Annotated in this window: 55 protein-coding genes and 1 tRNA gene (1 of these 56 only partly in view); 37 read left to right on the top strand and 19 right to left on the bottom strand. The window is 61.0% G+C overall.

The annotated features are described in order from the left end of the window. Positions 1-318 precede the first annotated feature (318 nt). Positions 319-873 (bottom strand): flavodoxin family protein, encoded by a 555-nt coding sequence (locus tag BLS51_RS05815; RefSeq protein WP_090176783.1) that lies wholly within the window; start codon positions 871-873, stop codon positions 319-321. 300 nt (positions 874-1173) lie between these two features. Between BLS51_RS05815 and BLS51_RS05810 the strand changes: the two genes are divergently transcribed. The 3 genes from BLS51_RS05810 (at position 1174) to BLS51_RS05800 (ending at position 4575) form a co-directional block, all read left to right on the top strand. After that, a complete protein-coding gene (locus tag BLS51_RS05810) occupies positions 1174-1866 on the top strand; it encodes a DUF3334 family protein (protein WP_090176789.1) in 693 nt (230 codons plus the stop codon). Positions 1867-2255: 389 nt separating this feature from the next. Next, complete coding sequence (locus BLS51_RS05805) at positions 2256-4442, top strand: TonB-dependent receptor (RefSeq protein WP_090176792.1); 2187 nt, start codon at positions 2256-2258, stop codon at positions 4440-4442. 57 nt (positions 4443-4499) lie between these two features. Continuing rightward, positions 4500-4575 (top strand) — tRNA-Asn (locus BLS51_RS05800). Positions 4576-4640: 65 nt separating this feature from the next. On the opposite strand, the gene BLS51_RS05795 is transcribed toward BLS51_RS05800, so the two are convergent. Then, positions 4641-5417 (bottom strand): hypothetical protein, encoded by a 777-nt coding sequence (locus tag BLS51_RS05795; RefSeq protein WP_090176798.1) that lies wholly within the window; start codon positions 5415-5417, stop codon positions 4641-4643. Between the two features lie 119 nt (positions 5418-5536). Further along, on the bottom strand, positions 5537-5866 hold the full coding sequence (locus BLS51_RS05790; RefSeq protein WP_090176801.1) for a DUF2322 family protein: 330 nt from the start codon (positions 5864-5866) through the stop codon (positions 5537-5539). 144 nt (positions 5867-6010) lie between these two features. Between BLS51_RS05790 and BLS51_RS05785 the strand changes: the two genes are divergently transcribed. Beyond that, the gene (locus BLS51_RS05785) at positions 6011-6352 is read left to right on the top strand and encodes a YciI family protein (protein ID WP_090176805.1); all 342 of its coding nucleotides are present in this window, start codon (positions 6011-6013) and stop codon (positions 6350-6352) included. A gap of 83 nt (positions 6353-6435) precedes the next feature. After that, on the top strand, positions 6436-7314 hold the full coding sequence (locus tag BLS51_RS05780; RefSeq protein WP_090176808.1) for a class I SAM-dependent methyltransferase: 879 nt from the start codon (positions 6436-6438) through the stop codon (positions 7312-7314). 6 nt (positions 7315-7320) lie between these two features. Here the strand turns inward: BLS51_RS05780 and BLS51_RS05775 are convergent, their stop codons facing one another. After that, positions 7321-8334 carry a glycoside hydrolase family 43 protein gene (locus tag BLS51_RS05775; RefSeq protein WP_090176811.1) on the bottom strand — a complete coding sequence of 338 codons (1014 nt, stop codon included), beginning with the start codon at positions 8332-8334 and terminating at the stop codon, positions 7321-7323. Between the two features lie 11 nt (positions 8335-8345). After that, entirely contained in the window at positions 8346-9833 is a 1488-nt protein-coding gene (locus BLS51_RS05770) for an MFS transporter (protein ID WP_090180545.1), read from the bottom strand. A 204-nt stretch (positions 9834-10037) separates the two neighbouring features. On the opposite strand from BLS51_RS05770, the gene BLS51_RS05765 reads away from it, so the two are divergent. Then, positions 10038-10742 carry a glutathione S-transferase N-terminal domain-containing protein gene (locus BLS51_RS05765; protein WP_090176816.1) on the top strand — a complete coding sequence of 235 codons (705 nt, stop codon included), beginning with the start codon at positions 10038-10040 and terminating at the stop codon, positions 10740-10742. Positions 10743-10746: 4 nt separating this feature from the next. On the opposite strand, the gene BLS51_RS29215 is transcribed toward BLS51_RS05765, so the two are convergent. Continuing rightward, positions 10747-11634, bottom strand: coding sequence for a hypothetical protein (locus BLS51_RS29215; RefSeq protein WP_139168653.1), 888 nt, complete (start codon positions 11632-11634; stop codon positions 10747-10749). Between the two features lie 102 nt (positions 11635-11736). Between BLS51_RS29215 and BLS51_RS05755 the strand changes: the two genes are divergently transcribed. The 4 genes from BLS51_RS05755 to BLS51_RS05740 all read left to right on the top strand — a co-directional run bounded on the left by BLS51_RS05755 (position 11737) and on the right by BLS51_RS05740 (position 18005). Next, complete coding sequence (locus BLS51_RS05755) at positions 11737-12564, top strand: M15 family metallopeptidase (RefSeq protein WP_090180548.1); 828 nt, start codon at positions 11737-11739, stop codon at positions 12562-12564. Positions 12565-12662: 98 nt separating this feature from the next. After that, positions 12663-16271, top strand: coding sequence for a type VI secretion system membrane subunit TssM (gene tssM, locus BLS51_RS05750; RefSeq protein ID WP_090180553.1), 3609 nt, complete (start codon positions 12663-12665; stop codon positions 16269-16271). Beyond that, a complete protein-coding gene (gene tagF / locus BLS51_RS05745) occupies positions 16268-17236 on the top strand; it encodes a type VI secretion system-associated protein TagF (protein ID WP_090176828.1) in 969 nt (322 codons plus the stop codon). The genes tssM and tagF overlap by 4 nt, the downstream gene beginning before the upstream one ends. A gap of 13 nt (positions 17237-17249) precedes the next feature. Further along, entirely contained in the window at positions 17250-18005 is a 756-nt protein-coding gene (locus BLS51_RS05740; RefSeq protein WP_090176832.1) for an OmpA family protein, read from the top strand. Here BLS51_RS05740 and icmH read toward each other — a convergent pair whose 3' ends face one another. After that, positions 18006-18788 (bottom strand): type IVB secretion system protein IcmH/DotU, encoded by a 783-nt coding sequence (icmH, locus tag BLS51_RS05735; protein ID WP_090176835.1) that lies wholly within the window; start codon positions 18786-18788, stop codon positions 18006-18008. After that, entirely contained in the window at positions 18785-20131 is a 1347-nt protein-coding gene (tssK, locus tag BLS51_RS05730; RefSeq protein WP_090176838.1) for a type VI secretion system baseplate subunit TssK, read from the bottom strand. The genes icmH and tssK overlap by 4 nt, the downstream gene beginning before the upstream one ends. A gap of 169 nt (positions 20132-20300) precedes the next feature. On the opposite strand from tssK, the gene BLS51_RS05725 reads away from it, so the two are divergent. The 10 genes from BLS51_RS05725 (at position 20301) to BLS51_RS05680 (ending at position 30591) form a co-directional block, all read left to right on the top strand. Beyond that, entirely contained in the window at positions 20301-20882 is a 582-nt protein-coding gene (locus BLS51_RS05725) for a tetratricopeptide repeat protein (protein ID WP_090176841.1), read from the top strand. A 10-nt stretch (positions 20883-20892) separates the two neighbouring features. Continuing rightward, entirely contained in the window at positions 20893-21393 is a 501-nt protein-coding gene (gene tssB, locus BLS51_RS05720; RefSeq protein ID WP_090176845.1) for a type VI secretion system contractile sheath small subunit, read from the top strand. 1 nt (position 21394) lies between these two features. Further along, positions 21395-22882 (top strand): type VI secretion system contractile sheath large subunit, encoded by a 1488-nt coding sequence (tssC, locus tag BLS51_RS05715; RefSeq protein ID WP_090176848.1) that lies wholly within the window; start codon positions 21395-21397, stop codon positions 22880-22882. A gap of 27 nt (positions 22883-22909) precedes the next feature. Continuing rightward, on the top strand, positions 22910-23401 hold the full coding sequence (locus BLS51_RS05710) for an Hcp family type VI secretion system effector (protein WP_090176851.1): 492 nt from the start codon (positions 22910-22912) through the stop codon (positions 23399-23401). 73 nt (positions 23402-23474) lie between these two features. Further along, positions 23475-23936 (top strand): type VI secretion system baseplate subunit TssE, encoded by a 462-nt coding sequence (gene tssE, locus BLS51_RS05705; RefSeq protein WP_090176854.1) that lies wholly within the window; start codon positions 23475-23477, stop codon positions 23934-23936. Continuing rightward, positions 23933-26494: a type VI secretion system ATPase TssH gene (gene tssH / locus BLS51_RS05700; protein WP_090176857.1), complete on the top strand. Its 2562-nt coding sequence runs from the start codon at positions 23933-23935 to the stop codon at positions 26492-26494. Before tssE ends, tssH begins: the two co-directional genes overlap by 4 nt. A gap of 8 nt (positions 26495-26502) precedes the next feature. Then, a complete protein-coding gene (gene tssA / locus BLS51_RS05695; protein ID WP_090176860.1) occupies positions 26503-27363 on the top strand; it encodes a type VI secretion system protein TssA in 861 nt (286 codons plus the stop codon). A gap of 101 nt (positions 27364-27464) precedes the next feature. After that, positions 27465-29168: a methyl-accepting chemotaxis protein gene (locus tag BLS51_RS05690; RefSeq protein WP_090176863.1), complete on the top strand. Its 1704-nt coding sequence runs from the start codon at positions 27465-27467 to the stop codon at positions 29166-29168. Positions 29169-29189: 21 nt separating this feature from the next. Beyond that, positions 29190-29822: a tRNA-uridine aminocarboxypropyltransferase gene (locus BLS51_RS05685; protein ID WP_090176866.1), complete on the top strand. Its 633-nt coding sequence runs from the start codon at positions 29190-29192 to the stop codon at positions 29820-29822. A gap of 52 nt (positions 29823-29874) precedes the next feature. After that, a complete protein-coding gene (locus tag BLS51_RS05680; RefSeq protein WP_090176869.1) occupies positions 29875-30591 on the top strand; it encodes a hypothetical protein in 717 nt (238 codons plus the stop codon). On the opposite strand, the gene BLS51_RS05675 is transcribed toward BLS51_RS05680, so the two are convergent. From BLS51_RS05675 to BLS51_RS05665, 3 genes are read right to left on the bottom strand one after another with little or no spacing between them, the layout of a single operon-like run. Next, entirely contained in the window at positions 30580-33492 is a 2913-nt protein-coding gene (locus BLS51_RS05675) for an Hsp70 family protein (RefSeq protein ID WP_090176874.1), read from the bottom strand. The two genes, BLS51_RS05680 and BLS51_RS05675, sit on opposite strands and share 12 nt — an antisense overlap. Continuing rightward, on the bottom strand, positions 33489-35333 hold the full coding sequence (locus BLS51_RS05670; RefSeq protein WP_090176877.1) for an Hsp70 family protein: 1845 nt from the start codon (positions 35331-35333) through the stop codon (positions 33489-33491). The genes BLS51_RS05675 and BLS51_RS05670 overlap by 4 nt, the downstream gene beginning before the upstream one ends. Continuing rightward, complete coding sequence (locus BLS51_RS05665) at positions 35330-35935, bottom strand: DUF2760 domain-containing protein (RefSeq protein ID WP_090176880.1); 606 nt, start codon at positions 35933-35935, stop codon at positions 35330-35332. The genes BLS51_RS05670 and BLS51_RS05665 overlap by 4 nt, the downstream gene beginning before the upstream one ends. A 173-nt stretch (positions 35936-36108) precedes the next feature. Between BLS51_RS05665 and BLS51_RS05660 the strand changes: the two genes are divergently transcribed. Further along, positions 36109-37266, top strand: a complete 1158-nt coding sequence (locus tag BLS51_RS05660) for a PA0069 family radical SAM protein (protein ID WP_090176884.1) — start codon at positions 36109-36111, stop codon at positions 37264-37266. Here BLS51_RS05660 and BLS51_RS05655 read toward each other — a convergent pair. The 3 genes from BLS51_RS05655 to BLS51_RS05645 all read right to left on the bottom strand — a co-directional run bounded on the left by BLS51_RS05655 (position 37258) and on the right by BLS51_RS05645 (position 39412). Then, positions 37258-37827, bottom strand: a complete 570-nt coding sequence (locus tag BLS51_RS05655) for a gamma-glutamylcyclotransferase (RefSeq protein ID WP_090180556.1) — start codon at positions 37825-37827, stop codon at positions 37258-37260. The two genes, BLS51_RS05660 and BLS51_RS05655, sit on opposite strands and share 9 nt — an antisense overlap. 45 nt (positions 37828-37872) lie before the next feature. Then, positions 37873-38409: an NAD(P)H-dependent oxidoreductase gene (locus BLS51_RS05650; protein ID WP_090176887.1), complete on the bottom strand. Its 537-nt coding sequence runs from the start codon at positions 38407-38409 to the stop codon at positions 37873-37875. Positions 38410-38497: 88 nt separating this feature from the next. Then, entirely contained in the window at positions 38498-39412 is a 915-nt protein-coding gene (locus BLS51_RS05645) for a LysR family transcriptional regulator (RefSeq protein ID WP_090176890.1), read from the bottom strand. An 87-nt stretch (positions 39413-39499) separates the two neighbouring features. On the opposite strand from BLS51_RS05645, the gene BLS51_RS05640 reads away from it, so the two are divergent. The 3 genes from BLS51_RS05640 to maiA are packed head-to-tail and all read left to right on the top strand — an operon-like array spanning position 39500 to position 41693. After that, positions 39500-40030: a VOC family protein gene (locus BLS51_RS05640; RefSeq protein WP_090176893.1), complete on the top strand. Its 531-nt coding sequence runs from the start codon at positions 39500-39502 to the stop codon at positions 40028-40030. Beyond that, the gene (locus tag BLS51_RS05635; RefSeq protein WP_090176896.1) at positions 40027-41049 is read left to right on the top strand and encodes a fumarylacetoacetate hydrolase family protein; all 1023 of its coding nucleotides are present in this window, start codon (positions 40027-40029) and stop codon (positions 41047-41049) included. The genes BLS51_RS05640 and BLS51_RS05635 overlap by 4 nt, the downstream gene beginning before the upstream one ends. After that, complete coding sequence (gene maiA / locus BLS51_RS05630) at positions 41049-41693, top strand: maleylacetoacetate isomerase (RefSeq protein WP_090176899.1); 645 nt, start codon at positions 41049-41051, stop codon at positions 41691-41693. The genes BLS51_RS05635 and maiA overlap by 1 nt, the downstream gene beginning before the upstream one ends. Here maiA and BLS51_RS05625 read toward each other — a convergent pair whose 3' ends face one another. Beyond that, positions 41694-42764: a S41 family peptidase gene (locus BLS51_RS05625; RefSeq protein WP_090176903.1), complete on the bottom strand. Its 1071-nt coding sequence runs from the start codon at positions 42762-42764 to the stop codon at positions 41694-41696. A gap of 117 nt (positions 42765-42881) precedes the next feature. Between BLS51_RS05625 and BLS51_RS05620 the strand changes: the two genes are divergently transcribed. The 12 genes from BLS51_RS05620 to BLS51_RS05565 all read left to right on the top strand — a co-directional run bounded on the left by BLS51_RS05620 (position 42882) and on the right by BLS51_RS05565 (position 51907). After that, positions 42882-43658: a uracil-DNA glycosylase family protein gene (locus BLS51_RS05620; protein WP_090176906.1), complete on the top strand. Its 777-nt coding sequence runs from the start codon at positions 42882-42884 to the stop codon at positions 43656-43658. A gap of 115 nt (positions 43659-43773) precedes the next feature. Continuing rightward, positions 43774-44253 carry a Fe-S cluster assembly transcriptional regulator IscR gene (gene iscR / locus BLS51_RS05615; protein WP_090176909.1) on the top strand — a complete coding sequence of 160 codons (480 nt, stop codon included), beginning with the start codon at positions 43774-43776 and terminating at the stop codon, positions 44251-44253. Between the two features lie 19 nt (positions 44254-44272). After that, positions 44273-45529: an IscS subfamily cysteine desulfurase gene (locus BLS51_RS05610; RefSeq protein WP_090176911.1), complete on the top strand. Its 1257-nt coding sequence runs from the start codon at positions 44273-44275 to the stop codon at positions 45527-45529. A 24-nt stretch (positions 45530-45553) separates the two neighbouring features. Next, the gene (gene iscU / locus BLS51_RS05605; protein ID WP_072780731.1) at positions 45554-45946 is read left to right on the top strand and encodes a Fe-S cluster assembly scaffold IscU; all 393 of its coding nucleotides are present in this window, start codon (positions 45554-45556) and stop codon (positions 45944-45946) included. A 44-nt stretch (positions 45947-45990) separates the two neighbouring features. Then, positions 45991-46314 carry an iron-sulfur cluster assembly protein IscA gene (gene iscA / locus BLS51_RS05600; protein WP_090176915.1) on the top strand — a complete coding sequence of 108 codons (324 nt, stop codon included), beginning with the start codon at positions 45991-45993 and terminating at the stop codon, positions 46312-46314. A 6-nt stretch (positions 46315-46320) separates the two neighbouring features. Further along, a complete protein-coding gene (hscB, locus tag BLS51_RS05595) occupies positions 46321-46836 on the top strand; it encodes a Fe-S protein assembly co-chaperone HscB (protein ID WP_090176919.1) in 516 nt (171 codons plus the stop codon). 86 nt (positions 46837-46922) lie between these two features. Beyond that, positions 46923-48803 carry a Fe-S protein assembly chaperone HscA gene (gene hscA / locus BLS51_RS05590; RefSeq protein WP_090176923.1) on the top strand — a complete coding sequence of 627 codons (1881 nt, stop codon included), beginning with the start codon at positions 46923-46925 and terminating at the stop codon, positions 48801-48803. Positions 48804-48821: 18 nt separating this feature from the next. Then, on the top strand, positions 48822-49163 hold the full coding sequence (gene fdx, locus BLS51_RS05585) for an ISC system 2Fe-2S type ferredoxin (protein ID WP_090176926.1): 342 nt from the start codon (positions 48822-48824) through the stop codon (positions 49161-49163). 1 nt (position 49164) lies between these two features. Continuing rightward, positions 49165-49359, top strand: coding sequence for a Fe-S cluster assembly protein IscX (iscX, locus tag BLS51_RS05580; RefSeq protein ID WP_090176929.1), 195 nt, complete (start codon positions 49165-49167; stop codon positions 49357-49359). Beyond that, complete coding sequence (locus tag BLS51_RS05575) at positions 49346-50236, top strand: class I SAM-dependent methyltransferase (protein ID WP_090176933.1); 891 nt, start codon at positions 49346-49348, stop codon at positions 50234-50236. Before iscX ends, BLS51_RS05575 begins: the two co-directional genes overlap by 14 nt. Then, positions 50236-51246, top strand: a complete 1011-nt coding sequence (gene ltaE / locus BLS51_RS05570; protein ID WP_090176936.1) for a low-specificity L-threonine aldolase — start codon at positions 50236-50238, stop codon at positions 51244-51246. The genes BLS51_RS05575 and ltaE overlap by 1 nt, the downstream gene beginning before the upstream one ends. Further along, positions 51239-51907 carry an RNA pseudouridine synthase gene (locus tag BLS51_RS05565; protein ID WP_229207374.1) on the top strand — a complete coding sequence of 223 codons (669 nt, stop codon included), beginning with the start codon at positions 51239-51241 and terminating at the stop codon, positions 51905-51907. Before ltaE ends, BLS51_RS05565 begins: the two co-directional genes overlap by 8 nt. Here the strand turns inward: BLS51_RS05565 and BLS51_RS05560 are convergent. Genes BLS51_RS05560 through BLS51_RS05545 form a run of 4 tightly spaced genes read right to left on the bottom strand, consistent with a single transcriptional unit; the run spans position 51904 to position 54075 of the window. After that, the gene (locus BLS51_RS05560; RefSeq protein ID WP_090176942.1) at positions 51904-52416 is read right to left on the bottom strand and encodes an RDD family protein; all 513 of its coding nucleotides are present in this window, start codon (positions 52414-52416) and stop codon (positions 51904-51906) included. The two genes, BLS51_RS05565 and BLS51_RS05560, sit on opposite strands and share 4 nt — an antisense overlap. After that, positions 52406-53101, bottom strand: coding sequence for a DUF3106 domain-containing protein (locus BLS51_RS05555; protein ID WP_090176946.1), 696 nt, complete (start codon positions 53099-53101; stop codon positions 52406-52408). The genes BLS51_RS05560 and BLS51_RS05555 overlap by 11 nt, the downstream gene beginning before the upstream one ends. A 3-nt stretch (positions 53102-53104) precedes the next feature. Next, positions 53105-53509, bottom strand: a complete 405-nt coding sequence (locus BLS51_RS05550; protein ID WP_090176948.1) for a DUF3619 family protein — start codon at positions 53507-53509, stop codon at positions 53105-53107. Beyond that, positions 53506-54075 carry an RNA polymerase sigma factor gene (locus tag BLS51_RS05545; RefSeq protein ID WP_090176951.1) on the bottom strand — a complete coding sequence of 190 codons (570 nt, stop codon included), beginning with the start codon at positions 54073-54075 and terminating at the stop codon, positions 53506-53508. Before BLS51_RS05545 ends, BLS51_RS05550 begins: the two co-directional genes overlap by 4 nt. Before the next feature lie 446 nt (positions 54076-54521). On the opposite strand from BLS51_RS05545, the gene BLS51_RS05540 reads away from it, so the two are divergent. Continuing rightward, positions 54522-55911: the 5' portion of an acetolactate synthase 3 catalytic subunit gene (locus BLS51_RS05540; RefSeq protein ID WP_090176954.1), read on the top strand. The gene runs 344 nt beyond the window's last position; only the first 1390 of its 1734 coding nucleotides appear in the window; its start codon is at positions 54522-54524; the stop codon falls past the right edge of the window.

Genomic DNA, 55911 nt, shown 5'->3' with positions numbered 1-55911 from the left:
GCTAAGCCCTTGACCCACATCAACTTTTCGCCAACGATGCCACGGCAGCAACCATACGGTCTCGGTATTAGGTCAGTTTTTGAGGGCTACGGCGGCAGCGGCTGGCAAACCGTTGCGTTTCTTCGACTTGGTGGCCATCAGCTTGCCGGAGCCCCGTTCTGTTAATCCGCAGGCCCCTGGTTCGAGTCCAGGTCGGGGAGCCAGAATTTAAAAAAAGGCCTACTCGTTCACTCACGTAGGCCTTTTTTGTGCCTTGAATTCAGGTGGAAGATGCGGCGGACGCACATAAATTGAAGATGCGCCCGTGTTCGGGGAGGGTTACTTGGCCAAACGCGCAGCCACTTCAGCGATGCGCTTGCCGTAGGCTTTGGCGGTGTCCAGGTCGCCTTGTGGGATTTCGTCGACGCTGGCGTCCGATGGCGATTGCACCAGCAGGCCTACCGAGCCGCCGAGGTTGTTCAGGTCGGTGCGCTTGGCGGCCTTGGTGTTGGCCGGTGGCAGGCCCAGGCTGACCCAGATGCCGCCATGCTGCGACGCCAGCGTCTGCAGAGCGATCAGCGATACCTGTTTGTCGCCGCTGAAGCTGGCGCTGTTGGAGAAGCCACCAAACACTTTGTCCTGCCAGCCGCGCGTGAACCAGACCTTGGAGGTTGCGTCGGCGAATTTCTTGAACTGCCAGCTCGGGCTGCCCATGTAAGTCGGCGCGCCAAACACGATAGCGTCCGCCGCCGCCAGCTTTTCCCAGCCGCCTTCCGGCAGATTGCCTTCCGCGTCGATGGCCAGCAGTTCGCCGCCGGCGCCTTCGCCCACATACTCGGCCACGCGCTTGGTGTGGCCGTAGCCGGAATGGTAGACAACAATAATCTTGCTCATAAAATCTCCTGGTGGATGGCGAATTGGAAGTGTATCGGACCGATACCGGACTGATAAGTACGCACCCCAAGGTTAGTATTCCGCGCTTCTCTACCGCAATCTGCCTAAAGACCGGGTCTTGCCCTTCCACAGCCGATGTCACGGCATTCATGGATTTTGCATTTTTGCACGAAAAATTCACAGAACTATAGATTCCGGTGGACGGGAATCTTGCACATGGGTATTCTGAATCCTGCTTCCCGACGGTCTGTCAGACGGGGAATGAAGCTTTCATCTTTAAATAAGTAAGGTAGAAGAATTATGAGCGGCGAAAACGACGCGATTGTCTACGGCACGGAAGACCTGTTGGTCAGCCTGTGCAACTCGGTCACCCGGGTGTTGAACGTGGCAACGCAAAGCAAGGTGAATTACTCCGGCATGGTGCAGCGCATTACCAAAGTCGGCCTGAAGCCCGACATCGGCTGCTTCGTGCTGTTTGACGGCGGCTTTACCGGCCTGGTAGTGCTGAACTTCGCCGCCGACACGGCGATGGAAATCTACGAACGCTACATGCTGCACATGGGCATGCCGAAGTCGGAACTGGCCGGCTCGCACACTTCCGATGAAGTGTCCAACATCCTGGGCGAGCTGATGAACCAGATCGTCGGCGATTTCACCGGCAAGATCCGCCGCGAGCTGCAAACCAATATCACGCAGAATCAGCCGAAGATGCTGGTGCTGAACAAGCAGATCGTGCTCAGCGTCGATACGCCGCTGGACCGCCCGGAAATGCGCCGCGTCAGCTTCTACACCGAGAAGAGCAATATCTTCTACCTGGAACTGGCGATCGATCGTACCGAATTCATCCGCGTCAGCGACTTCGATTCCAGCGAAATCATCGACGCCGATGCGCTGCTGGAGCAGGAACGCGGTACGCATAAGGCGGCCAGCGCGCCGGCCGCCTCGTTGGTCGACGCCGACGCCGACGAGCTGCTCAAGTCACTCGGCATGTAACACCCTCCCACCCGGCCAGCTTCACGCTGGCCGTGCTGTTTTTGCGCCACACTTCTCCCCTCCGTGCCGTCCTGGCAAGCTTATCGAACTCACCATATTGTCGGATTGTTGACACAGCTAAGCCACTGAATATTCAGTTATTGTATATGCTTAACCGAATTTCTAACACTTAAATCCGTTTCAGATATATTCAGCTTGCAATACCCGCTATCAATAAATCAAAATATCGCCTTTCAAAAAAGTCAGTGCACTATTGATAGTTGCCGCGACGGCGTAGAGCCTTTGCGCTACCACGATCACGATAGATGACCGGGTAGTGACCTACAAAAAGAGAAAGCAGGAGACAACTGTTTCTAACTCTTTGCACTACATTTAAATCGGGAAATTTGATGATCAAACTGTCTAAGATGCACAAACGCGTACTGGCACTGGGCGCCATTCTGCCTATCGGTACTGCGCTGGCGCAAACTGAAGCCGTCGCCACCCAGCCACAGCTGGAAACCGTTACCGTGACCGCCCAGCGCCGCACGGAAAACATCAAGGATGTGCCGGTCTCCGTGACCCTGTTGAGCAATGAAAAACTGGACGTGCTGCTGTCGGGCGGCCAGGACATCCGTTTCCTGGCAGGCAAAGTGCCTTCGCTGAACGTGGAGTCGTCGAACGGCCGTACCTTCCCGCGCTTCTACATCCGCGGCTACGGCAACACCGACTTCTCGACCTTCGCATCGCAGCCGGTTTCGCTGATCTATGACGACGTAGTGCAAGAGAACGGCATCCTGAAAGGCTTCCCGGTATTCGACGTGGCTGGCGTGGAAGTGCTGCGCGGCCCGCAGGGCACGCTGTTCGGCCGTAACACCCCGGCTGGTGTGGTCAAGTTCGAATCGGCCAAGCCTAACCTGGACAAGATCGAAGGCTACTACAGCGCTTCGCTGGCCACCCACATGACCTCCAGCGTGGAAGCTGCTGCCAACATTCCGCTGTCGAGCGAATGGGCGATGCGCGTCTCGACGCTGCGCCAGCACCGCGACGACTTCGTCGACAACACCTATACCAAGCAGAACGATACACTGGAAGGCTACAACGAACACGCCGAGCGCGTGCAGTTCCTGTACAAGCCAAGCACCACCTTCAACGCGCTGTTCAATGTGCACGCGCGTTCGACCACCGGTAGCGCGCGCCTGTTCCGCGCCAACCTGATCAAGAAGGGCACCAACGATTTCGCTGACGGCTACGACTTCACCAAGATCTCCACCGACGGCCTGAACTTCCAGAACCTGACCACCAACGGCGCCAACGCCCGTCTGACCTGGGACCTGGGTTCGGTCAAGCTGTTCTCGATCACCGGCTACGAAGGCATCGACAACTACTACACCCGTGGCGACATCGACGGCGGCTCGCCAGCCAACCCGCCACGCTTCCCGGTGCAGACCGCCGGCGGCATCAAGCAGCTGTCGCAGTACAGTCAGGAATTCCGTGTTGAATCGAAGAATGCAGGCCCGCTGAACTGGCAGACTGGCGTGTACTACTTCAAGGAAAGCGGCACCGGCTTCAGCGACAACTTCGACAGCACCACCCAGCTGCAGACCTCGGACCTGACCAGCCACCAGAACAACACCGCCTACGCGGCGTTCGGTTCGGTGACCTACGATGTGTCGAGCGACTTCACGCTGCGTGGCGGCCTGCGTTACACCCACGACGAAAAAGACTTCCGCACCGTGAACGCCTGGAACGTCGACCAGATCGGCCCTAAGTCGGTGGACGTCAGCAAGAACAAGGCTAACTGGGATCTGAGCGGCACCTACAAGATCAACAAGGACGTCAGCGCCTACGGCCGCGTGGCGACCGGCTTCCGCGCACCGTCGATCGCTGCTGCTTCGGCATCGGTGCCGATCACAGTGGCGGATGCGGAAACCATCACCTCGATCGAAGCCGGCATCAAGGCCGACCTGTTCAACCGCCGCGCCCGCGCGTCGCTGAGCGTGTACAACTACGAGGTCAAGAACCAGCAGCTGACCGTGGTCGGTGGCACCTCCAACGTCACCAAGCTGATCAATGCTGCCAAGACCGCCGGCCGTGGCGTCGAAGCCGAGATCGAAGGCTTTGTGACCCCGGACTTCAAGGTCAGCCTGAGCGGTTCGTACAACCATACCGAGATCAAGGACCCAAGCCTGTACGCAGCGCCATGCGGTACTTGCACGGTGACCGACCCGATCGTCAACGGTCTGGCGTCGATCAACGGCAACCCGCTGCCGCAAGCTGCCAAGTACATCGTCAACGCTTCGGCGCGTTACAACTGGCCGCTGGCGAATGGCAACCTGTTCGTGCTGACCGACTGGTCGTATCGTAGCAAAGTCAACTTCTTCCTGTATGAATCGAAGGAGTTCACCGGCAAGGAAATGCTGGAAGGCGGCCTGCGCGTGGGTTACAACTGGGCTGACGGCAAGTACGAGCTGGCTGGCTTCGCGCGCAACATCACCAACACGCAGCGCATCATCGGCGGTATTGACTTCAACAACCTGACCGGCTTCGTCAACGAGCCACGTCAGTTTGGCGTGCAGTTCCGCGGCGGTTTCTAATAAATCGCCATTCAGCCTAGACAGCTGAAAAAGGGCCGTATATAATGCGGCCTCTTTTCCCTGATAGCTCAGTCGGTAGAGCGACGGACTGTTAATCCGCAGGTCCCTGGTTCGAGTCCAGGTCGGGGAGCCAGAATATAAAAAAGCCCAATCCTTACAGGTTGGGCTTTTTGCGTTTAGGAGATGTGTTTGATCAAATTAATGTTCGGGCAGATCGAATGGCTCGACCTTTGAATCATAGACCGGGGAGAACTGCGCTTCCGGCCCATCCAGCTTACCATTTGCCCAGTGGATTTCTTTATAGAGAAAAGGCGAACCGTCCGGTGACACCAGCAGTGTAATGATGGAATGATTCAAGTTTGGAGCGGTTGTCACCAACTCGCGGTCCAACATAACAATCGCGTCTGCTTGATCGATGACATAAGACCGACAAATATTTTCCCCGCATGGTGCCGACGATTCCTCAATGGATAAAATCGCTCCAGGGGCGAGCTCGCGCAGTCCCATATCGAGATCGACCTCCATGTCTGCCACGCCTTGTTCGCACCTGAATATATCGTTCCTGGTCTTTGTACAGCTGACCTTCCCGACAAGAATGGTTTCGTAGGCGTCCCTTACTTCACGATATTTTCTGGGTGTCGACGAAAAATATTCGTTAAATCCCGACGATGACTTTCCATTTTTCTCCAACAGCCGAACTTTGGTACGCAATCCGTCCTGCGCCTTCTCAAAAAGAACGACGTTTGCACGCTGATACGCCTCCAGTGTCGACGCGAGATTTTCTGGCGCCGGGAAAAATCGTCGGAAAAGTTTTGATTCGAGATGTGTCGGTTTTTCGCGGCTACCTAGCGCAGCATCGCAATCCGCCGAGCAAGGTACATCAGAAAAGCTTTGCACAGAAATTGTCTGAGCGAGGACCGGCAACGAGGTCATCAAAAAGAAAAAAGGGGCAAGCATCGCGGCGCAAGGGCGCATGATATTTCCTCGTTGTCAGATTACTGATAACGGCAGGATGGCATGTTGCGCTACGGGAATATGCTCAAATTGTCACCATGCTGGCAGGCGGAGGCTGGCCCCGACTGCCTTCGCCAAGCTTACAAGCCCTTCACTTGCAGGGTTTGATCTGGCGTTTTGATGTTGAACAGGCGATCGATGTTGGGATGTTTGCCTGGATTGGCGCGGGCGTCTTGCGTGTGTTCGGCATAAATCGTCAGACCGATTGCCGCTGCTTCGGGAGTAACCGCGCCCAGCGTTTCGGCCAGCCAGCAATACACGCGGAGCGATCCCGCCTGGCCTGGTTTGTTTTCGATCTTTGCCACCGAAGCGCCTGAATGGTCCACCAGTTCGATTGCTGCAACCGTATCCAGTACGGGAAGCAGAGCGAGGTTGTCGGAAAATTTATCGCTGAAGTTTGGTCGTTGCATAGGTACGCTTGCAAATGGTGATGTGGTTAAAAACGGTATTTTGTCACATCGGCGGCTGTTTGATTGGTCATGCACGGCCAGGCGAAGTATTCTTATTGTAATTGTCAGGGAGCGATTGGCGCTCTCGCTAGAGATATTCTCATCATGGCTAAATATCTGATTTCGTTTCCGAGTGCTGCGATGGTCGTGCCTGATGGCGAGTGGGATGAGGTGGTGCGCACCTCGCACGCTGTGATCGAGGAGGCCAAGGCGGCTGGCGTGTATGTCTTTGGTGGCGGCATCAATGAGGGTGTGGCGCCCGTTCTGGTATCGGCGGATGGCTTGGTGGAAGAGGGCGGCTATCCCTGGGCGCCATCGCTCGATGGCGGCTTCACCGTGCTTGAATTGCCGACGCGCGAAGATGCCGTCGAGTGGGCGGCACGAATTGCCAAGGCCTGCCGCTGCGCGCAGGAATTGCGCGTTTTCCAGTTTGATCCGGCGTCTTGATCGCCTGAGCTTGGGCTTTTTGCTTTTCAGCTCGGGCACCTGTACAGTATGATTTTTGCTACCTATCTAACAAGGGATTGCGCATGAGTCAGAAGAACATTGAAGTCACCATCCTGGAATCCCTGAACCATCTTCTGTCCAACCATCCCAGCCTGCTGCCTGCCGTGTACGACATCGTGCACACGCAACTGGGCCTGCCGAAGGACCGGCTGCCCTGGCTGACGGGACAGAACCGCATCCCGCTGGTCGATATCAATCAGTTCGGCTATGACCAGCAACTGGGCGTCGAGCACGACATCCGCAGCAAGTACAACTTTGAAGGCGACCTGGCGCGCATCTACGCCGAGAACAAGGGCTATCTGGTGCACAAGTGGCACCACTACATTCCGCTGTACGAGCGCTATTTCGGCGCCTATCGCGGCAAGCCGCTGCGCTTCCTGGAAATCGGCGTCAGCAAGGGCGGCAGCCTGCAGATGTGGCGCCAGTATTTTGGCGAGCAGGCGATCATTTACGGTATCGACATCAATCCGGAATGCGCGCAGCTGAACGGCATCGCCGGCCAGGTGCGCATCGGCTCGCAGGCGGATGCGGATTTCCTGGCTTCGGTGGTGGAGGAGATGGGCGGCGTCGATATCGTGCTGGACGATGGTAGCCACCAGATGGAGCATATTCCCGCCACGCTGAAGGCGCTGTTCCCGAAAGTCAGCGAAGGTGGCCTGTACATGATTGAAGACCTGCATACGGCCTACTGGGAGACGTTCGGCGGCGGTTATCGTTCACCACAGAACTTCTTCAGCACCATCGTGCAGGACCTGATGGATGACCTGCATCACTGGTATCACATCGACGGGCAGAAGGTGCCTGAAGTGAGCAACTTCTGCCCCGGCATCCACATCCATGATTCGGTGGTGGTGCTGGAGAAGCAGCGCGTACAGAAACCTTCGCGCTCGCTGATCGTCTGACCGAAACTACTTGCCACCGTACGGCGAGATGGTCTTGATGTTGCCTTGCTCGTCGTAGAACAACTCGGTCACCTTGACCGAACGCAGGTGGGTGATGCCTTTTGACAGGCTGCTGTCGTGGTAGTACAGGAACCAGCGGCCTTCAAATTCGACGATCGAGTGGTGCGTGGTCCAGCCAATCACCGGCGTCAGGATCTTGCCCTGGTAGGTGAACGGGCCGTATGGATTGTCGCTGGTGGCGTAGCACAGGAAGTGGGTGTCGCCGGTCGAGTACGAGAAGTAGTACTTGCCGTTGTACTTGTGCATCCACGGGCCTTCGAAATAGCGGCGGTCATGGTCGCCGGCCAGCAGCGGCTTGCCTTGCTCGTCCAGGATCTCCACCGCGCGCGGCGCTTCGGCCAGCGATTTCATGTCAGCCGACAGGCGCGCCACGCGGGCGGTCAGCGCCGGCTGTTCGTCGCTTGGCTCCTCGTTGCCTTCGGCATAGACGTTGTCGCGGTACTTCTGCAACTGGCCGCCCCAGATGCCGCCGAAGTAGATGTAGAACTCGCCCTGGTCTTCAAACACCGCCGGGTCGATCGAGTAACTGCCGTCGATCGGCGTGGCTTCCGGCGTGAACGGGCCGGCCGGATGGTCGCCCACCGCCACGCCGATCTGGAAGATGCCGTCCGCTTTTTTGGCCGGGAAGTACAGATAGTATTTGCCATCCTTGCGGGCCGCGTCCGGCGCCCACATCTGGCGCTCGGCCCACGGCACGTCTTTCACATGCAGGGCGACGCCGTGGTCGGTGACCGGGCCGTCCGGCGTGTCTTGCGACAGCACGTGGTAATCCTCCATGCCGAAGTGGTCGCCGTTGTCGTTGAACGGAATGCCGGCTTCGATGTCGTGCGATGGGTAGATGTACAGCTTGCCATCGAAAACGTGGGCCGACGGATCGGCGGTGTAGATGTGCGTGACCAGCGGCTGCGAGATGGCGTGCTGCAGGGCCTGTTCTTCGGCTGGCGTCAGTTGTTCGGACATGATGTACCTTATCAGTTGGTGGCGGCGGCGCGGCGGGCGAACAGGTCTTGTTCGATGGTGCGCTCGGTGGCCTTGTTAATTTTGTAGAAGTAGAGGATGGCCACGCCCAGCAGGAACGGGATCGAGGCGTAGATGCTGATCGATACGCGAATGCCTTCGGCCACCGTCTGCGATTGCTGCGCCAGCGTGCCATCGTAGCCGTAGCTGGACAGCAGTCCGGCGACCAGCGCGCCGCCGATGCTCAGGCCTGCCTTCAGGCCGAAGATCATCGCCGAGAACAGCAGGGCGGTGGCGCGGCGGTTGTTTTTCCATTCCGAGTAGTCGGCCACGTCGGCGATCATCGCCCACAGCAGCGGGATGGTGATGCCGTAGAAGAAGCCGTGCAGGATCTGCGCGCCGAAGATCAGGCTGATCGAGGTCGGCGAGAAACCGTAGAACACCAGCATGAAGAGGGTGGAGGCGAACAAGGTCAGCGCATACACGTCGCGCTTGCCGAAGCGGTCGGCCAGCGATTTGGAGAAGCCGATGCCGATAATCATGCACAGGATGCCGGCGCCGTTGAACAGGCTGAAGGCGGAGGTCGCCGGATCTTCCGGCCACTGGAACTTGGTCAGGCCAATGCCGTTCAACGCCGCGTTCAGGTGGACGATGAAGCCGTTGAAGCCGATATCGTTGAGGAACTGCGCCAGCGCCGCCTGTTGCAGGTAGTCCTTGAAGTAGTAGATGTACAGGCCGCCCTTGAGCGCCAGCGTCACGAATACCAGAATGGTCAGCAGCAGCATCACCACCCACGGCTTGTTGCTGAACAGGTCGACGATGTCCTGGCGCACGCTGGAGCGCTGCGCTGCGGTCGGCACGATACGCTCGCGCGTGGTGAAGAAGGTAATCAGGAAGCAGATGGTGCCGGCCACCGCGAAAATAATCATGGTGTTCTGGAAGCCAAGCACCTTGTCACCGCCGCCGAGGATCAGCACCAGCGGCAGCAGCAGCACCTGGATAATTAGCTGGGCGATCATCACCGCGACGAAGCGGTAGGCCGACAGGCTGTTACGCTCCTGCATGCTGCCGGTCAGCACGCCGCTCAGCGCGGAGTAGGGCAGGTTGTTGGCCGAGTAGACCAGCATCAGCATCAAATAGGTTAGCGTGGCGTAAATGATCTTGCCGCGCTCGCCCAGGTCCGGCGTGCTGAAGGCGAGGATGGCGATCAGGCCGAACGGCACGGCGGTCCACAGCAGCCATGGACGGAACTTGCCCCAGCGGGTGTTGGTGCGGTCGGCCAGCAGGCCCATCAGTGGATTGAAGCAGGCGCCCGCCAGGCCGCCGATGAAGATGATGGAGGCGGCGGCGTTGGCCGGAATCTTGTAGACGTCCGTGTAGAAAAACGCGATGAAGGTGAGCAGGGTCTGGAAGATCAGGTTGGCGGCCAGGTCACCCAGGCTGTAGCCGATCTTTTCCGTGACCGAGAGTTTGCCCGCTGGGCGAGAGGTGGCGTTGGTCATGATGTCCAATATTGTTGTGTCTGGCCGGGTCTCCACGGCGTTTACATGGTATTACCATGCTGCGTTGCGTCAAATGAATAGCGCAACCATTTCATTGTCACTTTTCTGCCAATTCACGTCAAGCGGATTAATTTCCTGCCGCCAGCAGGTTTTGCGCGCTTGGTGGATAATCGGCAGATCGTTCATTCTGAAAGTATCAGCATCATGGCAGACCTGACCGCATTTCCTATTACCGGCAAATGGCCGGCACAGCATCCTGAGCGCATCCAGCTGTACTCGCTGCCGACGCCGAACGGCGTGAAGGTGTCGATTGCTCTGGAGGAAACTGGCCTGGCGTATGAGCCGCACCTGGTCAGCTTTGAAACCAATGACCAGATGTCGCCGGAATTCCTGTCGCTGAACCCGAATAACAAGATTCCAGCCATCCTTGACCCGAATGGTCCGGATGGCAAGCCGTTGCAGCTGTTCGAGTCGGGCGCGATTCTGCTGTATATCGCCGACAAGACCGGCCAGCTGATTCCGAAGGAAGCCGCCGGCCGCTACGAAACCATCCAGTGGCTGATGTTCCAGATGGGCGGTGTTGGTCCTATGTTTGGCCAGTTGGGCTTCTTCCACAAGTTTGCCGGCAAGGAGTACGAGGACAAGCGCCCGCGCGACCGTTATGTGAATGAGTCGAAGCGTCTGCTGGGCGTGCTGGAGCAGCGCCTGGAGGGCCGTCAATGGATCATGGGTGATACTTATACGATCGCCGATATCGCCATCTGGCCGTGGGTGCGCAACCTGGTCGGCTTCTATGGGGCTGGCGATCTGGTGGAGTTCAGCAAGTTCACCAATGTGCAGCGCGTGCTGGAGGCGTTTGTTGCGCGTCCGGCCGTGGCCAGGGGCCTGGACATTCCAAAGCGCGGTTGATGTTCTAATAGGCCGGCGCGCGGCAGGCTGCGTCTGCCTCCCATCTGCCTGAGCAGATGCGCGAGCGGCATAGCATGCCCTCGATCAGCCCGAGCTGCTTGCAGCGGGCCAGCAGTTGCGCGGTGGTGTCGCCATTGTGGCGCTCGACGATGTCACGGCTACGTTCCGGCGCCACAATGGCCGGCTGGCCGGCGTGGGCGACCATGGCGGCGAGCAGGGTGACATCGGTGTCGTTGCCTGGCTGAGCCTGCGGCGCGCTGGCGGCCGCGCGTGCTGGCTTGTATGGCGCCGCACGCGCTGGCGACTGCGGCTGCTTCGCGGCGGCGTTGGCGATTGCAGCGGTGACGGCGGTTGGCGTTGGCACCGATGCCGATGCCGGTGCCGATGCCATCCCCGCCGCCACCGACGCCGATGTCCCCGCCGCCATCGACGCCGACGTCATCCCGGTCGCCACCGACGTCGTTTGTGCCGCCACTTCCGTTGTCGCTATTTTGCCCGCCGACGCGGCTGGCCAAGCGCCACCATCTGGCATGGCGCGTCCATGCATCGCTGTTCTGGCATCCGCAGCTTCATTGACGATGGTGGCCGCTTGATCGGCTGAAGTCTCGCTGCGGGCATGACGGGCTGCTTTTGCCGGTGCTGCTGTGCTGCGCATCGTCTCCCTGTACCGGAAGCTCTCCGGTGTAATGCGCTGATCGTGCATCAGCCACGCCACGCTGCACATCAACAATAGCAGCAAGCATAAACCTATCGTCCAACCATCGACGGACCAGGCAGCGGCGCGCACGGTGACAGCGGGCGTTCGAGGGCCATGCTCCAGCTGTGCCAGTATGCGCTTGTCCTGCGCCGCGCGCGGCTTGCCGCCCATCAGATCCGGTTTCGACGTCTCCACAATATCTCCCTCGCATTTGATCTGGCCGGCATCGCTGTGCTGCGAACGGCCTACGATGAAGTGTCCTGTGTGTGGCGTCGGCCCGTTTTGATGGAGCGCACCATGTTTCTCTTTTCTATGCTGCTGTTCTTTGCGCTGACATGTTTCTGCGCCTGGCTGTTGTTGTTTCCGGCCGGCCGTGAAGTAGTAATGCAATCACTCGGCGCGGCCGGGCGATGCATGGGCAGGCATCTGCGTGGCGGCGCGCGGCAAGGAATGCAGCAGGCCGGCGCCTTGGGACGCCATGCAGGGAGCACGCTGCAATCGCTCAAGCATCGCTGGCCGCTGTTGCTGGCTGCCTCGGTGCTGCTCAGCGTGCCGCCGTTGCTGGCCTGGGTCCTGAGCGGCCGCAGCATGCTGTCCGGCTATGACAGCGACACACACGCCATCAACAGCCAGATTGCGGGCCTGCTGCAAGGCGAGCAGCTGACTGCCCCCGCGCCACCGCCACCGGTGGCATTCACCACCGCCGAAGTCACGCTGGTGCGCCCGATGCTGGACAGCGCCAACCGCAACTGGCAACTGCTCGACCCGGCCTTCGCGCAGCGCCTGATGCTGGTGTTCAGAATCATGAAGGAGCGCCACGGTTACGACATGGCGCTACTGGAGGGCTATCGCAGTCCTGAACGTCAGAATGTGCTGGCCGCAGCCGGCTCCAGCGTCAGCAACGCCAAAGCCTTCCAGAGTTATCACCAATTCGGTCTGGCGGCCGACTGCGCCTTTCTGCGCGACGGCAAGCTGGTGATTTCCGAAAGAGATCCATGGGCCATGCGGGGCTACCAGTTCTACGGCGCGGCCGCCGAAGCGGCTGGCCTCACCTGGGGCGGCCGCTGGAACATGATGGACTTCGGCCACGCCGAACTGCGCTTGCCAGGAACAGTAAAGAAGTAAGCGCCATTGTTCTTCCGCAAGAAATGCCTGCCTTGTTGGTGGCAACATTGATCGGTCCGCCCGTTGCCTGGGCGCCGCCGTCTTCGCCGGACATCACCATGCGCAGAATCTGGAGCTTCCTGACCGATAGCCGCAACCTGACCATCATCGGCCTGGTTGCAATGGCCGCCTTGTTCTACCTTGGCGCGCAGGCATTGGAGCTGGCCTTGCTATGGGCGCTGATCGCCAGCGCTGCCATGCTGGCGCTGATCGCCAGCGCTGCCATGCTGGCGCTGGTGGGCGTGGTGTGGTGCGGGCGCCGCTGGCATGCGCGGCGCGCATCGGAAAAACTGGGCCAGGCCATCGGCCAATCCGCCGATTCGTCGGTTGCCGAAGTCAAGGCCATCCGCAGCAGCCTATTGAAAGCGATAGAAACTATCAAGGGATCGAAGCTGGGCATGGTCTCCGGAAAACGGGCGCTGTACGAGTTGCCTTGGCTTGTCGTGATCGGCAATCCAGCCGCCGGGAAAAGCACAGCGATTAGTAACTCTGGCTTGCAGTTTCCCTTCGCCGACGGCAAGGTGCTGCAAGGCGTGGGCGGCACGCGCAACTGCGACTGGTTTTTCACCACAGAGGGCATCCTGCTCGACACCGCCGGCCGTTATTCGGTACAGGATGAGCACCGCGTCGAGTGGCACGGCTTTCTCGATTTGCTGAAGAAGCACCGCCGTCGTGCGCCGGTCAACGGCATTATTGTCGCCGTTAGCATTGCGGAACTGCGTGGTGACGATCCGGAGGCGGGCATCAAGCTGGCGCGCAGCCTGCGCAAGCGCGTGCAGGATCTGATCGAACGGCTCGAAGTGTTTGCGCCGGTGTACGTGGTGTTCACCAAGGCTGACCTGATCGCAGGTTTTGGCGAATTCTTCGCCCAGGCTGAACGCATGGAGCGCGAACGTGTGTGGGGCGCGACCATGCCATATCAGCGCAAGTCCAGCAGCCAGCAGGTACTCGCCTTTTTCGATCACGCTTTCGAAGAACTGTGCGATGGCTTGAAAGCCATGAGCATCGCCAACATGGGGCAGCAGCGACGCCAGCGCATGGAACCCGGCGTATTCACGTTTCCGCTGGAGTTTTCGACGATACGTGCACCAATCAGGTCCTTCCTTCTCACGCTATTCGAGGAAAATCCATTCCAGTTCAAACCTCTGTTCCGTGGCTTCTACTTTACCAGCGCTTTGCAGGACGGGATGCCGCAGAGCGAGCAATCGCAGCGCGTGGCCAAGCGCTTCGCGTTGACCGCGCCGGATGCGGCGGTCAGCGAGGCGGGGCATTCCGGATTCTTTCTGCTGCATTTATTCCGCAAAGTGATCTTCGCCGACAAGGATCTGGTGTCGCAGTACGCCAGCAAGAACAAGGTGAGGATGAAGTATGCAGCTTTCCTCGCTGCGTTACTGCTGCTGGGCGCATCGCTGGGCGGCTGGAGTTGGTCGTACATGGGCAACCGCCAACTGGTCGCCAATGTGCAGGCGGATCTCGATAAAGTCATCAAGCTGCAATCCAGGCGCCTGGATCTGCAATCGCGGCTGGAGGCGCTGGAGATTATCCAGGACCGCGTAACGCAACTGGAAAAGTACCGCGACGCACGTCCATGGTCGCTGCGCATGGGGCTTTACCAGGGCGAGACGCTGGAGCGCAAGCTGCGCGACGAATACTTTGCCGGCGTCAGGAGCGTGATGCTGACGCCGGTGGTGGAAAAACTGGAAGCTGTGCTGTCAGAGACGAATGCACCAGCCAACGTTGATGATGCTTACAACGCGCTGAAGAGTTATCTGATGCTGGCTGATAAATCCCACGCCGAAGCAAGCCATCTGAACGATCAGCTGCCGCGTCACTGGCGCGCGTGGCTGGAGCAGCATCGGGGCACGATGCCGCGCGAACAAATGATACAGAGCGCTGAGCGGTTGATGACCTTCTATCTGTCGCAGATACCCGATCCGGCCTGGCCACGCATCGAACTGCGGCTGGCGCTGGTGGACCAGGCGCGCGAAAACCTGCGCCGGGTAGTGCGCGGCATGCCGGCGCGTGATCGCGTGTATGCCGACATCCGCGCCCGTGCCAATACACGTTTCGCCGCGATGACGGTGGCGCGCATGGTTGGTGAGCAGGATCGGGGGCTGGTCACCGGCAGCCACGCGGTGCCAGGCGCCTTCACCCGTGAGGCCTGGGAGAGCTTTGTACAGGATGCCTTCCGCAACGCGGCCAACCGTGAACTGCAAAGCACGGACTGGGTGCTGAAGACCGCCGCCCGCGACGACCTGACGCTGGAGGGGAGCCCGGAACAGATCCAGAAAGGACTGGCTGAGCTCTACAGGGCAGAGTATGCACGCGAATGGCAAAAGCTGGTGCAAGGCGTGAGCATCGCCAATATGAATGGCTTTGATGCCGCCGTAACAGCGATGAACCGGCTGGGCGATCCCCAGTCTTCACCTTTATCCAGGCTGCTGACGATGGTGCATCAGCAAACTTCATGGGACAACCCGAACGGGATGAACGAACAAGTGAAGGAGGCGCAGACAGGCTTCATCAACTGGATAAAATACAGTTTGCTGCGCCGTGCGCCGGCGCAGGTCAGCATCAATCTGCCGGACAGGCCGATGGGCGCAGTAGGGCGAGAGTTTGCCGGCATCGAAAAACTGGTGGCGGCCAGGGACAAGGATGCTACGCTGATGCGCGCTTACATGGACGTCCTGTCCAAGCTGCGCGGCCGGCTGAACCAGGTAAAGAACCAGGGCGACCCCGGACCGGGCGCGCGCCAGTTGATGTTACAGACGCTTGAAGGCAGCGGTTCAGAACTGGCGGACGCGCTGCGTTATGTCGATGAGCAGATGCTGGTCGGGATGAGCGACGCACAGAAGCAGACCATCCGTCCACTGCTTGTGCGGCCACTGATGCAGACTTTTTCGGTGCTGGTCGGGCCGGCGGAAGCGGAGATCAACAAGACCTGGCTGGCGCAGGTCTACGAGCCATTCCAGCAGACGCTGGTCAACAAGTACCCGTTCTCACCAACCGCACGCATCGAAGCAAGCAGCGAGGAGATCGCACAGTTCTTTGGTCCGGATGGACTGGTGGCGAAGTTTGCCAACGCCACGCTAGGACAACTGGTGCTGCGTCGCGGCGATGTGCTGGCGCCGCGTACCTGGGCCGACATGGGTATCACGCTGCCGCCACAAATCATCCAGCGTTTTCCAGGCTGGATTGCACCGATAGGAGCGGGCGGCGTGGCGTCCGCCGCGCAGACCGTGTTCCAGATTCAGCCGATGCCTGCGCCCGGAACCCTGGAGTACACGGTGGAGATAGATGGCCAGCAGCTGCGTTACCGGAATACTGCGGCACAGTGGGCGCATATGGTGCACCCAAGTCCGCAAGGCGTGGCCGGAGCGCGTATCACTGCGGTGGCGCTGGATGGGCGCAGCGTCGATGTGCTCAACGAGCCGGGAGAGCTGGGGCTGAAACGCATGATCGATGCGGCGGCCAAGCAGAAACGCGACGGTGGCGTGTTTGAACTGCGCTGGACCGGTGGCGGCGTTACGGTGGCGATGGGGTTGAAGATTATCAGCAGCCCGGACGCCACGGCAAGCCAGCCGCCGGACCAGGGCTTTCGCGGCATGCGGCTGCCAGACACGGTCGTCGGCACACCGCCACCAGCATTGGCAGGGGCCGTGCAATGAGTCGCGGACCTCAGGCGGCACGCATCGGCTATTTCGGCAAACTGCCATCCCGCGCCGATTTCATCAAGGCTGCGCATAATGTGGCCCTGGCTAGCCTGCTGGACGACTGGCTGGCCGACGTGATGAACCTGCTGAGTACCGATCCGCGCTGGAAGCTCAACTACGACGCCATGCAACCGCTGAATTTCGCTTTCATCGGCACGCGCAGCCGGCGCGCCATCGCTGGCTATCTGGCAGCCAGTAGCGACAGTTCGCAGCGCCGTTACCCGTTTCTGGCCATGAGTAGCATTGAAGTCGATGTGCCCAGTGGCTTTATCGCCAGCAGCCCGCTGGTGTTCGCACCGTTGTGGGATGAGCTCAAGCAGCTGGGTGCTGACGTGCTGTCCGTCGCCGATCCTGAGGCCGCACTACAAACCTTGTCCGCCACCCATATCCACATCGATCCCGCCGATGCGCAGCATGGGAAAATCTTCCTCGACTTCCTTGAGCGGCACAACATCGGCGCACTGGAAGCCATGCTGTCCAGCGCCTCCGTACGCCAGACCATCCTGGCGATAGGCTTGCTGTTGCAGCCAGTGCGCCGCAGCGGCGCGGGACGGCTGGACAAAAGCCTGGTGCTACCGTTGCCGCAGCCGGGGCGGCAACGCTACCTGGTCGCTGCCTTCTGGCTGGACCTGATCGCGCCTTTCCTGCTGCATGCGGACTTTGAACTAAGCCTGTTTCTTGCCGACCTGGCTGGCCAGCCATCGCTGGTTATCGGCTTTGGCGGCGCTGCACCGGAAACGCTGGCCGCCATCATTGATCCGCACAGCGCCGCCGAGCATCAGATCCGCTTTGACTATGCCGGCTGGGTTGACGAATTGATCGCCGGCGACCCGGTCGTGCAAAAATTCTCAGCTTACCTTGAGCAGGGACGGCTTTCGCTGCGCTCCGCTCAGGCGCTGTTCCATGAAACCTTTGGGTGAAAGGAGATCCGCCATGCACTTGAAGATCACAACCATCGTGCTGTTGTTGATGTGCGGGGGCAGCGCAGCGCAGACGCCGGGCCAGATCGTGGTAGCCGGCGCGGTGCCTGACGAAGCCAGCAAGGCCGCCTTGCTGGCCAATGTGCGTGCGCTGTACGGCGCGGAACGCGTCGTCGACCAGATGACAATCGCCCAGGTGTCACTGCCGCCCAACTGGAACAGCTACGTGCAAAAGCTGGTAGCACCCAATCTCAAGTTAATCAGCAAGGGCGAACTGAAAATCGACGGTACCACCGTCACCGTGCGCGGCGAGGTGGCGAACGAAGCGCAGCGGCAGCAGATTGCCAGCGACATCGCCACCAGCCTGAATCCCACCTACACAGTCAACAACGGCTTGCGGGTCAGTGCTGCGGAACAGAACCTGCTGGACGATACGCTGGCTAAGCGCATCATCGAATTCGATAGCGGCAAGGCGACGTTGACGCAAGCCGGCCAAGCCATCCTCGACGAGATGGAAGTTGCGCTGCACAAGGTCAGGGACAAGAAGGTTGAAGTGATCGGGCACACCGATAATGTCGGACCTCGCGACGGCAACCTGGCACTCAGCCAGGCACGTGCTGAAGCGGTGCGCGGTTATTTGTCAGGAAAAGGAATCAGCCAGCAAATGGTGCTGGTGTCTGGCCAGGGACCAGATCGCCCCGTGGCAGATAATGGCACGGCAGAAGGCAGGGCGCGGAACCGGCGTATTGAATTCCGCGTGGCGCAGTAATCAAGGCAGGGTAATCGTGACATAGGCCGGGCGTGGCGCCAGCTTCACCAGGCCGGAGTACGCCGCCAGCGTATCTTCCGTGGTGTGCGATAACGATGCGTCCAGCCCAATATAGGTGACCAGACCGGTCACGCCAAACATTGCCGATACCGCCCACAGCGAAGCATTGGAGCGTAGCTTGTGCACGATCTGGTCCGGCCGCTCGGCTTGTGGCGCGAAGCCTTTGCTCTTGCCTTGCATGTGCGCGATCTCGTCGCCCAGGCGCGCGGTCAGGTACGCCAGCTTGTCGCTGGCATCCACTGCGTATTTGCCGCGAAAGCCGATCAGCAGGCACATATGGAAAACCTGTAATGCCGGCAGCCGCGAGCCGCCGCTGCTGCGTAGCGCCTCCAGCTGGTCGAAAAAGTGCTCACCCGCTAGCTGATCGCCAAAGATCACCAGTTGTAGCGGGCGGCGTTCCCATGCCGGCCGCATCGGAAATTGCGACGACAGGATGATTTCATCCAGCGCGGCACAGAATGCATATTTGGCCGCATCGATGTCGTCACCCTGCGCGCGCAGCTTGCGTGCTTCGCGGTCAAACTCCGCCAGGTAGGCTGTAATGGTGTCGAGGAAGGGCGCTTCGGCCGGCGGCATGCTGCCGTTTTTCAGCATGAATAGCAGGTAGAAGCCTTCCTGCAGCAGATCGAGCAGGGTGTGCACGTGACCGTAGCCGGCCTGGATCTGCTTGCGCTGTCCGCCCATCAACGTGGGAACGGCGCGGCGTTCAACCTGGGAGCTCATGCTGCCACCGCGATCAGGTTGAGGCGCAGGTCGCGTATGCCTGCTGGTACGTAGATGGAGATTGACTGCGCTTTCAGCATCTGTTCATACAACATGCCTTTGCCCTCCAGAGCGAAGTAATAGGTGTCTGGTTGAATCGGAATCGCTGCGGGGACCTGCGGCGCGTGCGTCAGCTTCACGCCGGGCATCGCCGACAATACGCATTTTTCCACATCGTCCGGCGCGCCGACCTTGACACGCAGAGGCACTATGTCGACCAGTTCCAGCGCCGGCAGCGCGGCGCTGACAGCAAGGTACAGCGTGGTGCGCTGATCGATCTTGCCGGAGTCGAGCTTGCCCAGATGGTAGCTTGGCTTTTCCTCGGTGAGTGCGATGGCGAAGTATCTGGTCGAGATGACGGTATCCAGCAGGTCGCGGATGATATCGTCCAGCGCGCAAAAGCAGAGTGCCAGATCTTCGTGCTGGTAGCTGGGCAGGTCGATCAGTGCATAACGCTTGGAGTAGGTCATCAGCGAGCCGGCCAGCGCAAGCAAAGCCTCAAACAGCCGCTCGGGATGCAATTGGGGATGGCGTGCATAGTGGGTCAGCACCGCCGCCGACGTGCTGACCGTGTGCAGCAGCCAGAAGGACGATACGTCGCCGGAGCGGAACTCGATGACATTGCGGCCCGGCTCGCGCATATGGCCTTGCAGCGACTGTACCTTGGCCTGCAAGGCATCCAGCAGCCGATCCAGCAGGACCTTGAGTGCTGGCGCGCTGGCAATTGACAGGCCAGGTGGAATGAATGCGGGATCTGGCTCGAAGCCTCCTGTTACCATGCGCCGCAACCGTATCACCGGCACGCATTCGAACGCGCCCAGCGGCTCAAGGTCTGATATCAGCCGTACCGCGCTTTTGAGGAAGATGACGTCAGTGTTGACTGCTTGTGTGTAAAGGTCAGCGATTTCACTGCTGTTCTGGCCATAGCGCGCGCCGTTGTGCGGCTCGCCGAAGGACGCCGCGTTGCCACCGCCAGGTGCCAATGAGGGCAGGGCGGCATGCCATGTCACTTCCATCACATTCGTGGGGATGCGTGACAAGTCTATCGCTAACGGCAGCGGAATGCTGAAGGGCGCGTCGATGATTTCGCCGTCGCGGAAGATCAGGGATAGCGATTCCAGCTTCAACTTGCCGGCCCTCAGCGCATCGAAATCCCAGCTTAGTTCGCGCACGCCCCATGAATAGGGATGCAACGCCTGCGTGGTGTGACGCAGGCGTGCTTCGTGATACTGATCCTGTTGCTGGAAATGTTGGGGGCGCAGGAACAGCCCCTCGCCCCAAAGCACCTTGGATGGAATGCTCATGCCGTCTCCTTTATCCGATCAGTCATTAGAACGAAAGCGCTACCGGCGCAGTTTGCGAAGACGCAAGCAAAGAGAAAAGAAGACGGCGCTTGAGTAAGCGCAATCGGTAGCTCCGGTATTTCATGAATACTGGCCATCTTCTCATCCGCTTATGCAAAAGGAGAAACCGATGCGCATATCAACATCAATGCTGTCCTGTATCGCGAGCCTGCTGCTGTTGTCGGGCTGCGCAACGGATGGCGCGGTCATCCGCGCCGATAAACCAGCCATCCAGCCATTGGACCGCGCATTGGCGGAGGCCGATGCCGCGTTGGCTGTAGGCCAGGCTGACAAGGCACAAGTCATCCTGAGAAGTGCTGCTGGCAACTACCCGGCAGACAAAACTCCGTGGCTGCAACTGGCGCAGATCAAGTTTGACCGCGCCAGCTATGGCGAAGCAATCCTGAACGCGCAGGAGGCGTTGCAGCGCGACCCGAGCGACAAGCTGGCTAATAGCATCATCGCGGTCAGTGGCCTGCGCCTGTCAACCAAGGCGCTGGCGGATCTGAGCCAGCAGAACAACCTGAATGGTTCCTTGCGGTCCGAAGCGCAGGAGCTGGCCAGGCTGTTACGCACCAGTCTTGGCGAAGATGTGCTGGTGCCCACTGCGATAACCGCTGCACGCAAGCCCGCAGCGCCGACGCCGACCAGAAAAGGCCAGGCGGCCAAGACCAACAACCAGGCGAATGATCCATTCGGCGGACTGAAATAAAGGAGCTTGTATGGCTAACGGTGACAGCATTCAAAAGCGTCTGACCAAGGTGCGCGCGCCACGCGTGCAAATGACCTACGACGTGGAGATCGGCGATGCGATGGAAAACAAGGAACTGCCGTTCGTGGTAGGCGTAGTCGGCGACTTCGGCGGCAACTCCGATGTGGAGAAGAAGCGCCTGAAAGAGCGCAAGTTCGTCAACATCGACAGCGGCAATTTTGATGAGGTTCTGGCCGGCGTGGAGCCGGTTGCACGCTTCCAGGTGCCAAACCAGTTGAAGGACGATGACAGCAGCTTCAATGTCGAACTGCGTTTCAGGTCGATGGCCGATTTTCGCCCGGAGTCCGTGGTGCGTCAGGTCGAGCCATTGGCCCGGCTGCTGGAGGCGCGCGGCAAGCTGGCAGACCTGCGCAACAAGCTGGCCGGGAACGACAAGCTGGAAGACATTCTGAGCGATGTACTGAACAACACCGACAAGCTGGCCCGCCTCAAAGCCGGCAAGGGAGACTGACATGTCGGCACAAATCATTCCCGCCGCAGCAGCCGTGACGGTACTGGAAGGAGACAGCCTGCTCGACCAGATTGTTGAACAGAGCAAGGTTGCCAAGTCCAGCGTGGAACACGAGCGTGCCAAGGACATCATCACGGAACTGGTGAATCAGGTACTGGACGGTACGGTGGTCGTCTCCAACAACCTGTCGGCCATGCTGGACGTACGCGTAGCGGAACTGGACCAGCTGATCTCCTCGCAGCTGAGCGCCATCATGCATGCGCCGGCATTCCAGAAGCTGGAGAAAAGCTGGACCGGCCTGCATTACCTGGTAAAGAATTCCGTCACTGGCCAAGGACTGAAGATTCGCATGCTTAACGCCACCAAGCGCGAACTGGTCAAGGACTTCCAGTCTGCACTGGAATTCGATCAAAGCACGATGTTCAAGAAAATCTACGAAGAAGAATTCGGCACCTTCGGCGGCGCGCCGTATGCAGCGCTGCTGGGCGATTTCGAAATATCGCGCCAGCCGGAAGACATGTATTTCATCGAGCAGATGTCGCACGTGGCGGCCGCTTCGCACGCCCCGTTCATCGCCTCTGCTTCGCCCGAGCTTTTTGGCCTGGAGAGCTATGGCGACCTGGCCAGGCCACGCGACCTGTCGAAAGTGTTCGACACAGTGGAATACGCCAAATGGAAAGCCTTCCGCGAATCCGAAGACGCACGCTACGTCGGCCTGACGCTGCCACGCTTTCTGGGCCGGCTGCCGTTCAATCCGGTTGATGGCACCACAGTGGAAGGCTTCAACTTCGTCGAAGAAGTGGATGGCACCGATCATCAGAAGTACCTTTGGTGTAACGCTACGTATGCTTTCGGCGCCAAGCTGACCAAGGCATTCGACGACTTCGGCTGGTGCGCGGCGATACGCGGCGTGGAGGGTGGCGGCCTGGTTGATGACCTGCCGACGCACACCTTCAAGACTGGCGAAGGCGAGGTGGCGCTCAAATGCCCGACCGAAGTCGCCATCACCGACCGCCGCGAGAAGGAATTGAGCGACCTTGGCTTCATCTCGCTGGTCCACTGCAAGAACACCGCGTACGCCGCCTTCTTCGGCGCGCAGTCGGCGCAGAAGGCGAAGAAATACACCAGCGAAGCGGCCAACGCCAATGCCGTGCTGTCCTCGCAGCTGCAGTACATTTTCGCCGTCTCACGCATCGCCCACTACATGAAAGCCATGATGCGCGACAAGGTGGGCAGCTTTGCCGCTGCATCGAATGTCGAGGATTTTCTCAATCGCTGGCTAATGCGGTATGTGCTGCTGGACGATAACGCCAGCCAGGAACAAAAGGCGCAGTTCCCGCTGCGCGAAGCGTCGGTGCAGGTGCACGAGGTGGCCGGGCGGCCTGGCGTGTTCCGCGCCGTGTCTTTCCTGCGTCCGCATTTTCAGCTTGATGAACTGTCCGTTTCACTCCGTCTGGTCGCGGAGCTGCCGCAATCGACCAACCACTAATCCCAACAACACTGAGAGGAGCATGCAATGGCAATCGACGTATATCTGTACATTGACGGTATCAAGGGCGAATCGAACGATGACCGTCACAAGGACTGGATCGAGTGCAAGTCGGTCAGCTTCGGCGTAGAACAGCCCAAGTCCGCGACCGCTTCCACCAGCGGTGGTCACACGGCCGAACGTTGCGAACACCGGGACATCGTCATCTCCAAGCTGGCCGACCTGTCTTCGCCCATCCTGCTGCAGACCTGTTCCGCAGGCCGGACCATCCCCAAGGCCAAATTCGAGTTCATGCGCGCCGACGCCCAAGGCGAGCGCGTAAAGTACTATGAAATCGAGATCGAAAATGTGCTGATCGGCGCCGTCTCGCCGGCGGTGGATGAAGGCGACATCCTGACCGAGGACGTGGCCCTCAAGTTCTCCCGGATCAAATGGAAGTACACGCAGCAGAAAATCAGCGGTGGCGCCGGTGGCAATACCTCCGGCGGCTGGGACCTTGCCGCCAACCGCGTGGTCTGACTATTTCCCCCCCCGGCGCCCGCAGCGCTTTATGGCCAGGCCGCCCGGCCTGGCTTCTTTTTGAAAGCACCTGATGAATGGCTTTGCTCCCGGCCTGATGGACCGGCTGCTCGGCGACCATGATCGCCCTGTCTCACTCGAACAATACAAGGACAGCGTGGCGCGCGACCTGGAAGACTTGTTGAACACCCGCTGCGCCGTGCCGGAAGAGTGGATGCGCGCCTATCCCGAATGCACGCGTTCCATCGCCAATTATGGGCTGGTGGATTTTGCCGGCATGTGCCTGAGCAGCGCCGATGACCGCGCACGTATCTGCGCCGCGCTGAAGACGGCTATCGAGCGCCACGAGCCGCGCTTGCGCAACGTGCAGGCCCGCCTGGAACGTGAGGCGGGCGACATCAACCGCGTCAGCTTTGCCATCTACGGCACGTTGGCCGGATTGTCATACACCGAAGCTGTGAGCTTTGACGCGGTGCTGCAACCGTCATCGCTGCATTACTCCATCAACCGCAGCACGCGCGGAGCCAGAAAATGAATCTGAAATCGCTGATCGGCAAGCTGAATGACACCACCCGGCTGGCGGCCACGCGCGCTGCCAATATCTGCGTGGGACTGGGGCAGCATGAGGTGGAGGTCGAACACCTGTTCCTGGCTTTGCTGGAGCAGGAACGCTGCGACGTCGTGCTGATCGCCCGCGCTTGCGGTGTGGAGATCGCTGCGCTGGAGGCGGATCTGCATCGGGAAATCAGCCAGTTCAAGACTGGCAGTACGCGGACGCCGGTGTTCTCGCGTCATTTGCCGCTGCTGCTGGAACATGCATGGCTGATCGCATCGCTGGCGACATGGCCAGGCCAGATCCGTAGTGCGCATCTGCTGGTGGCCCTGCTCACCGAGCCCGAACTGGAACAACTGGCGTTGCGCGCGTCACCGCAGTTTGCGCGTATTCCCATCGACGAGGTCAAGCACCAGTTGGAGAAGTACACGCGAGAATCGCAGGAAGAGATCGTTGCGCCGGAGGCGCCAGTCGCTATCACGCGCTCGCCCGCGCTGGACCAGTACACCACGAGCCTGACGCAGCAAGCGCGTGAAGGCCGGCTGGATCCGGTAATTGGCCGCGAAGTTGAAATCCGCCAGTTGATCGATATCCTGCTGCGTCGCCGCCAGAATAATCCCATCCTCACCGGCGAGGCCGGCGTCGGCAAGACGGCGGTGGTGGAGGGCCTGGCGCTGCGCGTCGTAACAGGCGACGTACCTGCGGTGCTGAAAGACATCGCGATTCACACGCTGGACATGGGCCTGTTGCAAGCCGGTGCCAGCGTCAAAGGCGAGTTCGAACAACGACTGAAGAACGTCATTGAGGAAGTGAAGCAAAGCCCTCAGCCGATTATCCTGTTCATCGACGAAGCACACACCATCATTGGCGCCGGTGGTGCTGCAGGCCAGAACGATGCCGCCAATCTTCTGAAGCCTGCGTTGGCGCGTGGCGAACTACGCACTATCGCTGCGACCACCTGGAGCGAGTACAAAAAATACTTCGAAAAGGATGCCGCGCTGGCCCGGCGCTTCCAGGTGGTGAAAGTGGAAGAGCCCAGCGAGGACATCGCCTGCGCCATGCTGCGTGCGATGGTGCCGCTGATGGAACAGCACTTCGGCGTGCGTATTCGTGACGAGGCGGTGATCGAAGCAGTGCGCCTGTCGCAGCGCTACATCACTGGACGGAACTTGCCGGATAAAGCGGTCAGTGTGCTGGATACAGCTTGTGCCCGGGTGGCGCTGGCACAAAGCGGCACACCGGCATTGCTGGAGGATGCGGCAAGGCAGATGGACCGTATCGCCGCCGAAATCGCCGCCGTGCAGCGCGAGACTGATCAGGTCCATCAGCATCAACGTCTTCAGCATCTGCAAGCCACCCACGCCGCACTGGAGGAAGAGCATGTGCTGCACACCGCACGCTGGCAGCGGGAACAATCCATCGTTGCGACCATCATCCGTCAGCGAGCACAGGGCAGTGACACGGCCGCCAGCCGTGCGCTGAAGGACGAACTGGCCACACTGCAGGATGAAACGCCGATGGTGCCGCTGGAAGTCGATGGCGCCATCGTCGCTGCCATCGTCTCCGGCTGGACTGGCATACCGCTGGGGAAAATGGTCAAGGACGAGATCCGTACCGTGCTGACCTTACAGGATGCGCTGCGGTCCCGCATCCTTGGCCAGCCACACGCGATTGCCGCTATCGTGCAGCGGGTCCGCACTGCGCGCGCCAATCTCGACGATCCGGACAAGCCCCAAGGCGCGTTCCTGTTTGTCGGCCCATCGGGCGTCGGCAAGACGGAAACCGCGCGGGCGTTGGCGGACTTGCTGTACGGTGGCGAGCGAAAAATCATCACCATCAACATGAGCGAGTATCAGGAGGCGCACAGCGTCTCCGGCCTCAAAGGATCGCCTCCCGGTTATGTCGGCTACGGCCAGGGTGGCGTGTTGACTGAAGCTGTTCGTCGCCAGCCCTACAGCGTGGTGCTGCTGGACGAAATCGAGAAAGCCCACCCCGACGTGCTGGAAATTTTCTATCAAGTGCTCGACAAGGGAAAGCTCGACGATGCCGAAGGCCGCGAGATCGACTTCCGCAGCACCATCATCATCGCCACTGCCAACGCTGGCTCGGCGATCATCATGCAGGCATGCCTGAACAACGACACGCCGCCGCTGCCGGAAGAACTGGAAACGCTGTTGCGTCCCCAGTTGACCAGGCATTTCAAGCCTGCCTTCCTCGGCCGGATGAAAGTGGTGCCTTACTATCCAATTCCAGATGACGTACTGAAGGAGATCATTGCACTCAAGCTGGCGCGCATCGGCCAGCGCATCCGCGCGCAGCATCATGCGGAATTCAGCTACGACGCCGCGTTGCTGGAGGCCGTGCTGGCGCGTTGCACAGAAGTCGATTCAGGCGCGCGCAATGTCGACCATATCCTCAATGGCACGCTGCTGCCGGAAATCGCGCAGGCGGTGCTGGAGCGGATGGCGCTGGAAGAGGGCATCGCGTACATCAAGGCCGGCGTGACCGGCGAAGGGCAATTCACCTACACCATCGAATAGGAGGCGTCATGTTCAACGTTGCGCAGTTGCTGCAACCGGTCAGTGCGGATCGGCCCTGTGGCCAGGACCTGTCGTTCAGCAGCGAGGTGGACGCCATCGCACAGGCGCGTCAGCATGATGATCCAACGCTGGCGCAGGGTGAGTGGACCACGGCGCTGAAAGAAGCCGACTGGCCCTTCGTCGCCAGCCGCTGCGCCGACATGATCGCCACCCGCAGCAAGGACCTGCGTCTGGCCGCATGGCTGGCCGAAGCTTTGGCCCGGACGCAGGGCGTGCGTGGCCTCGGCGACGGCTACGCTGTGCTGGCCGGATTGTGCGAACAATACTGGGCAGATTTGTATCCATTGGTCGATGGGGACGACTACGATCAGCGCATCGGCAACCTGTTCTGGATACTGGCGCGGACGCCGCTGCTGGTGCAGGAATGCGTAGTGCAAAAGCCCTCATTGGACGATGCCGAATACTGCCTGACCGCTTTAATTACGCTGGAACGCGTGGCAGATACGCAACTGGGCGCCGATGGTCCGGGCTTCAATGCCGCGCGTGAAGCGGTACAGTCGTTGGTGCGTGAACTGGCGCCGTATGGTGCTTCCATTAATCTTGCTGAACACGCTGAAAGCACTGTTGGTAACGTTGCCATCGTGTCCCCAGGTCCCTTGCAAAACCGCATCCAGGCGCTGCAACAGCTGCGACTGGTGGCGGACTTTTTCCGACGTACAGAGCCCCACAGCCCGGTCGCCTACCTGGCCGAGCGCGCGGCCAGCTGGGGCGAGATGCCGCTGCATGTCTGGCTGCGCGCCGTCATCAAGGACCCTGCTGCCATCGCCGGCGTGGAGGAGTTGCTGGGGGCCTCGCCAACAGGGGATTAATGCTGCGCCGCAATGCTGAAAGTTTCTTTTATGCTACATATTGAAAGGGATTAGTGCTAGGATGAACTGGACAATCCAGACTTTTAGCTAGGGAGTTAGCTATGAATAATCTCAAGATCGGTACCCGCCTCGGCTTCGGTTTCTCGCTTATTTTGTTACTGTTGGTGGCGATGACTGCGATTGGCATCCTGCGCTTGAGCAGCGCCAGTGCCAAGACGGACGAAATGATTAATGTGAAGGTACGCGACGAGCGCCTGACTGCAGAGTGGGGAAAAATCATTGAGGTCAACGCCGCGCGCACCACCGGCGCATTCATGGTGCGCGAAGCCGCCGATCAGAAAAAGCTCGAAGCTTTGATGGCCGGATCCTCCGGCCGCGCCACCCAGATTCAGGACCAGATCGGCGCCAATCTGGACAACGAAGAACTCAAGCCGCTGTTCAAGAAAGTGCTGGACACACGCAAAGCCTACACTGACTTCCGCAAGTCCGTTTTCACCGCCAAGAATGCCGGTGACCTGGACACCGCCACCAAAATCTACGAAGGCGAAATGACCCAGAGCCGCATCGCCTACCTTGGTGCGCTCAAGAGCTTCGCCGATCGTCAGGCATCTTTGCTGGACGCGGCCGCCGTCGACATTCACCAGCAATATCAGAGCGGCCGCACGCTGCTGGTCATGCTCGGACTGGCCGCGATTGCGTTTGGCGTGATCGCCGCCTGGTGGATCACCCGCACCATCACGCAGCCGATCAACGAAGCGGTGAAGGTGGCGGAGACAGTATCGTCGGGTGACCTGACCAGCGACATCCAGGTCAACAGCAACGATGAAACCGGGCAGCTGATGAACGCGCTGAAGACCATGAACAGCAATCTGGTGAGCATCGTCGGCCAGGTGCGCAATGGCACGGAACTGATCGCCACGGCGTCCACCGAGATCGCTGCCGGCAACCAGGACCTGTCGTCGCGTACCGAGGAACAAGCCAGCTCGCTGGAAGAAACCGCATCGTCGATGGAGGAATTGACGTCCACCGTGCGCTTCAATGCGGAGAACGCCCGCCAGGCCAACGAACTGGCGATCAGCGCGTCGGAGATCGCCAGCCGTGGCGGCTCGGTGGTGGGCGAGGTGGTCAACACCATGGGTTCGATCAACGATTCGTCGCGCAAGATCGTCGACATCATTTCGGTCATCGACGGCATCGCCTTCCAGACCAATATCCTGGCGCTGAATGCGGCGGTGGAGGCGGCGCGTGCCGGTGAACAGGGGCGTGGCTTTGCCGTGGTGGCGTCGGAGGTGCGCAATCTGGCGCAGCGTTCCGCCTCGGCCGCCAAGGACATCAAGGGCCTGATCGACGACTCGGTGCAGAAAGTGCAGATCGGCTCCGAGCTGGTGGACAAGGCAGGTCAGACGATGGAAGAAATCGTCCAGAGCATCAGCCGCGTCACGCAGATCATGACGCAGATCAGCAATGCCAGCGAAGAGCAAAGCCAGGGCATCGCCCAGGTCAATGATGCGATCACGCAGATGGACCAGGTAACGCAGCAGAATGCGGCGCTGGTTGAAGAGGCGGCTGCTGCTGCGGAATCGATGCAAGAGCAGTCGGCCAAGCTGGCGGACGTGGTCAGCGTGTTCAAGCTGGATGCCGCGTACTCGACGCCAGCCCTTCCGCGCGCACCGGCCAAGGCTGCGGCCCTGCCGCGCCGTACCGCCGCAGTGGCGGCGCCCAAGCCCGCATCGGCTCCCGCGCCGGCGGCTCAAGAGAAGCGCAAGCCAGTCACCACGAATGAAGGCGACTGGGAAGAATTCTAAGCCGCTGTAAAATGGCGGTCTATGAATACCGCCAGCACCACCGAGCCGAAAGCGCGGCGCGCCCTATGCGCCGCGTGCCTGCGCCCGCAGCAGACCTGCATCTGCCGTTGGGTGACAGCGCTGCCGAATCAGGTTGAAGTCCTGATTCTTCAACATCCAATGGAAGTCAGCAATGCCAAGGGCAGTGCGCGTTTGCTGCATCTAAGCCTGGCCAACAGCCGGCTGGAAGTCGGCGAAACGTTCGATCCGCTACAACTGCAGGCCATGCTGTCTCCCGCTCGGCGCAACCTGCTGCTCTATCCGGATACCGAAGATGCGTCGCTAAGCCTGGCCAGGCCGCAGCCGTTCGATCCTGCGTGGCTGCGGGAACCATTGCGCCTGGTAGTGTTGGACGGCACCTGGCGCAAGAGCCGCAAGATGCTGTATCTGAATCCGCTGCTGCAAGCCTTGCCGCGCATGCCCTTGCGTGACACGCCACCATCGCACTACCTGATCCGCAAGGCGCACCTGCCGGATCAGCTGTCGACGCTGGAGGCCACCGCCTACGCGCTGGCACAAGTTGAAAACGCTGAGAACAAATACGATCCGCTGATCGACGCCTTCGATGGTTTCGTTGCGCAGCAGGCCAGCTATGTGACTATTCGCGAGAATTGACAGGACGTCATCGTTTAAAATGCTGTTTGGCAATATTTTAAGAATATGTGACGTGAAAAAACTGCTGTGCTTCCTTCCCTTCTTCCTCGCTGCGTGCGCGTCTGCGCCGCAGCAATCGTCTGATAACCTGATTTCGCCGGAATTCAAGGCGCCTGCGCCGGGTGCGCTGATCGTACTGTTGCCGCCGCAAGCCGAAGGCGCGGAGTTGAAGGAAGGCGTTGATTCCTTGCTGGTCCAGCTGCATCGTCAATTGAAGGCAGCTGGTTACAAGGTGGCCGGGATTGCACGGTCCAACTACGAAACCATTTGGGCGCAGGAAGTGGACGCGGTGGGTGGTGTCTACGATACGGTGACCGGCAAGCGCCGGCACGACGCTTATTTCCAGGCGCGTGCACATCTGGTGCAGCGGGTGGGAGACGACACGCAGGCAGCGCTCGTGATCGAGCCTCGCCTGCTGCTGCGCAAAGCCACGCTGTCCGGCGCCACCGTACAGTGGGATGGCCAGCAGCGCCGCGTACTGATGTCGAATAGTGCGGGTCGCGAGTATCGCAGCGATGGCACGACCGTGGCGATGTCGGTTAATCTGAATGTGTTTGCCGCCAGCGGCGAGCCGGTGGCAATGACCTATGGCGGCGCTTCGCTGGTGTATTCAGTGAACATCCAGGCGGCCAAGCACGAAGTGCGCTCCGATATTTTTGCGAATGACAAGGAGCTGGCCCAAGGCGTGGCGCTGTCTTTGTCACCGCTGTTCAAACCATCAGCTCAATAGTTTGAGGCCGGGCGGCAGCGCGTCGCCCAGCATGCGTTTTTCATCGGCTTGGTCGAGCTGTACCACTTCCCGCACCATGGCGCTCCAGTTGGCGGGAGCGCCGACGCCATGTAGGCGGCGCAGCACTTCGGCGCGCAAGGTGTCGTTGATGTCGCGTGAGCGATCACCGGTCATGCGCGCCAGGTGGGCGGCGGCGAAGCCAGCCGGTTCGGTTTTTTTCCAGTCCAGTTTCAGCACTTGGTCCAGCCATTGTTCGACGATGGCGGTGTCCACCACGTCATGCGCGCTGCCGTGGAAAGGCTGGCGCGCGCCGACACGGCTCAAGCCCCACAGGAAGCGGCCTTGCGTTGCTTCCGCTTTGGCCAGGTCGCCCGCACCGCTGCGGGTTTTGTTGGCGGTGGCTTTGGCTGCAGCCTTGCCGGCCTTCTGCAGCTGGTCCAGCATCCACGCGCCGATTTCTGCCTTGTAGTTGCCGGGAATGCGTTCCAGCGATGCGCCCAGGCGCAGCATGTCTTCCTCGCTGCCGTTCACCAGCGTGACCGGACGGCGGCCTCGCTCCGCTGCATCGGCCTGCACGTTGAAGGCAAAATCATCCAGCACACGCAATTGCGCGTCCACGCTCAAGCCGCCGGAGACACGGCGCCACAGCGTCCACCATTCGGCGCAGGTCTGGCTGTCCTTGTGGTTTTGCACGCCGCTGTCGAACAGCGCCCACAGTTGTTCGATGCGCCACTCGTCCAGCGTGTGACCGAAGCCTGGACGCAGGCAATAGCCGCTGAGGTTGAGCCACGCGCGTTCGTGCTCGGACGAGCGGCGACGGCCTTTGGCGCGCTGCATCAGCGCGTCGAACAGGTGGCGCAGCAGCGGTGTGATCCAGCTTTCGCGGCTGCCCAGCAGGTGTTCGAGCTGGACGCGCAGTTGCTTGACTTCCTTGAGGTCGACCTGCTGCGCGCGGCTGCCGAAGATGCGGTCGATCTTTTCGATGGCGGCGGCGAGGCCGGCCGGCATTGGCGCTTCGTCAGGTACGCTGGCTTCCGGCGTTGTTTCGCCGCGCAGCTGGAATTCGAGCAGCCAGCGTTGCTTGTCTTCCTTGGCCACGCAATGCACTTCCAGCGTGCCGACTTCGCTGAGCATCGCGGCCAGTTGCACCGGGATTTCCTTGCGGGCGTCGGCGGCGCTGCTGTCGCGCAGGACGGTGGCGATCGGCGGCAGCTGGATGTATTCGTCCGGCTGCAACTCGATCACGTGGCCGGCTCGTGGCGCGTCCGACGTCGAGGAGGCGAGGTGGAAGCGCACCGGTCGGCCGAGGCGCAGCGCGAAGGTGCGGTCGGCCAGCAGGAGTTCGCGGTTTTCGGCGGCGCCGCGCGGCAGGATGCAGATGGCCCGGCGCGGCTTGTCGCTTGGGCCGGCGTCGTCCAGCAGCAGGAAGTAGCTGCGCGCGGAACCGCCGCCGATGACTGGCGCCTGGCCGGACTGGCCCAGCGCGTAGGCGACGCCACCGCGTGCGACGGCGACGTCGGGATTATCGTTGTGCAGGACGCGCAGCGGTTGCTGGCGCCACCCTGCCAGCGTGGCTTCCAGGCGGCGTGCCAGGGCGTCGGCGCGGAACACGCCGCCATTGAGCAGCAGCGTATCCGGAATCGGGATAGTGGTGCTGTCGGCCGGCAGGTCCAGCGCTTCGCGCGTGGCGGCGGCATGCTGGCGCAGGAAGTCTGCAAGGTGACGTGTGATGGCGGCATCGGCGGCGTAAGGCAGCCCGAATTCGACGATGGCGCCGCGTCCACGCTTGGCCGGGGATTGTGTTTCGTTGAGCGGGAAGAAGCCGTCCACCACCAGCGCGGAGACTTCATCGCGTGTCAGTTCGGCCGATCGTGAGCCTCCGATCAGTTTCGAGCCGGTGCCCAGCAATGTGACGGTGGTGCGTTGCGGCGCATCAGCCGCCAGCAGCAGTTCCTTCGCCGCCCGGCAGCGCTCCGCCAGTTGCGACAGGCGGCTAGCCGACAGCTTCGCTTGCGGCGGGGAGGCTACCCGCGCTTCTTCGCCCGCCGCCGAATGGCTGCCCGTTGGCGTGTCGCCGCGCGGCGCTCCACCGGTGAGTCGCGCTTCGACCAGGTGGGCGAGGGCGAGGTCCATATTGTCGCCGCCGAGGATCAGATGGTTGCCGACGCCGATGCGGCTGATGGCCGGCTGGCCGCCTGCGCTGGCGTCCACCTTCATCAAGCTGAAGTCCGTGGTGCCACCGCCGACATCGCACACCAGTACCAGCCGCGTTTCCGCCAACTCCTCGGCCAGCGCGGCGCGCTGGCGGAACAGCCAATCGTAGAACGCCGCCTGCGGCTCCTCCAGCAAGCGCAACGACGGCAGCCCCGCCATGCGCGCCGCTTCCAGCGTCAGGGCACGCGCGCCTTCGTCAAACGATGCGGGAATGGTCAGCACAATCTGCTGCTGATGCAGCGGATGCGCCGGAAAGCGCGCATCCCAGGCGCTGCGCAAATGCGCCAGGTATGATGCGCTGGCCGCCACCGGCGATACCTTGGCCACATCGGCCTCCGCACCCCACGGCAGGATCGGCGCCATGCGGTCCACCTGCGGATGCGAGAGCCAGCTCTTGGCGCTGGCCACCAGCCGCCCCGGCACCTGCGCGCCAAGCTTGCGTGCCAGCTGGCCGATCACCACCTGCGCCGCATCCTGCTGCGGCCATGGCAGTTGCAGTTCGCCCGCCGCCAGCTCGCCATCCGCAGGGTGATAGCGCAAGGACGGTAGCAACGCCGCAGCACCAACCTCGCCGGGCGCGGTCAGCTGATCGATGTCGAACAACTGGATCTGCGCGCTACCGGCTTCTGCAAAGGCCATCACCGTGTTGGTGGTGCCCAGGTCGATGCTGACGACGTATTTACTCATGCTGTGCGGACGTCAAACTCCACTTTCCAGCGCTGGCCATCGTTGGCCACTGCGGCCAGTTCCAGCGTGCCGGATTCGGTCGCCATCGCATGCAGGCGTACCTGCACCACATCGCCAGCCTGACGGCCTTCCGGCGACAGGTTGGCCTGGATCTCGTTCATCTCGATCAGCTCATCCGCGCCCCAGAAGTCCAGCAAATCGCCAATCTGGTCCTGACGGCGTACCGAGGAACCAAAGAAACGGAACTGCACCGGCTCACCGACCACCAGGCCAAACTCCTGGTTCGGCAGTTCAATTTCGCTGCCTTCCTCCATGCCGAACGGCGCCACGCACAGCGCCTGGATCGGCGGTTCCATGCCGGGGATCGCCGGCATTGCCGATTCGATCGCCACGTAGTACGAACGCGCCGTGCCGCCGCGAATGCGCACGCCGCTGCCGCGACGCACATAGCTGTAGTAAGCGGCACCGCGCGCCACCGCCAGATCCAGATCGGCGCCGCCCAGCATGCGCGCAGGTTCCGCGCCTTCCATGTACAGCCAGTCGTTGATGGTGCCCATGATGCGTTGCGCCAGCAGGTCCGACTTGAATACGCCGCCGTTGAACAGCACTGCGGTCGGATGCAGGAACGTCGCCTCCGCGCTTTGCTTGCCGGCGTAGCCTTCCAGTTCTGCCGTGGCGCCGAGCTGGCGTGCCAGGAACGCGGCCAGATGGCGCGTGACGCCGGCATCCTGCGCATACGGCAGGCCAAGCTGCGTCAGGCCCGCGCGGGTGCGCACTGCCGGCCGTGCCGAGGCTTCCACTTTCGGGAAGAAGCCGTCGAGGATGAAGGTCGATACTTCATCGCGAGTCAACTCGGTGCGGATCGAACCGCCGATCAGCTTCGAGCCGCGGCTGGGCACGACAATAGGCCAGGTGGCGACGCTGGCATCGGCCAGCAGCTTTTCCTTTGCGCTGCGGCAGCCGTAGGTCAGCGCACGCATTTGCCAGGCATCCAGCTGCGTGCCGTTGACGGCCAGCTTGCGCGCCACCAGGTGCGCCAGTGCCAAGTCCATATTGTCGCCGCCGAGCAGAATGTGGTCGCCGACCGCGATGCGATGCGGCTCCAGCACGCCATCGCGTTCCAGCACGGCGATCAGCGAAAAGTCGCTGGTACCACCGCCGACGTCCACCACCAGGATGATGTCACCCGGTTTGACTTCCTTGCGCCAGCGGCCTTCGCTGCCCTGGATCCAGCTATACAGCGCGGCTTGCGGTTCTTCGAGCAGTGTCAGATTGGTATAGCCGGCGGCGCGCGCCGCTTCGGCGGTCAGTTCACGCGCGCCCGGATCGAAGGAGGCAGGAATCGTCACCGTCACGGCCTGTTCGCCGAACGGCGCGTCAGGGTGCGCCTGTTCCCACGCCTTGCGCAAGTGGCTCAGGTAACGGGTGGATGCTTCCAGCGGCGACACGCGCGCGACTTCTTCCGGCGCGTCGTTTGGCAGCAGCGCCGAGCGGCGGTCAACGCCTGGATGGCTCAACCAGCTCTTGGCGCTCGACACCAGCCGGATCGGCGTGGTGGCGCCACGGCTGCGCGCCATCTCGCCGGCCACGCCGGCTTGCTCTTCAGCGCTTTGCTGCCATGGCAGGTTGTTCTCGCCCGGCGCCAGTTCGTCGGCGTGCGGCAGGTAGAGGAAGGACGGCAGCAGCGGCAGTTCTTCGATGGTGCCCGGTGCGGTCAATTGCGGAATCGCCAGCACGCCGTGCTGGGTTTTCTCGCCTTCGCTGGCTTGCAGGTTCACATACGACAGCGCGCTGTGCGTGGTGCCCAGGTCGATGCCGATGGCGTAACGCGGATCGCTCACAGTTCCACCTCCGCCGGCGACAGGATGGCCGCGTCATGCGCTTCCGCCAGCTTCGGCAGGCGCACTTCGGCCGAACGCCAGCCGCGATGGCTCAGCGTGCCCTTGAACGGTGCCTTGCCGACCACATTGCCGGTCAGGCGCACGGCGGCGGCGTCGAAGCCTTCCGCCAGTTCGACGCGGCTGCCTTCCGCTTCGCTGCGGATCGGCTGGATAGTGAAGTGTTCCTTCAGCACCTTGGCACAGCCTTCATGCACCACGCGCGCGGCAGCGCCGATGTCGGCGTCGGAATAGGCGCTCAGGTTTTCCTGGGTGAAGTCGATCAGGCGGGCTTCGCGCTGCAACAGCGACAGCAGTTGCAGGGCGGCGTCCGGCGTGGCGACGCGCAGGGTGACCGGGGCCGGTGCAGGCGCAGGCGCAGGTGCCGGTGCTGGTGCTGGTGCTGGTGCCGGCGGCGCCACTGGTGCGGCGGCTGGTTGTGGCGCATCGTCGATGCGCGTCAGGCGCGCTGCGTATTCAGCATCGGACAGGGCGCGGAAAAAGGCGCCGATCGCGATCGAAATCCGGCTGAAGAAAGACGGCAGAGGTTGGCTCGAATGGTTCATATTATTACTCACTGTAAGGTTGCCGAACGCTGCGCCGGGCGCGCGCTGGGGCGAAGCCCGGCATGATACCAGCTTGCCCCAGCGCTCCCCAAGACTGCAAGCGGATTTCCCTTGATATGGCGGCGCACAGCGCCTAGAATACTGTATATGTATACAGTATTTCGAGCGATGCCATGTCCCATGACGAAAACAACCAGGAACACGTGATGCTTCCGCCGCCTTCGCTGAAGGCGCAAAAGGGACGTGGCGCCGTGTCGAATATGCAAGGCCGCTACGAGCTGAACGCGCGCGAGGCTTACGACGACGGCTGGGAACGCGAGGAAGAAGAGGTCAAGCCATGGAAAACGCATGTCACCGAGGAACTCTGCAAATCCATCCTCAGCCGCAATGCTTCACCGGATTTGCCGTTCAGCGTATCGCTGAATCCGTATCGCGGCTGCGAGCATGGCTGTATCTATTGCTTTGCGCGGCCTACACACAGCTATCTCGGACTGTCGCCAGGCATGGACTTCGAGAGCAAGATTTTCGCCAAGGTCAACGCGCCGGAAGTGTTGCGGCGCGAGCTGGCCAAGCCCAGCTACCAGCCGGAGTCGATCGCGCTGGGCGTCAACACGGACGCCTACCAGCCCTGCGAGCGCGAGTACAAGCTTACCCGCCGCGTGCTGGAAGTGCTGCAGGAATGCCAGCATCCGGTGGGACTTATCACGAAGAATTCGCTGATCGAGCGCGACATCGACATTCTGGCGCCGATGGCGGCCAGGCGGCAGGCTGGCGTCGCCATCACGCTGACCACGCTGGACCCGGCCATCGCCCGCACGCTGGAGCCGCGCGCGGCAGCCCCCGCGCGCCGCCTGCGCACCATTCGCACGCTGACGGACGCGGGCATTCCGGTGGCCGTCAGCATCGCCCCCATCATTCCTTTCATCACCGAGCCGGACATCGAGCGGATACTGGAGGCGGTCAAGGAAGCGGGCGCCGTCAGCGTGCACTACACGGTGCTGCGGCTGCCGTGGGAAGTGGCGCCGCTGTTCAAGGAGTGGCTGCAGGCGCACTTTCCCGAGCGGGCGCAGCGTGTGATGAACCGTGTGCGGGAAATGCGCGGCGGCAAAGACTACGACAGCAATTTCGACACGCGCATGAAAGGCGAGGGCGTTTGGGCCGAGTTGATACGCCAGCGCGTCAAGATCGCTTCGGAGCGGTTGGGGTTGACCGGGCAAGGCAGTCGCTTTCACCGCATGGACGCCTCGCAGTTCACGCGGCCGCTGGTGGTGCCGCCACTCGGCGCACGCGCCAAGGCGGCAGCCGACGCGGGGCAGATGGATTTATTCTGATTGCAGCGCAGCCAGGTGGCGCTGTATCTCGAACACGTGCTGGTCGTGGCGGCCGAGTTCGCGCAGGGCGTTGGCCAGGTGATTGAGGTAGTCGCTGTTCGGGCCGCTGGGGCCGGTTGAACGGGCGATGTGCGCGGCGATGTCCTGTTCGGATGCGGCGCCGAGGAAGGCGGTGTTGTCCGGCGTGGCAATGTAAACCAGGCCTTCGATATCGCCGCCATCCTCAAAAGCCATCGGGATGGAAAGTCGCAGGTAGCCGTTTTTTTCGCGGTGGTCGAGGTGGGCAAATACTTCGGGGGTAATCAGGTAGGCCATGCCGTGGCAGATGGCGCCAGCTTCCTCGATCAGCGTGACAACGCGGCCTGGTGCTTCCGGCGTGCCGCGATGGTCGTGTGAGCCCTGCCAGAAACGCCGCGTCCAGCCGTGGATGCTGGCCGGGCGGCGTTGCAGGTAGGGGAAGTCCGCCTTGTAGATCAAGGAGCCGTAGCCAAACAGCCAGACGCTGTGATGGCCGTCAAACTTGTCCATCAGTTGATTGATGGCGATGGTGTTTGCAGTCATGCCGCCATTATAAAACAGCGGTAGCGCTAACATCATGCGACACTTTTAATGTGGCAGGTCGGCCAGCTTTCGTACCAGGTGCAGGCGATCGACGCCCATGAAGTTGAAAGCCGCCTTCAGCTGTTGTTCGTGATTGCTCAACAGCTCGCCATGGGATTCCTGGCCCATGACGGTACAGCCGGAAGTGACCAACAGCAGTTGCAGGTCAAGGCGCTGCTGGCTGACGGCCTGGAGTTCCAGCAGGCGATCCATCCACGCCTTCAGCGTTGATGGAATCGAGAAATTATGCATCGGGGCGCCGAGCACGACTACGTCGGCTTCCTTGAATTCCTGCAGCAGCGAAGCGCTTTGCAAAGCTTCGGCGCGCAGTTCGGCGTTCATCGGAATATCGGCATCCCAGCGCTGGCTGATGACTTGCAGCAGCGGGCCGCTGGCGTGGGAAAGCGGGGAGGCTGCAAGGTCGCGGTAGAGTACGGTCGCCTGGTCGTCAGCTGTGGTCAGTGCCGCAATAGCCGCAGAGGTAATCTGGCGGGAAGTCGAGTTGTCGCCCAAGGCGCAGGAATCTATGTGCAAAATGTTCATCAATGAAGCATACACAAACCGAAACCGCTTCCACAATGGATTTATGGCAACTAGCTTTTCCCAATTGAAATAAATTGTAAGAGCGCGCTCAGGCTGTTGGCACGTTCCACTCGTGCGCGCCGACGAAATCGTGCAGAAAAGTTACAAAACTTTCCGTCGCTGGCGACAGGGCGCGGGCGCTGCGCGTGTAGATGAAGAAACGCCGCGTCAGCGCCGGTGCCGCCAGGGGCCGCATTTTCAGGCCGTACAGCTGCACCATCTTCTCGGCGTAAGGCAGACAGACGGTGATGCCCTGGCGTGCGTGCACCATCGCCAGTGCAGTGGTCATGAAGGTCACTTCGTTGTGCGGGCTGAGTGAAAGTTCCCTGACGGAAACGTGAACGTCACGCAACAGGCGCTCGGTGAACTGGCCTTGCAGTGAAATGAAAGGATAGCGGTTGACATCGCTCCAGGTGATGCGCTTGCGCTGGTCCAGTTCGTGGCCTGGCGGGTAGACCACGACAAAGGGCATTTCGAACAGCGGCTGCGCCGCGATCTCGGCGCTGGTATCGCGTTCCGGCCCGATGCCGAAGTCGACTTCGCCGCTGAACACGCGCGCCGATACCTGTTCCAGCGGACAATCGGTCAGCCGGACCTGCACGTCGGGATAGCGCTCGCGGTAGGCGGCGATCACTTCCGGCACCATGGTGCAGGACAGCATCTGCGGCGCGGCAACCCGTACCGAACCCTGCTTCAAGGCCTTGCGGCTGGCGATGTCGGCCATGGCGCGGTCGAGGTCGTGCAGCATCTTGTCGAACAGTGGATAGAGTTCGCGGCCCAGTTCGGAGAGCTGGGTTTTGCGCGTGGTACGCTCGACCACCCGCATGCCCAGCAGTTGTTCCAGTTCCTTGATCTGGCCGCTCAGCGCTGACTGCGTCACGCTCAGATGATCGGCCGCCAGCGTAAAGCTGCCGGTCTTGGCCAGCGCCACGAGGGCGCGCATTTGCCGCAGGCTGGGATTCATGGGGAATTCTGATAAATGATGAGGTAAATACGATTTGCATGATATCTGAATCTGACATCTAATGCCGCTATCAAGAAGGAGACATCCATGAAAATCAAGCAAATACACCACGTCGCCTACCGCTGCAAAGACGCCAAAGAAACCGTCGAGTGGTACGTCAAGCACCTGAACATGGACTTCGTGCTGGCGATTGCCGAAAACGAAGTGCCATCGACCAAGGCGCCGGACCCGTATATGCACGTGTTCCTGGATGCAGGCAACGGCAATGTGCTGGCGTTCTTCGAGCTGCCGACGCAGCCGGACATGGGCCGCGACCAGAACACGCCGGCCTGGGTGCAGCACCTGGCGATGGAAGTAGCCAGCATGGACGAACTGCTGGCCGCCAAGGAGCGCCTGATCGCCGCCGGCATTGATGTAATTGGTCCTGTCAATCACACCATCTTCAAGTCGATCTACTTCTTCGATCCGAACGGTCACCGGCTGGAGCTGGCCTGCAACATCGGCACGCCGGAAATGATGCAGAAGCTGGACGAGGTCAAATGGGCGATGCTGGAAGAGTGGTCACAGACAAAGAAAGCACCGAAGCACGCGGCATGGATGCACGGAGGTGAGGCGTGAAGCTGGCGACTCTGAAAGATGGCAGCCGCGACGGCCGCCTGGTGGTGGTCAGCCGCGACTTGGCGCGCTACCAGCTGGTGCCGAAGATTGCCGCCACCTTGCAGCATGCGCTGGACAACTGGGAACATGTCGAGCCGCGCCTGAAGCAAGTCTACGCCACGCTGAACGCAGGCGAATCCGTCGACGCCCAGCCGTTCGAGCAACAGCATTGCCATTCGCCGCTGCCGCGCGCCTACCAGTGGGCGGATGGCTCGGCCTATATCAACCACGTTGAACTGGTGCGCAAGGCGCGTAATGCCGAGGTGCCGGCGTCGTTCTACACCGATCCGCTGATGTATCAGGGCGGCTCAGACAATTTCGTCGGCCCGCGCGATGCGATTTACGCGCTGTCGGAAGAGTGGGGCATCGACCTGGAGGCGGAGGTGGCGGTCATCACCGGTGATGTGCGCATGGGCGCCACGCCGGAAGACGCTGGCAAGGCGATCCGCCTGGTGATGCTGGTCAACGACGTCTCGCTGCGCAACCTGATTCCGAATGAGCTGGCGAAAGGCTTCGGCTTCTTCCAGTCCAAGCCGGCAAGCGCCTTTTCGCCGGTGGCGGTAACGCCGGACGAGCTAGGCGCGCACTGGACGGAACACAAGCTGCACCTGCCGCTGTTGGTGGACCTGAACCAGCAGCCGTTCGGCAAGCCGAATGCCGGCGAGGACATGACCTTCAGTTTCGCCCAGCTGGTAGCGCATGCGGCGGCCACGCGCGAGCTGGCAGCCGGCACCATTATCGGCTCCGGGACGGTGTCGAACAAGCAGGGTGGCCTGCACGGATCGAGCATCGCCAATGGCGGCGTCGGCTACTGCTGCCTGGCGGAAGTGCGCATGTACGAAACCATCGAGACTGGCAAGCCGCAAACGCCGTTCCTCAAATTCGGCGATAGCGTGCGCATCGAAATGAAAGACGAGCGGGGCGCCAGCATTTTCGGCGCCATCGAACAGACCGTCACGCACTACGGGGAGCGCCGCTGATGAAGCTCTACACGTATTTCCGCAGCTCCGCCGCTTACCGCGTGCGGATCGCGCTCAACCTCAAGGGCATCCCCTACGATGCCGTGCCGGTGCACCTGCTGCGCAACGGCGGCGAGCAGCTGGGTGACGCCTACCGCGCCGTCAATCCGGCCGCGCTGCTGCCGGCGCTGGAGGATGACGGCAACGTCATCGGCCAGTCGCTGGCCATCATGGAATATCTGGAGGAGACGCATCCGCAAACGCCGTTACTGCCCGCCACGCCGGCAGAACGCGCCCGCGTACGTGAGCTGGCACTGACGGTTGCCGCCGACACGCACCCGCTGGGCAACCTGCGCGTGCTGAAATACCTGACGGGGACAATAGGCGTCACGGAAGACATCAAGCTGGGCTGGCAGCAGCACTGGCTGCGCACCGGCCTGTCAGGCCTCGAAAGCCTGCTGGCCAACGACGCACACACCGGCCGCTACAGCCACGGCGATAAACCGACGCTGGCCGACTGCTGCCTGGTGCCACAAGTCTTTGGTGCTCAGCGTTTCGGCGTCGACATGACGCCATATCCGACCATCATGCGCATCCATGCTGCCTGCAACGAATTGCCCGCTTTTCAGCTGGCCCATCCATCCCGGCAGCCGGACGCGGAATAATCAGGGCTGCGCCTCGGCCGGCGTTGCAGCGCTGATGCGGATGGCTGCCTGCGCCATTCCCAGCGCGGTATCCAGTGCGGCGGCCGGATCGACCATGCGGTCTGGCTGCACGCCGCCGCCTTCCCAGTTGTAGCGGGTGAGAACGTTGCTGGCGCGCGAGATCGCGACAGATGTCTGCAACTGGCGCGAGATGCGCTGCTTGCTGCCGACACGCGCATCGCCCAGCGTCGGCGCGCCGATCACCAGCGCGCGCTGGCCACTTTTGCCACTGGCGATGGCGCGGCGCATATACTGCTGGAGGTCGTAGGCAAAGGCTTCGGCCGCGCCGCTGGTGCGATTGCTCACCAGCAGGTACAGCGGCTTGACGCCACCGAAACGCTTGCCGGACACATTCGCGTAAGTCCAGTATTCCGCCACCACGCGACCGGAACGGTCGATCTGGTCATGCAGGTGGATTTGCGCGTCCTTGAAAATGATGCTGCGCTGGTCGACCAGCAGGTAACTGGACAGCAGCGCTACCATCTCCTGGCTGTCGCCACCGGCGTCGCGCAAGTCGATGATCAGCGCCGAACTGTCGGCCGCCTTATCCATCAGACGCGCGGCGGTATCCAGCGCGCCACGGTCCAGCGGCGCGAAGCGGGTGATTTTCAGGTAGCCGATATTGTTGTCCAGCAGGTCGAACTTGCGCAGTCCGTAGTTGTCGGCGGCTGGCGCTGGCGCTGGCGGACGCTGGCGCTCGTCGCCGAGATCGTAAGGCACGAATTCCAGATAGGTGTGGCGGTCCGGTGCAATCGCCGCCACGTCAGCGGTGACGCGGGCGGCCAATGCACGCGCCGTCAACTGGCTATCGTATTCGCCGCGCGCCAGGCGCTTGCGCAAGTCATCTGCCGCCGCCTTGGCGCGTGGCCCGTCGACGTGCAGTTCGGTCAGCCGGTGCGCAAACTCGTTGATGACGTGGGCGCGCGTGGGCGCATCAAGCGCCTCGTCCAGCACCGGCGGAGCGGAGGTTTGTGCACCGGCGCCCAGCGACATCATCAGCGCGGCAGCAGCTACCCAAGGTTTGCGACCCATTTATTCCCCAAAATCAGACATGTATTCGAAAATTATCTTAACACTTTCCCATCGGAAAATGCCGCTGGCGGTCCCGGCGCGTTACAATCTCACCTTTCCCCAAAAGCAATTCCCTTCATGACGATACCGACCACCATCCTGGCGGCGCTCGACCGCGCCGATGTTTCCTGGCGCCCGCTGTTAATCCAGGGGCTGGAAGCCGTGATGGCGGCAACGCCGGATTACCTGCCGCAACTGGCCCAGGATCAGTACCTGCCGACGGAGCAGCGTCTGTTTGCGGCATTCGCACTGCCGCTCAATAAGGTGAAGTATGTACTGGTAGGCGAGGGACCATATCCGCGAGCAGAGAGCGCCACGGGCGTCTGTTTCATGGATGGGGCGGTTGGCAGCCTGTGGTCGTCCGAGGTGGGCGGCGGCCTGTCGAAGCCGGTCAACAAGGCGACTTCGCTGCGCAACTTCATGAAGATGCTGCTGGTGGCTGATGGTCAGTTGCAACTGGAGAATACCGCCGGCGAGGCGATGGCGGCGGTATCGGCCCAGGCGCGCAGCGGCGCCGGCAGCCACATCCTGACGCTGGCCGACATGCAGGACAAGCTGACCGCCGAGGGCTTCCTGCTGCTGAACGCCTCGCTGGTGTTCCGCAGCCACGTCGCCCCGGCCAAGGATGCCAAAGCCTGGCTGCCGTTCTTCGAGACGGTGATGGCCGGACTGGCCGCGCAGGCTGACCAGGTGCCGACGATGGTGCTGTGGGGGAAAATCGCCGAACTGCTGAGCAAGTTGCCTGTGATGAAAGATTTTCCGCAGATCGCTGCCGAGCACCCATACAACCTCAGTTTTATTGGCAACAAGGACATGCATCAGCTGTTCCAGCCGATGCAATTGCTCAAGGGCTGAAAAGTAGGGCGACCAGCAAGCTTTATTAAAGTTTGGTATACTTGACTAATTCGATCAACTACTCAGGCTTTGTGAATAGTATTGAGGTCGATATTTTAACCCAACCGAGGTAGTGATGCGTCTGACCACCAAAGGCCGTTTTGCTGTGACTGCGATGATTGACTTGGCGTTGCGCCAGGGCAAGGGACCAGTCACGCTGTCCGGCATCAGCCAGCGTCAGGCGATTTCCCTGTCCTACCTGGAGCAGCTGTTCGGCAAGCTGCGCCGCCACGAGATTGTTGAATCGATTCGCGGCCCGGGCGGTGGCTACAGTCTGGCGCGCCGCGCCGACAAGGTCACCGTGGCCGACATCATTATCGCCGTCGACGAGCCGCTGGATGCGACCCAGTGCGGCGGCAAAGAGAATTGCCATGGCGCCGACGCTGCCAGCGGCGTGCGCTGCATGACCCACGAACTGTGGGCCACGCTGAACGAAAAAATGGTTGATTATCTGGATTCCGTTTCGCTGCAGGATCTGGTCGATCAACAAAAGCAGAAGAACGCTGAGCAAAACGTGGTTGTCATGCACCGCAACGACAACCACGCCGCGCTGTAAGCCCTAACGGAGTAAACAGATGAACGCCCCAGAAAAAAACATCGCTGACGTGAAGTTCCAGACCGCGCCGCATTTCCCGATCTATATGGACTATTCGGCCACCACGCCGATCGATCCGCGCGTCGCCGATGCGATGATCCCATACCTGCGCGAACAGTTCGGCAACCCGGCGTCGCGCAGCCACATGTATGGCTGGACCGCTGAAAAAGCGGTGGAAGAAGCGCGCGCCAACGTCGCCGCGCTGGTCAATGCCGACCCACGCGAAATCATCTGGACCTCGGGCGCGACCGAATCGAACAACCTGGCCATCAAGGGTGCGGCGCAGTTCTACAAGACCAAGGGCAAGCACATTATCACCGTGAAAACCGAGCACAAAGCTGTGCTGGACACCGTGCGTGAACTGGAGCGCCAGGGCTTTGAAGCGACCTACCTGGAACCGCAGGACAACGGCCTGATCACCATCGAGCAACTGACCGCCGCGATCCGTCCGGACACCATCCTGATCTCGGTCATGCTGGTGAATAACGAGATCGGCGTGATCCAGCCGATCGACCAGATCGGTGAACTGTGCCGCTCGAAAGGCATCATCTTCCACTGCGACGCCGCCCAAGCGACCGGCAAAGTGGTGATCGACCTGCAAAAAACCAAGGTCGACCTGATGACCTTTACCGCGCACAAAACCTACGGCCCGAAAGGCGTGGGCGCGCTGTACGTCTGCCGCAAGCCGCGCGTGCGCATCGAAGCACAGATGCACGGCGGTGGCCACGAGCGCGGCCTGCGCTCGGGCACGCTGCCAACCCACCAGATCGTCGGCATGGGCGAAGCCTTCCGCCTGGCGAAAGTGGAAATGGACAGCGAGATCGCCCGCATCAAGGCGCTGCGCGACCGTCTGGCCAAGGGCCTGCAAGAGATCGAAGAAACCTACATCAACGGCGACATGGAACACCGTGTGCCGCACAACCTGAACGTCAGCTTCAACTACGTTGAGGGCGAGTCGCTGATCATGGCGGTGAAAGACCTGGCGGTATCGTCGGGCTCCGCTTGCACCTCGGCCTCGCTGGAACCATCTTATGTATTGCGCGCGCTCGGTCGTAGCGACGAACTGGCGCACAGCTCGATCCGTTTCACCATCGGCCGCTTTACTACCGAAGCCGATATCGACTTCGCGATCGAACTGATGAAGTCCAAGGTACACAAACTGCGTGAACTGTCGCCGCTGTGGGATATGTTCAAAGACGGCGTCGACATCAGCTCGATCCAATGGGCAGCCCACTAATTTTACAGATACAGGAGCATCAAAATGGCTTACTCGGAACAAGTACTGGATCACTACGAAAACCCACGTAACGTTGGCGCTTTCGAAAAAGGCGACGACAGCGTAGGCACCGGCATGGTTGGCGCGCCAGCTTGCGGCGACGTCATGAAGCTGCAAATCAAGGTGGGCGCGGATGGCGTGATCGAAGACGCCAAATTCAAAACCTATGGCTGCGGTTCGGCGATCGCATCGAGCTCGCTGGTGACCGAATGGGTCAAGGGCAAAACCCTGGACCAGGCGCTTGCCATCAAGAACACCCAGATCGCGGAAGAACTGGCGCTGCCGCCAGTGAAGATCCACTGCTCGATCCTGGCGGAAGACGCCATCAAGGCAGCGGTGCTGGACTACCAGAACAAGCACGCCACCGTCGCAGCGTAAAAACCGTCATTCCGGCGCAAGCCGGAATGACAACGGAGAATCACATGGCAATCACCCTGACCGAAAAAGCAGCGAAACACATCAACCGCTACATCGAGCGCCGCGGCAAGGGCCTCGGTCTGCGTTTTGGCGTGCGCACCACCGGCTGCTCGGGCATGGCTTACAAGCTGGAATACGTGGACGAAGTGACCGATGAGGACAGCGTGTTCGAATCGCACGGCGTGAAGGTATTCGTCGATCCGAAAAGCCTGCCGTACATCGACGGCACGGAGCTGGACTTCGCGCGCGAAGGCCTGAACGAAGGCTTCAAGTTCAACAACCCGAACGAGAAAGACGCTTGCGGTTGCGGTGAAAGCTTCCGCGTCTAAGCCGTCATGCAGAATCACTTTGAGCTATTCAATCTGCCGCAGCAGTTTGCCGTAGACGCCGGGGCGCTGGACAGCGCCTACCGCGACGTGCAGAGCCGCGTCCATCCCGACAAATTCGTCAATGCCACCGACGCCGAAAAGCGCGTTGCCATGCAGTGGGCCACCCGCGCCAACGAAGCCTACCAGACCCTGAAGAATCCGCAGAAGCGCGCGCAGTACATATGCGAGCTGCACGGCGTCGATCTCCAGACCGAGTCGAATACGGCAATGCCGATGGCCTTCCTGATGCAGCAGATGGAGTGGCGCGAAGAACTGGGCGACGCCCGCGCCGGCAAGGACAGCGACGCACTGGAGTCGCTCGACAAACAACTGCGCAACGCCCGCAAGGAACAGCTGGTGCAGATCGAACAGCAGATCAACGCCGGCGACTACGCCGCCGCCGCACAAGGCGTGCGCGCGCTGATGTTCCTCGAAAAATTCGGCGAAGAAGTCCGCTTCGCCTTTGAAGCAATCGAAGCATAAAATCGGGGTCAGTGCCGACATTCGGACATTTCGCGAGCGAAATGTCCGAATGTCGGCACTGACCCCGAAGTAAAGGTATCAATTACATGGCACTTCTGCAAATTTCCGAACCAGGCATGTCCACCGCACCGCACCAGCATCGGCTGGCGGTCGGGATTGATCTGGGCACCACCAATTCGCTGGTGGCGACTGTGCGCAACAGCATTCCAGAAGTGCTGAACGATGAAGATGGCCGCGCGCTGCTGCCATCGGTGGTGCGCTATCTGCCTAACGGTCACGCCAACATCGGCTACAAGGCGCAGGCCGCGCAGACCACCGATCCGAAGAATACCATCGTCTCGGTCAAGCGCTTTATGGGCCGTGGCCTGGCGGATATCGCTTACGCGGAAAACCTGCCGTACGATTTCCAGGATACGCCTGGCATGGTGCAGCTGAAGACCGTCGCCGGCGTCAAGAGTCCGGTGGAAGTGTCGGCGCAGATTCTGGCCACGTTGCGCCAGCGCGCGGAAGATTCGCTGGGCGATGATCTGGTCGGCGCAGTCATCACCGTGCCGGCATATTTTGACGATGCACAGCGCCAGGCGACCAAGGATGCGGCCCAGCTGGCCGGCCTGAACGTGCTGCGCCTGCTGAGCGAGCCAACGGCGGCCGCCATTGCCTACGGTCTGGATAACGCATCGGAAGGCATCTACGCTGTCTACGATCTGGGCGGCGGCACCTTCGATATCTCCATCCTGAAGCTGAGCAAGGGCGTGTTTGAGGTGCTGGCTACCGGCGGCGACTCCGCATTGGGCGGCGACGATTTCGATCACCGTCTGTTCTGCTACATCCATCAGGAAGAAAAGCTGGCGCCGTTGTCGGATGAGGACACCGCCGTGTTGATGGTGAAGTCGCGCGAAGCCAAGGAACTGCTGTCGACCAAGGGCGAAGTGATTGTTGACGCCACGCTGAAGTCCGGCGAGCAGGTGCACATCACCATCACCGCCGAGAAGTTCCAGGAGATTACCAGGCACCTGATCGAAAAAACCATGAAGGCCATCAAGAAAGCGCTGCGCGACGCCAATGTCGATGCGGACGATGTGGATGGCGTGGTCATGGTCGGCGGTGCGACGCGCATGCCGCACGTGCATCGCGCGGTCAGCGAATATTTCCACACCACGCCGCACGCGAATATCGATCCGGACAAGGTGGTGGCATTGGGCGCCGCCATGCAGGCCAATCTGCTGGCCGGCAACCGTGCCGCTGGCGATGACTGGCTGCTGCTGGATGTGATTCCGCTGTCGCTGGGCATTGAGACCATGGGCGGCCTGGTGGAGAAGATCATTCCGCGTAACTCGACCATTCCATGCGCGCGTGCGCAGGAGTTCACCACCTTCAAGGATGGCCAGACCGCGCTGGCGGTGCACGTGCTGCAAGGCGAGCGTGAACTGGTGGCCGATTGCCGTTCGCTGGCGCGCTTTGAGCTGCGCGGCATTCCGCCGATGGCGGCCGGCGCGGCGCGTATCCGCATCACCTATCAGGTGGATGCGGATGGCTTGCTGTCGGTGTCGGCGCGCGAACTGCGTTCGGGCGTGGAAGCGTCGATCAGCGTCAAGCCATCGTATGGCCTGGGCGATGATGATGTGGCGCGCATGCTGATGGATTCGCATGCCTCGGCCGATGTCGACATGAAAGCGCGCGCGCTGCGTGAAGAACAGGTGGAAGCGGAACGCATCCTGCTGGCGACGCAAGCGGCGCTGGATGAAGACGCGGCGCTGCTGTCGGACGAAGAGCGTGTGGCCGTCGATGCGCTGATGGCGAAAACCCGCGAGATCGTCGCGCAATCGCAGACCGGCGCTGTCGATCACCAGGCCGTGAAAGCCGCAGTCGAAGCGCTGGCCCACGGCACCGAAGAATTTGCGTCCCGTCGCATGGACCGCAGCGTGCGCAGTGCGCTCGCCGGCAAAGCGCTGGATCAAGTCGTTTAATATATAAAGAGTTTAACCATGCCACAAATCGTATTCCTGCCCCACGCAAAACTGTGCCCGGATGGCGCTGTCGTTGAAGCCGAAGCCGGCAAGACGCTGTGCGACATCATGCTGGAGAATGACATCCACATCGAGCACGCCTGCGAGAAATCCTGCGCCTGCACTACCTGCCACGTGCTGGTGCGCGAAGGTCTGAGCTCGCTGAACGAAGCCAGCGAAACCGAAGAAGACCTGCTGGACAAAGCCTGGGGCCTGGAGGCCGTATCGCGCCTGTCGTGCCAGGCCGTGGTGGCGGACGAAGACCTGGTCGTTGAAATTCCGAAGTACACCATCAATCACGCCAGCGAAGGCGGTCACTGATATGAAATGGGCTGACATCACCGCGATTGCGGAAGCGCTGTACGACAAGTACCCGGACGTCGATCCGGCCGCTATCCGCTTCACCGATCTGCACAACAAGATCATCGAGCTCGAAGAGTTTGATGACGATACGTCGCGCGGTGGTGAAAAAGTCCTCGAAGCAGTTCAGCAGGCGTGGATCGATGAAGCAGCCTAAGAAACCAGTCCAGAAGATCGGCGCCACCGTCACCAGCGCCGACAATATGCCGGAAATCCGTGAAGGCCAGACCGTAGCCCTGCTGCAGGAGCTGCACATCCTCACGCGCGACGGCAAGATGAACCAGGACAGCCGCCGCAAGCTGAAACAGGTCTACCACCTGTACCAGTTCATCGAGCCGCTGCTGAAGGAAGTGCTGGCCGAAAAAGACAACGTCTCGCTGGTCGATCACGGCGCAGGCAAGTCCTACCTGGGCTTCATCATCTACGACCTGTTCTTCAAGGCTTTGCAGAACGACTCGCACATTTATGGCATTGAAACCCGCGAAGAGCTGGTGACGCGCTCGCAGGAACTGGCCAGCCAGTTCAACTTCCCCGGCATGTCCTTCCTGCCGCTGTCGGTGGCAGAGTCCACCGAATCGAAGTTGCTGCCGGAGCAAATCGACGTCGTCACCGCGCTCCACGCCTGCAACACGGCCACCGATGACGCCATCCAGTTTGCGCTGAAGAAGAAGGCCAAGCACATCGTGCTGGTGCCATGCTGCCAGGCCGAAGTGGCCTCGGTCCTGAAGAAAAACAAAGGCCAGTCGCTGGGCAAATCCGCGCTGACCGAAATCTGGCGTCATCCGATACACACGCGTGAATTCGGCAGCCAGATCACCAACGTGCTGCGCTGCCTGCAACTGGAAGCGCACGGTTACAGTGTCACCGTCACCGAACTGGTAGGCTGGGAACACTCGATGAAGAATGAGCTGATCATTGCCACCTACAAGAACCTGCCGCGCAAGCGCCCGGCCGAGCGCCTGAAAGAAGTGCTGGACACCGTGGGTCTGCAAGAGATGAACACCCGTTTCTTCGCTGACGAAGAGGTAGCGTAATGGAGAACTGGCTCGATCTGCGTAGTGACACCGTCACGCGCCCAAGCGCCGCCATGCGCGCGGCCATGAACACCGCAGAAGTGGGCGATGACGTCTACGGCGACGATCCGACCGTCAACCGTCTGCAGGAATACGCTGCCGACTTGTTCGGCTTTGAAGACGCACTGTTCGCGCCATCCGGCACGCAGAGCAATCTGTTGGCGCTGCTGGCGCATTGCGGCCGTGGCGACGAATACCTGGTCGGCCAGGAAGCGCACACCTACCGTTACGAAGGCGGCGGCGCCGCAGTGCTGGGCAGTATCCAGCCGCAGCCGATCGTCAATCAGGCCGACGGCAGCATCGCGCTGGCCGACATTGAATCCTATATCAAGCCAGATGATTTCCACTTCGCCCGCACCAGGCTGCTGGCGCTGGAGAACACCATCAACGGCCGCGTGCTGCCGATGGACTACGTGCAGCAGGCCACGAAACTGGCGCACGACAAAGGCCTTGCCACGCACCTCGACGGCGCACGCGTTTGCAACGCGGCAGTCAAGCTGGGTATCACGCCGCGCGAAGTCGTGCAAGGCTTCGACTCCGTCTCCGTGTGCTTGTCGAAAGGACTGGGCGCACCGGTTGGTTCGGTACTGCTGGGCAGCCGTCCACTGATCAGGGAAGCCAAACGCTGGCGCAAGATGCTTGGCGGCGGCATGCGCCAGGCGGGTGTCATCGCTGCTGGTGGCTTGTACGCGCTGGAGCACAATATTCCAGGTCTGGCTGAAGACCACGATAACGCCGCTTACTTTGCTGCCGAACTGGCGAAGATGAGAAACCTCAAAGTCAGCGCGCCGCAAACCAACATCTTCTACGTCGACATTCCGCAGTTCGTGCTGAAAGGCCTGGGCGATGTGCTGGAGCTGACGCGCATCCGCATGTCGCTGGGACCGCGCACCCGCATCGTCACCCACATGGACGCGTCGCGTGAAGACATCGACCGCGCCATCACCGTTTTTGGAGACTTCTTTGGATAATACGATACGTCTCTCCAAGCGCGTAGCCGACGAACGCCAGTGCTCGCGCCGCGAAGCTGAACTGTATATCGAAGGCGGCTTTGTCAGCGTCGACGGAGTAGTGGTGGAGGAGGCTGGCGCGCGCGTCGCGCCGGAGCAGCAGGTCACGCTGGCGGATGACGCCACGCTGCTGGAAATCACACCAGTCACCATCCTGCTGCACAAGCCTGTCGGCGCACAGCCGCTGCATCTGCTGAAGGCTGACACGCTGACGCGCTCCGCGCCCGGCCAACGCTTCCTCAAGCGCCACGTCACCGGCCAGCAGGAGATGGTGCCGCTGGACGCCAAGGCCAGCGGCCTGGTGGTGTTCACGCAGGACTACCGCGTCAACCGCAAGTTGAGCGATGAGGCACTGGAGCAGGAGATCATCGTTGAAGTCTCCGGCGAGATCATCGAAGGCGGCTTGCAGCAGCTGAACCAGATCAACGGCAAGGTCAGCTGGCAAAACGAAATGCGCCTGCGCTGGGCCGTCAAAGGTCTCAAAATCGGCACGATCGAAAAGCTGTGCAAGGAAGTCGGCCTGAAAGTAGTAACCATGAAGCGCATCCGCGTCGGACGCATCTCCATGGCCAGCCTGCCGTCCGGTGAATGGCGCTATTTGCAGAACTACGAAAAGTTCTAAGCGGCAGGCGCCGCCTTCTTTTTCTTTTGCAGCGGCGGCAACTGCAGCAGGCGGGTGCCGGCCAGTTTATCGTGCAGGAACTGGCGTTCCTTGTCGAAGAAGGCGGTCAGCGACCATGCGACGATGCCGACCAGGATCGCGCCCAACGCCTGCCAGCGGTGCAGGTCCGCAGCCAGCGAGATCAGCAGCGCCGGCAATATCCACATCCAGCTCAACAGATACCGTACGGCTGCCACGCGTGGCGTTACCGGGCCGCCGCTGGCGGTGACCAGCTTCAGGCGCCAGGTGCGCATCGCCAGCGTCTGGCCTTCGCGCGTCCACTGGTGGATGAAGTAGGCGCCCAGCACCAGGAACGCCAGCGCCTGCCGCATGTGTTCGACCAGCGGTGTGTGGCTGCCGCCGCTGGCGATTTCGAAAATCAGGAAGGGCAGGAACAGCACGGCGAAGCCGAGCAGGGTTTCGTATACCATCGAAATCAGGCGGCGTTTAATCGTCGGGTTATTTGACATCGGCAGGAGGCGTCGCTTGCGTAGACGGCGTGGAAGTCGGCGGAATCGGCGTCACGTTGGAGGCGTTCGGCAGCGGTGCATTCGGATCGACCGGTGGCGTAATCGGCGGCACCACTGGCGCGGCAATGCTGGCGGCTGGCTTGACCGGCGCCGGTGTCGGCATCTTGGCCTGTGACGGCGTCGGCAGGTTGACCACCTGTTTCTTGGTGTCGGCCTTGGCGGCGAGCTCTTTCTTCTGCTCGTCCGTCAGCATTTGATATTCTTCCCACGACACCGCTTTCTGTGCCGGATTCAGCTTTTGCGCGCGGGCGTAGTTCTGGCGGATCTGGCGCCGCTCGTCCGGCGACATGCCGACCCATTCGCGCATGCGGCGCTGCACGCGCACCTGCTCGTCCGGGTTCATGCGCGCGTAGCGCTTGGCGATGCCCAGCCATTTCTGCTTGCGGATCGGCTCGATGCCATCCCACTCGCCGGCCAGCGGCTCCAGCGCCTGCTGTTGCGCCGGCGTCAGGTCTTTCCACAGGATTTTTTCCGGCGCCACAGCGCCTTTCTGCCCGGTGACCGCCGCCACCGGCGCCGCCACCAGGTCGACCGCGTCAGGCTGGGCGGCAATCCACGCGCCGCCCGCTGCTACCGCTAATACCGTTGCTGCTGCACCCCACTTGGCGCGACTGCTCCATGCCATCGCTTACTCGCTTCGCGTCAGGTAGGCGTTGAAGCCATGGTCGAGATAGGCGTCCAGCGGCAGCTCGTCCGACAGCACGGCGGCGTCGATTTCCGCCAGGTCGGCGATGCGTTCCTGCTGCTCGTACTGGTAGATGCCAACCATGCCGACCACCAGCGCCAGTGCCGGCACCAGCATGCCCCAGCGGCCCAGCCAGTTGAAATGCGACATGAAACCGCTGCCGGCAGCCGCCAGTTCAGTCTTGACCACGCGCACCGCCAGCGGCACTTCCACGTGGGCTTTCTTGCGGGCCAGCGCCATCTTGCGCGCCTGCGCCAGGCGGTCTGTGGTCGAAGCAGGCAGCTCGTCCAGCTTGTCATTGAGCGCGTGGCGCACTTTGTAAGCGAAATTCAGATCGTCGGTGTTCATAATTTAATTCCCTTGGCTGCCAGCGCCTCGGCCAGCGCATGTGTTGCACGAGAGCAATGCGTTTTGACGCTGCCTTCCGAGCAGCCCATGGCCGCAGCCGTCTCGGCCACATCCATATCCTGCCAATAACGCATCAGGAAGGCTTCGCGTTGACGTGCCGGAAGCTTTTGTACTTCGGCATCGATGATATCCAGCGTCTGCTGGCGCTCGAACTTGTCGGCGCCGGATTCGGCCGCTTCGCTGCCTTCTTCGGCGGCGTAGGATTCGAGCATGTCAAAATCCACATGCTCGTCGCCGGACGGCCCCATGCCGGAAAACAGGCTGACCCAGGTGTTGCGGACTTTCTCCCGGCGGAAGTAGTCGAGGATGGTGGTCTGCAAGATGCGCTGGAACAGCGCCGGCAGCTCGGCGGCCGGCTTGTCGCCATATTTCTCGGCGAGCTTGATCATCGCGTCCTGGACGATGTCCAGCGCGGATTCGTCCTTGCGTACTGCGTAGACGGCTTGCTTGAAGGCCCGGCGTTCGACGTTTTCGAGGAAGTCGGATAATTCTTTGTCTGTGGCCATGCGGCTGCCGGGTGTTTTGAACTGAGCCGCATCCTAGCAAAAAACCTCACATTTTGCATGGTTTTACCTCAAAACCCATCAATTTCCAAATTAGCTCTTGCTGAAAAGGAGAGGCCGGTGTACCGTATGGGACGCTTTGAACAACCCCGAAGCTCTATGGTCTGGTCGCAGCAGGCACACAACGCCGCAACGACACGACGCGCTTTCATTTAGTAGGCAGTTTGCTCTCGCCCACGCCACAAGCGTGAGAGGTATGCAACACCACTACGGAAAACCCGGCCAAACGAGAGTTTGCGCTAGCATCGCTTTGCACGTCACTACGGTTGACGGAAAAGGCAGTGCGACCGCATAAGTAAAGGGAAGCCAGGCAGAGCTGTAGCGGTATTCGTACTTCGCAAGGACAGAGCATCCGATCAATCTCCTATGGACCTTGAAAGGAATGTTTCATGAATACCGAAGCATCTTCATCATCGCAGTTAACTGGCGCGGAAATACTGGTGCGCTGCCTGGCCGAAGAGGGCGTTGAACACGTCTTTGGCTACCCGGGCGGAGCCGTCCTGTATATCTACGACGCCATCTTCAAGCAAGACAAATTCCAACACGTTCTGGTACGCCACGAGCAGGCTGCGGTGCACGCTGCCGATGCATACTCGCGTTCGTCGAACAAGGTGGGTGTTGCGCTGGTCACGTCCGGTCCGGGTGTTACCAATGCCGTCACTGGCCTGTCCACCGCTTACATGGATTCCATTCCCATGGTCGTGATCTCGGGCCAGGTGCCTAGCCACGCCATCGGCCAGGATGCGTTCCAGGAATGCGACACGGTCGGCATTACCCGTCCTGTGGTCAAGCACAATTTCCTCGTCAAGGACGTCAAGGACTTGGCCGAGACCGTCAAGAAAGCCTTCTTCATCGCCCGCACCGGCCGTCCAGGCCCTGTGCTGGTCGACATTCCGAAGGATATCTCGATGCACAAGACGACGTACTCGTACCCGAAAGAGGTCGAGATGCGTTCGTACAAACCGGTAGACAAAGGCCACTCCGGCCAGATCCGCAAGGCAGTGCAACTGCTGCTGCAAGCCGAACGCCCGATGATTTACACCGGCGGCGGCGTGATCCTGGCGAATGCCTCGCCGGAACTGAACAAGCTGGTCGATAAACTGGGCTTCCCGGTCACCAACACGCTGATGGGCCTGGGCGCCTACAAGGCGTCGAGCGAGAATTTCGTCGGCATGCCAGGCATGCACGGGACCTATGAAGCCAATATGGCGATGCAGCACTGCGACGTGCTGATCGCCATCGGCGCGCGTTTCGACGACCGCGTGATCGGCAACCCGAAACACTTCGCCTCCAATCCGCGCAAGATCATTCACGTTGACATCGACCCGTCGTCGATCTCCAAACGCGTGAAGGTAGACATTCCTATCGTCGGCAACGTCAAGGACGTGCTGATCGAATTCCTGGCGCAGCTGGACGCGTCGGACGCCAAGCCGAATCAGCCGGCGCTGAAAACCTGGTGGAAGCAGATCCAGGAATGGCGCGGCCGCGACTGCCTGAAGTTCGCGTCGTCCGACCTGGTCATCAAGCCGCAATCGGTGGTGCAGAAGCTGTGGGAAGTGACCAAGGGCGACGCCTTCATCACCTCCGACGTTGGCCAGCACCAGATGTGGGCGGCCCAGTACTACCCGTTTGACCAGCCCAGGCGCTGGGTCAACTCGGGCGGCCTGGGCACCATGGGCGTCGGCCTGCCGTACGCCATGGGCGTGCAGATGGCGAATCCGGATGCGACCGTGGCCTGCATCACCGGCGAAGGCTCGATCCAGATGTGCATCCAGGAGC

The sequence above is a fragment of the Duganella sp. OV510 genome (assembly GCF_900100205.1).
GTDB lineage: Bacteria > Pseudomonadota > Gammaproteobacteria > Burkholderiales > Burkholderiaceae_D > Rugamonas.
The sequence above is the reverse complement of the archived record's forward strand: the minus strand, read 5'-3'. Positions and strand labels throughout refer to the sequence as shown.

Excerpts from the sequence above, each read along its gene's own strand:
- BLS51_RS05815 (WP_090176783.1), bottom strand. The coding sequence starts at position 873 with ATGAGCAAGATTATTGTTGTCTACCATTCCGGCTACGGCCACACCAAG.
- BLS51_RS05810 (WP_090176789.1), top strand. The coding sequence starts at position 1,174 with ATGAGCGGCGAAAACGACGCGATTGTCTACGGCACGGAAGACCTGTTG.
- BLS51_RS05805 (WP_090176792.1), top strand. The coding sequence starts at position 2,256 with ATGATCAAACTGTCTAAGATGCACAAACGCGTACTGGCACTGGGCGCC.
- BLS51_RS05795 (WP_090176798.1), bottom strand. The coding sequence starts at position 5,417 with ATGCGCCCTTGCGCCGCGATGCTTGCCCCTTTTTTCTTTTTGATGACC.
- BLS51_RS05790 (WP_090176801.1), bottom strand. The coding sequence starts at position 5,866 with ATGCAACGACCAAACTTCAGCGATAAATTTTCCGACAACCTCGCTCTG.
- BLS51_RS05785 (WP_090176805.1), top strand. The coding sequence starts at position 6,011 with ATGGCTAAATATCTGATTTCGTTTCCGAGTGCTGCGATGGTCGTGCCT.
- BLS51_RS05780 (WP_090176808.1), top strand. The coding sequence starts at position 6,436 with ATGAGTCAGAAGAACATTGAAGTCACCATCCTGGAATCCCTGAACCAT.
- BLS51_RS05775 (WP_090176811.1), bottom strand. The coding sequence starts at position 8,334 with ATGTCCGAACAACTGACGCCAGCCGAAGAACAGGCCCTGCAGCACGCC.
- BLS51_RS05770 (WP_090180545.1), bottom strand. The coding sequence starts at position 9,833 with ATGACCAACGCCACCTCTCGCCCAGCGGGCAAACTCTCGGTCACGGAA.
- BLS51_RS05765 (WP_090176816.1), top strand. The coding sequence starts at position 10,038 with ATGGCAGACCTGACCGCATTTCCTATTACCGGCAAATGGCCGGCACAG.
- BLS51_RS05755 (WP_090180548.1), top strand. The coding sequence starts at position 11,737 with ATGTTTCTCTTTTCTATGCTGCTGTTCTTTGCGCTGACATGTTTCTGC.
- tssM (WP_090180553.1), top strand. The coding sequence starts at position 12,663 with ATGCGCAGAATCTGGAGCTTCCTGACCGATAGCCGCAACCTGACCATC.
- tagF (WP_090176828.1), top strand. The coding sequence starts at position 16,268 with ATGAGTCGCGGACCTCAGGCGGCACGCATCGGCTATTTCGGCAAACTG.
- BLS51_RS05740 (WP_090176832.1), top strand. The coding sequence starts at position 17,250 with ATGCACTTGAAGATCACAACCATCGTGCTGTTGTTGATGTGCGGGGGC.
- icmH (WP_090176835.1), bottom strand. The coding sequence starts at position 18,788 with ATGAGCTCCCAGGTTGAACGCCGCGCCGTTCCCACGTTGATGGGCGGA.
- tssK (WP_090176838.1), bottom strand. The coding sequence starts at position 20,131 with ATGAGCATTCCATCCAAGGTGCTTTGGGGCGAGGGGCTGTTCCTGCGC.
- BLS51_RS05725 (WP_090176841.1), top strand. The coding sequence starts at position 20,301 with ATGCGCATATCAACATCAATGCTGTCCTGTATCGCGAGCCTGCTGCTG.
- tssB (WP_090176845.1), top strand. The coding sequence starts at position 20,893 with ATGGCTAACGGTGACAGCATTCAAAAGCGTCTGACCAAGGTGCGCGCG.
- tssC (WP_090176848.1), top strand. The coding sequence starts at position 21,395 with ATGTCGGCACAAATCATTCCCGCCGCAGCAGCCGTGACGGTACTGGAA.
- BLS51_RS05710 (WP_090176851.1), top strand. The coding sequence starts at position 22,910 with ATGGCAATCGACGTATATCTGTACATTGACGGTATCAAGGGCGAATCG.
- tssE (WP_090176854.1), top strand. The coding sequence starts at position 23,475 with ATGAATGGCTTTGCTCCCGGCCTGATGGACCGGCTGCTCGGCGACCAT.
- tssH (WP_090176857.1), top strand. The coding sequence starts at position 23,933 with ATGAATCTGAAATCGCTGATCGGCAAGCTGAATGACACCACCCGGCTG.
- tssA (WP_090176860.1), top strand. The coding sequence starts at position 26,503 with ATGTTCAACGTTGCGCAGTTGCTGCAACCGGTCAGTGCGGATCGGCCC.
- BLS51_RS05690 (WP_090176863.1), top strand. The coding sequence starts at position 27,465 with ATGAATAATCTCAAGATCGGTACCCGCCTCGGCTTCGGTTTCTCGCTT.
- BLS51_RS05685 (WP_090176866.1), top strand. The coding sequence starts at position 29,190 with ATGAATACCGCCAGCACCACCGAGCCGAAAGCGCGGCGCGCCCTATGC.
- BLS51_RS05675 (WP_090176874.1), bottom strand. The coding sequence starts at position 33,492 with ATGAGTAAATACGTCGTCAGCATCGACCTGGGCACCACCAACACGGTG.
- BLS51_RS05665 (WP_090176880.1), bottom strand. The coding sequence starts at position 35,935 with ATGAACCATTCGAGCCAACCTCTGCCGTCTTTCTTCAGCCGGATTTCG.
- BLS51_RS05660 (WP_090176884.1), top strand. The coding sequence starts at position 36,109 with ATGTCCCATGACGAAAACAACCAGGAACACGTGATGCTTCCGCCGCCT.
- BLS51_RS05655 (WP_090180556.1), bottom strand. The coding sequence starts at position 37,827 with ATGACTGCAAACACCATCGCCATCAATCAACTGATGGACAAGTTTGAC.
- BLS51_RS05650 (WP_090176887.1), bottom strand. The coding sequence starts at position 38,409 with ATGAACATTTTGCACATAGATTCCTGCGCCTTGGGCGACAACTCGACT.
- BLS51_RS05645 (WP_090176890.1), bottom strand. The coding sequence starts at position 39,412 with ATGAATCCCAGCCTGCGGCAAATGCGCGCCCTCGTGGCGCTGGCCAAG.
- BLS51_RS05640 (WP_090176893.1), top strand. The coding sequence starts at position 39,500 with ATGAAAATCAAGCAAATACACCACGTCGCCTACCGCTGCAAAGACGCC.
- maiA (WP_090176899.1), top strand. The coding sequence starts at position 41,049 with ATGAAGCTCTACACGTATTTCCGCAGCTCCGCCGCTTACCGCGTGCGG.
- BLS51_RS05625 (WP_090176903.1), bottom strand. The coding sequence starts at position 42,764 with ATGGGTCGCAAACCTTGGGTAGCTGCTGCCGCGCTGATGATGTCGCTG.
- BLS51_RS05620 (WP_090176906.1), top strand. The coding sequence starts at position 42,882 with ATGACGATACCGACCACCATCCTGGCGGCGCTCGACCGCGCCGATGTT.
- iscR (WP_090176909.1), top strand. The coding sequence starts at position 43,774 with ATGCGTCTGACCACCAAAGGCCGTTTTGCTGTGACTGCGATGATTGAC.
- BLS51_RS05610 (WP_090176911.1), top strand. The coding sequence starts at position 44,273 with ATGAACGCCCCAGAAAAAAACATCGCTGACGTGAAGTTCCAGACCGCG.
- iscU (WP_072780731.1), top strand. The coding sequence starts at position 45,554 with ATGGCTTACTCGGAACAAGTACTGGATCACTACGAAAACCCACGTAAC.
- iscA (WP_090176915.1), top strand. The coding sequence starts at position 45,991 with ATGGCAATCACCCTGACCGAAAAAGCAGCGAAACACATCAACCGCTAC.
- hscB (WP_090176919.1), top strand. The coding sequence starts at position 46,321 with ATGCAGAATCACTTTGAGCTATTCAATCTGCCGCAGCAGTTTGCCGTA.
- hscA (WP_090176923.1), top strand. The coding sequence starts at position 46,923 with ATGGCACTTCTGCAAATTTCCGAACCAGGCATGTCCACCGCACCGCAC.
- fdx (WP_090176926.1), top strand. The coding sequence starts at position 48,822 with ATGCCACAAATCGTATTCCTGCCCCACGCAAAACTGTGCCCGGATGGC.
- iscX (WP_090176929.1), top strand. The coding sequence starts at position 49,165 with ATGAAATGGGCTGACATCACCGCGATTGCGGAAGCGCTGTACGACAAG.
- BLS51_RS05575 (WP_090176933.1), top strand. The coding sequence starts at position 49,346 with ATGAAGCAGCCTAAGAAACCAGTCCAGAAGATCGGCGCCACCGTCACC.
- ltaE (WP_090176936.1), top strand. The coding sequence starts at position 50,236 with ATGGAGAACTGGCTCGATCTGCGTAGTGACACCGTCACGCGCCCAAGC.
- BLS51_RS05560 (WP_090176942.1), bottom strand. The coding sequence starts at position 52,416 with ATGTCAAATAACCCGACGATTAAACGCCGCCTGATTTCGATGGTATAC.
- BLS51_RS05555 (WP_090176946.1), bottom strand. The coding sequence starts at position 53,101 with ATGGCATGGAGCAGTCGCGCCAAGTGGGGTGCAGCAGCAACGGTATTA.
- BLS51_RS05550 (WP_090176948.1), bottom strand. The coding sequence starts at position 53,509 with ATGAACACCGACGATCTGAATTTCGCTTACAAAGTGCGCCACGCGCTC.
- BLS51_RS05545 (WP_090176951.1), bottom strand. The coding sequence starts at position 54,075 with ATGGCCACAGACAAAGAATTATCCGACTTCCTCGAAAACGTCGAACGC.